The 56,940-nt window shown below is 48.1% G+C and carries 57 protein-coding genes, 1 tRNA gene, 1 rRNA gene, 3 pseudogenes and 2 other annotated features (1 of these 64 running past the window's edge); of the genes and pseudogenes, 27 read left to right on the top strand and 35 right to left on the bottom strand.

The features are described 5' to 3' along the window. On the bottom strand, positions 1–81 hold the start of the coding sequence (gene proC / locus DESPODRAFT_RS17955; protein WP_004075599.1) for a pyrroline-5-carboxylate reductase. 771 nt of this gene lie to the left of the window's left edge; the window shows 81 of its 852 coding nt (coding positions 1–81); the start codon lies at positions 79–81; its stop codon lies beyond the left edge, outside the window. 223 nt (positions 82–304) lie between these two features. On the opposite strand from proC, the gene DESPODRAFT_RS17950 reads away from it, so the two are divergent. The 7 genes from DESPODRAFT_RS17950 to DESPODRAFT_RS21560 all read left to right on the top strand — a co-directional run bounded on the left by DESPODRAFT_RS17950 (position 305) and on the right by DESPODRAFT_RS21560 (position 5,858). After that, positions 305–1,288: a calcium/sodium antiporter gene (locus DESPODRAFT_RS17950; protein WP_004075595.1), complete on the top strand. Its 984-nt coding sequence runs from the start codon at positions 305–307 to the stop codon at positions 1,286–1,288. Positions 1,289–1,390: 102 nt separating this feature from the next. Beyond that, positions 1,391–2,200, top strand: a complete 810-nt coding sequence (locus DESPODRAFT_RS17945; protein WP_004075593.1) for a TIGR02757 family protein — start codon at positions 1,391–1,393, stop codon at positions 2,198–2,200. Positions 2,201–2,335: 135 nt separating this feature from the next. Further along, positions 2,336–2,920 carry a Fe-S cluster assembly protein NifU gene (gene nifU, locus DESPODRAFT_RS17940; protein ID WP_004075591.1) on the top strand — a complete coding sequence of 195 codons (585 nt, stop codon included), beginning with the start codon at positions 2,336–2,338 and terminating at the stop codon, positions 2,918–2,920. 36 nt (positions 2,921–2,956) lie between these two features. Then, positions 2,957–4,123 carry a cysteine desulfurase NifS gene (gene nifS, locus DESPODRAFT_RS17935; RefSeq protein ID WP_004075590.1) on the top strand — a complete coding sequence of 389 codons (1,167 nt, stop codon included), beginning with the start codon at positions 2,957–2,959 and terminating at the stop codon, positions 4,121–4,123. After that, positions 4,120–4,326 carry a response regulator gene (locus tag DESPODRAFT_RS17930; protein WP_040016088.1) on the top strand — a complete coding sequence of 69 codons (207 nt, stop codon included), beginning with the start codon at positions 4,120–4,122 and terminating at the stop codon, positions 4,324–4,326. The genes nifS and DESPODRAFT_RS17930 overlap by 4 nt, the downstream gene beginning before the upstream one ends. Before the next feature lie 28 nt (positions 4,327–4,354). Next, on the top strand, positions 4,355–5,101 hold the full coding sequence (locus DESPODRAFT_RS17925; RefSeq protein ID WP_004075588.1) for an N-acyl homoserine lactonase family protein: 747 nt from the start codon (positions 4,355–4,357) through the stop codon (positions 5,099–5,101). Positions 5,102–5,174: 73 nt separating this feature from the next. Next, a complete protein-coding gene (locus DESPODRAFT_RS21560; RefSeq protein ID WP_004075585.1) occupies positions 5,175–5,858 on the top strand; it encodes a rubredoxin-like domain-containing protein in 684 nt (227 codons plus the stop codon). Positions 5,859–5,923: 65 nt separating this feature from the next. Here the strand turns inward: DESPODRAFT_RS21560 and DESPODRAFT_RS17915 are convergent, their stop codons facing one another. After that, positions 5,924–6,838: a TIGR01777 family oxidoreductase gene (locus tag DESPODRAFT_RS17915; protein WP_004075583.1), complete on the bottom strand. Its 915-nt coding sequence runs from the start codon at positions 6,836–6,838 to the stop codon at positions 5,924–5,926. Positions 6,839–7,050: 212 nt separating this feature from the next. Here DESPODRAFT_RS17915 and DESPODRAFT_RS21940 point away from each other — a divergent pair, with 212 nt between their 5' ends. Together DESPODRAFT_RS21940 and DESPODRAFT_RS21935 are read left to right on the top strand one after the other, a co-directional pair. Next, on the top strand, positions 7,051–7,314 hold the full coding sequence (locus DESPODRAFT_RS21940; protein WP_052314723.1) for a permease: 264 nt from the start codon (positions 7,051–7,053) through the stop codon (positions 7,312–7,314). Beyond that, positions 7,311–7,589 (top strand): permease, encoded by a 279-nt coding sequence (locus DESPODRAFT_RS21935; RefSeq protein WP_040016087.1) that lies wholly within the window; start codon positions 7,311–7,313, stop codon positions 7,587–7,589. The genes DESPODRAFT_RS21940 and DESPODRAFT_RS21935 overlap by 4 nt, the downstream gene beginning before the upstream one ends. Before the next feature lie 3 nt (positions 7,590–7,592). Here the strand turns inward: DESPODRAFT_RS21935 and DESPODRAFT_RS17900 are convergent, their stop codons facing one another. The 7 genes and pseudogenes from DESPODRAFT_RS17900 to DESPODRAFT_RS17875 form a co-directional block, all read right to left on the bottom strand. Further along, entirely contained in the window at positions 7,593–8,075 is a 483-nt protein-coding gene (locus DESPODRAFT_RS17900) for an adenosine-specific kinase (RefSeq protein WP_004075581.1), read from the bottom strand. Between the two features lie 31 nt (positions 8,076–8,106). Next, positions 8,107–9,858, bottom strand: a complete 1,752-nt coding sequence (locus DESPODRAFT_RS17895) for a hypothetical protein (RefSeq protein WP_004075579.1) — start codon at positions 9,856–9,858, stop codon at positions 8,107–8,109. Next, positions 9,848–11,353 carry a hypothetical protein gene (locus DESPODRAFT_RS17890; RefSeq protein ID WP_004075578.1) on the bottom strand — a complete coding sequence of 502 codons (1,506 nt, stop codon included), beginning with the start codon at positions 11,351–11,353 and terminating at the stop codon, positions 9,848–9,850. Before DESPODRAFT_RS17890 ends, DESPODRAFT_RS17895 begins: the two co-directional genes overlap by 11 nt. Positions 11,354–11,400: 47 nt before the next feature. Further along, entirely contained in the window at positions 11,401–13,278 is a 1,878-nt protein-coding gene (locus tag DESPODRAFT_RS17885; protein ID WP_004075576.1) for a hypothetical protein, read from the bottom strand. Between the two features lie 590 nt (positions 13,279–13,868). Then, positions 13,869–14,846: a dihydroorotate dehydrogenase-like protein gene (locus tag DESPODRAFT_RS17880; RefSeq protein ID WP_004075573.1), complete on the bottom strand. Its 978-nt coding sequence runs from the start codon at positions 14,844–14,846 to the stop codon at positions 13,869–13,871. Between the two features lie 127 nt (positions 14,847–14,973). Next, a pseudogene (locus DESPODRAFT_RS19755) lies at positions 14,974–15,420 on the bottom strand (transposase); the annotation flags it as partial. A 183-nt stretch (positions 15,421–15,603) separates the two neighbouring features. Further along, positions 15,604–16,443 carry a mechanosensitive ion channel family protein gene (locus DESPODRAFT_RS17875; protein ID WP_004075571.1) on the bottom strand — a complete coding sequence of 280 codons (840 nt, stop codon included), beginning with the start codon at positions 16,441–16,443 and terminating at the stop codon, positions 15,604–15,606. Between the two features lie 256 nt (positions 16,444–16,699). On the opposite strand from DESPODRAFT_RS17875, the gene DESPODRAFT_RS17870 reads away from it, so the two are divergent. Together DESPODRAFT_RS17870 and tesB are read left to right on the top strand one after the other, a co-directional pair. Then, entirely contained in the window at positions 16,700–17,464 is a 765-nt protein-coding gene (locus DESPODRAFT_RS17870; protein WP_004075568.1) for a substrate-binding periplasmic protein, read from the top strand. Between the two features lie 23 nt (positions 17,465–17,487). Then, positions 17,488–18,375, top strand: a complete 888-nt coding sequence (tesB, locus tag DESPODRAFT_RS17865) for an acyl-CoA thioesterase II (protein WP_004075566.1) — start codon at positions 17,488–17,490, stop codon at positions 18,373–18,375. Positions 18,376–18,390: 15 nt separating this feature from the next. Here the strand turns inward: tesB and DESPODRAFT_RS17860 are convergent, their stop codons facing one another. The 14 genes from DESPODRAFT_RS17860 to DESPODRAFT_RS17795 all read right to left on the bottom strand — a co-directional run bounded on the left by DESPODRAFT_RS17860 (position 18,391) and on the right by DESPODRAFT_RS17795 (position 35,242). Next, positions 18,391–18,783, bottom strand: coding sequence for a hypothetical protein (locus DESPODRAFT_RS17860; protein ID WP_245531963.1), 393 nt, complete (start codon positions 18,781–18,783; stop codon positions 18,391–18,393). 6 nt (positions 18,784–18,789) lie between these two features. Then, on the bottom strand, positions 18,790–19,839 hold the full coding sequence (locus tag DESPODRAFT_RS17855) for a prolipoprotein diacylglyceryl transferase family protein (protein WP_004075561.1): 1,050 nt from the start codon (positions 19,837–19,839) through the stop codon (positions 18,790–18,792). Next, entirely contained in the window at positions 19,839–20,870 is a 1,032-nt protein-coding gene (locus tag DESPODRAFT_RS17850; RefSeq protein ID WP_004075559.1) for a phosphatidylserine decarboxylase, read from the bottom strand. Before DESPODRAFT_RS17850 ends, DESPODRAFT_RS17855 begins: the two co-directional genes overlap by 1 nt. 173 nt (positions 20,871–21,043) lie before the next feature. Next, positions 21,044–22,210 carry an ABC transporter permease gene (locus tag DESPODRAFT_RS17845; protein WP_004075557.1) on the bottom strand — a complete coding sequence of 389 codons (1,167 nt, stop codon included), beginning with the start codon at positions 22,208–22,210 and terminating at the stop codon, positions 21,044–21,046. A gap of 27 nt (positions 22,211–22,237) precedes the next feature. Further along, positions 22,238–23,395 (bottom strand): ABC transporter permease, encoded by a 1,158-nt coding sequence (locus tag DESPODRAFT_RS17840; RefSeq protein ID WP_004075555.1) that lies wholly within the window; start codon positions 23,393–23,395, stop codon positions 22,238–22,240. Continuing rightward, complete coding sequence (locus DESPODRAFT_RS17835; protein WP_004075553.1) at positions 23,358–24,065, bottom strand: ABC transporter ATP-binding protein; 708 nt, start codon at positions 24,063–24,065, stop codon at positions 23,358–23,360. The genes DESPODRAFT_RS17840 and DESPODRAFT_RS17835 overlap by 38 nt, the downstream gene beginning before the upstream one ends. Next, positions 24,058–25,269 carry an efflux RND transporter periplasmic adaptor subunit gene (locus tag DESPODRAFT_RS17830; protein ID WP_004075552.1) on the bottom strand — a complete coding sequence of 404 codons (1,212 nt, stop codon included), beginning with the start codon at positions 25,267–25,269 and terminating at the stop codon, positions 24,058–24,060. The genes DESPODRAFT_RS17835 and DESPODRAFT_RS17830 overlap by 8 nt, the downstream gene beginning before the upstream one ends. A 281-nt stretch (positions 25,270–25,550) precedes the next feature. Then, entirely contained in the window at positions 25,551–27,944 is a 2,394-nt protein-coding gene (locus tag DESPODRAFT_RS17825) for a hypothetical protein (protein WP_245531962.1), read from the bottom strand. A gap of 161 nt (positions 27,945–28,105) precedes the next feature. Continuing rightward, on the bottom strand, positions 28,106–28,522 hold the full coding sequence (gene arfB / locus DESPODRAFT_RS17820) for an alternative ribosome rescue aminoacyl-tRNA hydrolase ArfB (protein WP_040016086.1): 417 nt from the start codon (positions 28,520–28,522) through the stop codon (positions 28,106–28,108). An 8-nt stretch (positions 28,523–28,530) separates the two neighbouring features. After that, positions 28,531–29,772, bottom strand: a complete 1,242-nt coding sequence (locus tag DESPODRAFT_RS17815) for an Nramp family divalent metal transporter (RefSeq protein WP_004075545.1) — start codon at positions 29,770–29,772, stop codon at positions 28,531–28,533. Positions 29,773–29,788: 16 nt separating this feature from the next. Then, on the bottom strand, positions 29,789–30,655 hold the full coding sequence (gene thiM / locus DESPODRAFT_RS17810; RefSeq protein ID WP_004075543.1) for a hydroxyethylthiazole kinase: 867 nt from the start codon (positions 30,653–30,655) through the stop codon (positions 29,789–29,791). Between the two features lie 174 nt (positions 30,656–30,829). Then, positions 30,830–32,440, bottom strand: a complete 1,611-nt coding sequence (locus DESPODRAFT_RS17805) for an acyl--CoA ligase family protein (RefSeq protein ID WP_004075541.1) — start codon at positions 32,438–32,440, stop codon at positions 30,830–30,832. Between the two features lie 201 nt (positions 32,441–32,641). Beyond that, complete coding sequence (locus DESPODRAFT_RS17800; protein ID WP_004075538.1) at positions 32,642–33,307, bottom strand: response regulator transcription factor; 666 nt, start codon at positions 33,305–33,307, stop codon at positions 32,642–32,644. Positions 33,308–33,364: 57 nt separating this feature from the next. Further along, positions 33,365–35,242, bottom strand: coding sequence for a cache domain-containing protein (locus DESPODRAFT_RS17795; protein WP_004075536.1), 1,878 nt, complete (start codon positions 35,240–35,242; stop codon positions 33,365–33,367). 175 nt (positions 35,243–35,417) lie between these two features. On the opposite strand from DESPODRAFT_RS17795, the gene prmA reads away from it, so the two are divergent. Then, entirely contained in the window at positions 35,418–36,338 is a 921-nt protein-coding gene (gene prmA, locus DESPODRAFT_RS17790) for a 50S ribosomal protein L11 methyltransferase (protein ID WP_004075534.1), read from the top strand. Positions 36,339–36,404: 66 nt separating this feature from the next. Here prmA and DESPODRAFT_RS17785 read toward each other — a convergent pair whose 3' ends face one another. After that, on the bottom strand, positions 36,405–37,013 hold the full coding sequence (locus tag DESPODRAFT_RS17785) for a trimeric intracellular cation channel family protein (protein ID WP_004075532.1): 609 nt from the start codon (positions 37,011–37,013) through the stop codon (positions 36,405–36,407). 510 nt (positions 37,014–37,523) lie between these two features. On the opposite strand from DESPODRAFT_RS17785, the pseudogene DESPODRAFT_RS21805 reads away from it, so the two are divergent. The 8 genes and pseudogenes from DESPODRAFT_RS21805 to DESPODRAFT_RS17745 all read left to right on the top strand — a co-directional run. Next, a pseudogene (locus tag DESPODRAFT_RS21805) lies at positions 37,524–37,628 on the top strand (hypothetical protein); the annotation flags it as partial. A gap of 6 nt (positions 37,629–37,634) precedes the next feature. Further along, a complete protein-coding gene (locus DESPODRAFT_RS17775) occupies positions 37,635–38,618 on the top strand; it encodes a nucleoside phosphorylase (protein WP_004075530.1) in 984 nt (327 codons plus the stop codon). Between the two features lie 117 nt (positions 38,619–38,735). Then, positions 38,736–39,851, top strand: a complete 1,116-nt coding sequence (locus DESPODRAFT_RS17770) for an ABC transporter permease (protein ID WP_004075529.1) — start codon at positions 38,736–38,738, stop codon at positions 39,849–39,851. Then, entirely contained in the window at positions 39,848–40,594 is a 747-nt protein-coding gene (locus tag DESPODRAFT_RS17765; protein ID WP_004075528.1) for an ABC transporter ATP-binding protein, read from the top strand. Before DESPODRAFT_RS17770 ends, DESPODRAFT_RS17765 begins: the two co-directional genes overlap by 4 nt. A gap of 21 nt (positions 40,595–40,615) precedes the next feature. Continuing rightward, on the top strand, positions 40,616–41,680 hold the full coding sequence (locus tag DESPODRAFT_RS17760; RefSeq protein ID WP_004075526.1) for an MlaD family protein: 1,065 nt from the start codon (positions 40,616–40,618) through the stop codon (positions 41,678–41,680). 6 nt (positions 41,681–41,686) lie between these two features. Further along, positions 41,687–42,343, top strand: coding sequence for an ABC-type transport auxiliary lipoprotein family protein (locus DESPODRAFT_RS17755; protein ID WP_004075524.1), 657 nt, complete (start codon positions 41,687–41,689; stop codon positions 42,341–42,343). 175 nt (positions 42,344–42,518) lie between these two features. Continuing rightward, on the top strand, positions 42,519–43,283 hold the full coding sequence (gene hisA / locus DESPODRAFT_RS17750; protein ID WP_004075522.1) for a phosphoribosylformimino-5-aminoimidazole carboxamide ribotide isomerase: 765 nt from the start codon (positions 42,519–42,521) through the stop codon (positions 43,281–43,283). 369 nt (positions 43,284–43,652) lie between these two features. Then, complete coding sequence (locus DESPODRAFT_RS17745; RefSeq protein ID WP_004075520.1) at positions 43,653–44,090, top strand: hotdog fold thioesterase; 438 nt, start codon at positions 43,653–43,655, stop codon at positions 44,088–44,090. Between the two features lie 173 nt (positions 44,091–44,263). Here the strand turns inward: DESPODRAFT_RS17745 and DESPODRAFT_RS18900 are convergent, their stop codons facing one another. From DESPODRAFT_RS18900 to DESPODRAFT_RS17715, 7 genes and pseudogenes are all read right to left on the bottom strand, one after another. After that, the gene (locus DESPODRAFT_RS18900; RefSeq protein WP_004075518.1) at positions 44,264–45,772 is read right to left on the bottom strand and encodes a HAMP domain-containing protein; all 1,509 of its coding nucleotides are present in this window, start codon (positions 45,770–45,772) and stop codon (positions 44,264–44,266) included. Between the two features lie 326 nt (positions 45,773–46,098). Further along, positions 46,099–47,058: a hypothetical protein gene (locus tag DESPODRAFT_RS17735; protein ID WP_245531939.1), complete on the bottom strand. Its 960-nt coding sequence runs from the start codon at positions 47,056–47,058 to the stop codon at positions 46,099–46,101. A gap of 36 nt (positions 47,059–47,094) precedes the next feature. Further along, positions 47,095–47,367: pseudogene (locus tag DESPODRAFT_RS21930) on the bottom strand (transposase); the annotation flags it as partial. A 490-nt stretch (positions 47,368–47,857) separates the two neighbouring features. Then, positions 47,858–48,304: a thioredoxin TrxC gene (gene trxC / locus DESPODRAFT_RS17730; protein WP_004075516.1), complete on the bottom strand. Its 447-nt coding sequence runs from the start codon at positions 48,302–48,304 to the stop codon at positions 47,858–47,860. 75 nt (positions 48,305–48,379) lie between these two features. Next, the gene (locus tag DESPODRAFT_RS17725) at positions 48,380–49,108 is read right to left on the bottom strand and encodes a Rossmann-like domain-containing protein (RefSeq protein WP_004075514.1); all 729 of its coding nucleotides are present in this window, start codon (positions 49,106–49,108) and stop codon (positions 48,380–48,382) included. Positions 49,109–49,130: 22 nt separating this feature from the next. Continuing rightward, entirely contained in the window at positions 49,131–49,832 is a 702-nt protein-coding gene (locus tag DESPODRAFT_RS17720) for a thiamine phosphate synthase (RefSeq protein WP_004075512.1), read from the bottom strand. After that, positions 49,816–50,133, bottom strand: a complete 318-nt coding sequence (locus DESPODRAFT_RS17715; protein WP_004075509.1) for an MTH1187 family thiamine-binding protein — start codon at positions 50,131–50,133, stop codon at positions 49,816–49,818. The genes DESPODRAFT_RS17720 and DESPODRAFT_RS17715 overlap by 17 nt, the downstream gene beginning before the upstream one ends. A gap of 369 nt (positions 50,134–50,502) precedes the next feature. Here DESPODRAFT_RS17715 and DESPODRAFT_RS20715 point away from each other — a divergent pair, with 369 nt between their 5' ends. The 6 genes from DESPODRAFT_RS20715 to DESPODRAFT_RS17690 all read left to right on the top strand — a co-directional run bounded on the left by DESPODRAFT_RS20715 (position 50,503) and on the right by DESPODRAFT_RS17690 (position 53,890). Beyond that, on the top strand, positions 50,503–51,111 hold the full coding sequence (locus DESPODRAFT_RS20715; protein ID WP_216594026.1) for an AlbA family DNA-binding domain-containing protein: 609 nt from the start codon (positions 50,503–50,505) through the stop codon (positions 51,109–51,111). After that, the gene (locus DESPODRAFT_RS20710) at positions 51,071–51,478 is read left to right on the top strand and encodes an ATP-binding protein (RefSeq protein WP_216594025.1); all 408 of its coding nucleotides are present in this window, start codon (positions 51,071–51,073) and stop codon (positions 51,476–51,478) included. Before DESPODRAFT_RS20715 ends, DESPODRAFT_RS20710 begins: the two co-directional genes overlap by 41 nt. Positions 51,479–51,620: 142 nt before the next feature. Continuing rightward, a complete protein-coding gene (locus tag DESPODRAFT_RS17705) occupies positions 51,621–52,478 on the top strand; it encodes an EVE domain-containing protein (protein WP_004075507.1) in 858 nt (285 codons plus the stop codon). Positions 52,479–52,481: 3 nt separating this feature from the next. Continuing rightward, the gene (locus DESPODRAFT_RS17700; protein WP_040016084.1) at positions 52,482–52,895 is read left to right on the top strand and encodes a 5-methylcytosine restriction system specificity protein McrC; all 414 of its coding nucleotides are present in this window, start codon (positions 52,482–52,484) and stop codon (positions 52,893–52,895) included. Positions 52,896–52,947: 52 nt separating this feature from the next. After that, the gene (locus DESPODRAFT_RS17695; protein WP_371905028.1) at positions 52,948–53,505 is read left to right on the top strand and encodes a 5-methylcytosine restriction system specificity protein McrC; all 558 of its coding nucleotides are present in this window, start codon (positions 52,948–52,950) and stop codon (positions 53,503–53,505) included. Between the two features lie 61 nt (positions 53,506–53,566). Next, positions 53,567–53,890, top strand: coding sequence for a helicase-related protein (locus DESPODRAFT_RS17690; RefSeq protein WP_040016082.1), 324 nt, complete (start codon positions 53,567–53,569; stop codon positions 53,888–53,890). A 17-nt stretch (positions 53,891–53,907) separates the two neighbouring features. On the opposite strand, the gene thiM (DESPODRAFT_RS17685) is transcribed toward DESPODRAFT_RS17690, so the two are convergent. Next, a complete protein-coding gene (gene thiM, locus DESPODRAFT_RS17685; protein WP_004075505.1) occupies positions 53,908–54,744 on the bottom strand; it encodes a hydroxyethylthiazole kinase in 837 nt (278 codons plus the stop codon). Positions 54,745–54,947: 203 nt separating this feature from the next. Here thiM (DESPODRAFT_RS17685) and DESPODRAFT_RS17680 point away from each other — a divergent pair, with 203 nt between their 5' ends. Continuing rightward, positions 54,948–55,289: a helix-turn-helix domain-containing protein gene (locus DESPODRAFT_RS17680; protein ID WP_004075503.1), complete on the top strand. Its 342-nt coding sequence runs from the start codon at positions 54,948–54,950 to the stop codon at positions 55,287–55,289. 79 nt (positions 55,290–55,368) lie between these two features. On the opposite strand, the gene DESPODRAFT_RS17675 is transcribed toward DESPODRAFT_RS17680, so the two are convergent. The 3 genes from DESPODRAFT_RS17675 to rrf form a co-directional block, all read right to left on the bottom strand. Further along, positions 55,369–55,782, bottom strand: a complete 414-nt coding sequence (locus tag DESPODRAFT_RS17675) for a hypothetical protein (RefSeq protein ID WP_004075500.1) — start codon at positions 55,780–55,782, stop codon at positions 55,369–55,371. A gap of 207 nt (positions 55,783–55,989) precedes the next feature. Beyond that, positions 55,990–56,066: transfer RNA gene (locus DESPODRAFT_RS17670), tRNA-Ile, on the bottom strand. A gap of 168 nt (positions 56,067–56,234) precedes the next feature. Then, positions 56,235–56,351, bottom strand: a 5S ribosomal RNA gene (gene rrf, locus DESPODRAFT_RS17665). 148 nt (positions 56,352–56,499) lie between these two features. Then, positions 56,500–56,759, bottom strand: a sequence feature (23S ribosomal RNA rRNA prediction is too short). A gap of 21 nt (positions 56,760–56,780) precedes the next feature. After that, positions 56,781–56,940: a sequence feature (23S ribosomal RNA rRNA prediction is too short), on the bottom strand.

The raw sequence follows: 56,940 nt of genomic DNA, 5'->3' as shown, positions 1-56,940 counted from the left end.
CTTGGACATCACTAGTCCGCTGACCAGGGCTTCTCCCATGTTGCCGCTTCCAATGAAGCCGATTTTTTTATCCTGAAGCATTCTGTCTCCTTTGTGGGCTGAAGTAATAATAAGGAGCCTATACTATGGCCCAGCCTGAATTTGTGTCAAGGCAAATGTCATCCCACCATGAGGCAGCCACTGAGATTTCATTGAATTTTGCAAGAAAACAGCATTACACTTTGCATGAGCTTTGGAGTCTGATATTTTGAACGTCTAAGTAAAAAAACAAAGAATCATTATTTAAAAAGAAAACAGAGGGTACATGGAAGGAATTGTTGTTGCTTTACCGGCGTTGATTTTTGGACTGACTCTGCTGGTCTGGAGTGCAGACCGCTTTGTTAACGGGTCTGCGGCCACCGCACGGCATTTCGGCGTACCGCCGCTGCTGATCGGGATGGTGATCGTCGGTTTCGGCACATCAGCCCCGGAAATGCTGGTTTCCGCACTTGCCGCCTTGGAGAACAGTCCTGGTATTGCCATAGGGAATGCCTACGGGTCAAACATTGCCAATATCGGACTGATTTTAGGGATTAGCGCCCTGATTAATCCGATTATGTTTCACTCCAATATATTAAGAAAAGAACTACCCATCCTTACAATCGTCACGGGTCTTTCCATTCTTCTTTTAACAGACCTTCAAATCTCTTTGATTGATGGAATTATCCTGCTATTATTTTTTCTGGGGCTCGTACTCTGGACCCTCCAGCAAGGTATCCGTCAGAAGGCCGATACCATGGGCATGGAAATGGAGCGGGAGCTGAATTCAGAAAAAAAAACTCTGGGCAGGGCTCTCTTATGGCTCGTTATCGGGCTGATTCTTCTGATCATCAGTTCACGGATTCTGGTCTGGGGGGCTGTGCAAATTGCAACGGCTTTAGGTGTCAGCGATATAGTCATCGGCCTTACCGTTGTTGCCCTGGGAACATCTCTTCCGGAACTTGCATCCTCGATCATTTCTGTGAAAAAAAGAGAGTACGATATTGCCCTTGGTAATATTTTAGGGTCCAATCTGTTCAACACATTGGCGGTTGTGGGAATCGCCGGTGTCATTCATCCGTTTGAAATCCCTGCCGAAGCCCTTTTCCGGGACACAGCGGTGATGACGGGATTAACCATATCCCTTTTCATTATCGGATTTGGCTTCAGGGGAAGGCCGGGGCGAATAAACAGGGTAGAGGGGCTTATGCTGTTAGCGGTTTACATCGCTTATACGATTTACCTGGTTTGTCCGGTACTGAAGACGTAAGGATAAACGCGGTTAAATCAGTCAAGCTGATCTTTTTTCTTTTTGTCACAAAGTTGCAGGATCTATCCCCAATATTTTGGGGGCTTCGTCAAATCTGTTGATATGAAAATTGACGTACAAAAACTGACATCAAAGCTGGAGCAGCTTTATTCGACATATAACCGGAAACAGTATGTTGATCCTGATCCACTGTTGTTTCTTTACAACTATCCGGATGTACGGGACCGGGAGATTGCAGGGATTATTGCCTCAAGTCTTGCCTATGGCCGGGTGGCCATGATCATGCAGGCCGTGTCGTCTGTGCTTGATAAGATGGGGCCTGACCTTCGCGGGTTTGTCATGCATGCTGATCCGAAAAACCTCGCCGCCATGTTTCAAAACTTTAAATACAGGTTTGCCACAGGAGATCACTTAAGCGCACTGATCATGGGAATTCAGGCTGTTATTGCCGATTACGGATCCCTGGGTGCCTGTTTTACCATGAATCATGCGGATGGGACAGATCTGTCTGAAGGACTGGCCAGAATCAGAGCACGGGTTTTGCATGCGGGGGGCGCCGGTCATCTTCTGGCTGATCCCGGAAAAACCTCTGCCTGCAAGCGCAGTCACCTGTTTTTAAGGTGGATGGTACGTAAAGATCAGGTGGATCCGGGGGGCTGGTCCAATGTGCCGGCCGCGGCCCTGACCTGTCCTGTAGATGCGCACATGTTTAAAATCGGACATATGCTTGGATTTACAAAACGCCGCAGTGCCGACGGGGTCTGCGCCGCCCAGATCACCGAAGGCTTCAGACGGGTCAGCCCGGATGACCCGGTGAAATATGATTTTTGCCTGACCCGGTTCGGAATCCGAGATGGACTTGATATGTCTGAATTGAAACAGTTTTTAAAGGGCGATGATTATCATGTATAAAGGGTTGGAAGTGCCGCCTTTGATCAAAGGAAAACTTTCAGCCCCGATTGACAAGCTACCACGATGTAGTATTTCTTTTAGAAGGAAACTAATCCTGTCACAAGGGTGACTTTACAGGATAAAAGGAGAGCATATATGTGGAATTATTCGGAAAAAGTTATGGAACATTTCTTGAAACCAAGGAATGTGGGAGAGCTTGAAGGTGCCAACGCCATTGGAGAAACAGGCTCTTTAAGCTGCGGTGACGCACTCAAACTCTATTTAAAGGTAGACGAGAATGAAAGAATCATTGATGCCTCTTTTATGACCTTTGGCTGTGCGTCTGCCGTGGCCTCATCCTCGGCCTTAACTGAGATCATCAAGGGCATGACCCTGGACGATGCAGCGAAGATAACCAATGAGGACATTGCCGATTACCTGGGCGGACTGCCCAAAGAAAAAATGCACTGCTCGGTCATGGGCCAGGCCGCCTTAAAAAAAGCCATTGCGAATTTCCGCGGAATTCAGATCCTTGAAAAACCGGGAGACATCGTATGCGAATGCTTTGATGTAACAGATCTTGAAATTATTGATGCCATTAAAAACAATGGCCTTGAGAATACGGAGGATGTGACCAATTACCTTAAAGCAGGCGGCGGTTGCGGCAAATGCCTGGATAGAATTGAAGAAATTGTCCACAAAACCATGGCATCCATGGAAACATCTTCGGCAGCAGATTAACCACAACATTGCAACGATGGGGTAAAAAAGATTGATATGATCTATACGGATAATAATGCCACCACCCGGGTGGCCGATGAGGTGATCGAAGAGATGCTGCCGTATTTAGGGCAATTTTATGGCAACCCGTCCTCGATGTATGGCTTCGCAGACATGGTCAATAAAAAAGTCCAACAAGCCAGGACCCAGGTGGCGGACCTGATCAATGCCGATCCCGGTGAGATTATTTTTACAGCCTGCGGCACTGAGAGCGATAATGCAGCCGTTAATGCGGCCATCAGCGCATTCCCGCATAAAAAACATATCATCACCACGGCAGTTGAACACCCGGCCATCAGAAGTCTTTGTTTCCACCTCCAAAAAAATAAAGGGTACAAAGTGACCTTTGTGCCGGTGGACAAAAAGGGCCGTCTTGACCTTGACACCCTTTACAAGGCCATGTCCGATGATACCGCCGTTATCTCCGTCATGTGGGCCAATAATGAAACAGGGGTGATATTTCCCATTGACGAAATTGCTCAAAAAGCAAAGGAAAAAGGGATCTGGTTTCATACGGATGCGGTTCAGGCCGCGGGAAAGATTCCCATTGACGTTAAGGCTGCGGGAGTAGACATGCTCTCCCTGTCCGGGCATAAAATTCATGCGCCCAAGGGTATCGGCGCACTGTATATCAAAAATGGAATCAAGTTTTCGCCTTTCCTCATTGGCGGTCATCAGGAAAAGGGCCGCAGGGGCGGCACCGAAAACACGGCTTCCATCATTGCCTTGGGCAAGGCCTGTGAACTTGCAAAAGCGCATCTTCCCCTGATGGATACACAGGTTCGAGCAATCCGGGATTACCTTGAGACCCGGCTTTTAGAGGCCATCCCCGCGACCTCCGTGAATGGGGACAGGGAAAACCGTCTTCCCAACACCCTGTCCATCGGTTTTGATGCCGTTGAGGGAGAATCCATCCTTATGCTGATGAACCAGGCCGGCATATGCGCATCTTCGGGGTCTGCCTGTACCTCGGGCTCCCTGGATCCCTCCCATGTGCTCATGGCCATGCAGGTGCCCTTTAAATCAGCCCACGGCACCATTCGGTTTTCATTGTCCCACTACAATACCAAAGCGGAAATGGACACCATCGTCCAGACCCTGATCCCGGCTATCGACAAACTGCGGCAGATATCGCCATTCTGGAAAGACGGAAAAGTTGTGTGATTACAAAATTTATAGATGATGGGGTCCAGACCTATGATGCCGTACGGCATCTGAAACCGGACATGCGGGTGTTGGTCTGTTCCGGGCTTGCTCCGAAAGAAGAGATCCGGCAGATGATCGACAACGGATGCCGGGATTTTTTATTAAAACCCTTTGACATTGCCAAGCTGTCGGAAAAAATTGAATCCGTATTCAGTGTCTGAAAACAAACCCATAGAATTGAGGAATACAATGATCTATACGATCCACCCCGTTGCCATGGGGACAAAAGTATTTGACAAAAGCATGATGACCTATCAGTACGGGCAGGGTGAATCCTATACAATTCCCATTTTCTGCTGGGTAATCAAGGGCGGGGACAAAAATATCTTGGTAGACACCGGCGAAATGAACCCCATCCAGTCTGAGCAACGGGAAAAGGCCATTAACGGGAAGATATATACCTTTGAGCAGGGTTTGAAGAAACACGGACTTACACCCGAAGAGATTGATATTGTCATCCATACACATTTACACAATGATCATTGCGAAAACGACTATAAGTGTGAAAACGCCTTATTCTACGTGCATGAGCAAGAACTTGAATCTATCCATAACCCGCACCCCTTAGATTACCGCTACCTGGAAGATTACATAGAGGATGTAGAGGAAAACGGACAAATTCGGATAGTAAAGGAAGACGGCCCCATTGTTGACGGTATCAGTGTTAAACATACGCCGGTACACACCAAAGGGGGATTGACCGTATTCATTGATACACCAAAGGGCAAAGCCGCCATTACGGGCTTTTGCATCATTGAAGAAAACTACAATCCCCCGCCGGAAATCAAAGGCATGGAAATGGACGTTATCCCGCCGGGCACCCATGTGGATGTCTATTCGGCCTATGATATCATGGTACAGGTAAAAAAAGAGGCGGACATTCTTATCCCTTTACATGAACCCCGGTTTGCCTGTGGCGATCCCATCGGTATTTAAACAGCATGTTCTGCGCCATTTACCATCAGAACTGAGTGACTAACGACATACTAAAACATTAAGGAGAAAATCAATGAAAAAATGGCAATGCTCTGTGTGCAAATACATTCATACAGGAGATGAACCCCCTGAAAAATGTCCGGTGTGCGGTGTCTCCGGAGATAAGTTTGTGCCGTTTGAAGAGGAAGCAGGCACTGATACACCCAAGGTTGAGCCGGATGCAGATGCAAACAAAACCGAGCCCCCCCCAAAAGAGCCTCCTGCCCCAAACCATTCCGAAACATCAAGTGCATCAGGTTTAGGAAAATCGGATCGTGCGGTTGTCTACCTGAAAAAAGCGGGTGACCTGATGGTGAAGCACCATGCCCATCCAATGTCGGTTCACCTGCCCAACGGGGTCATCCCTGTGGTCGCAATCCTGATCATTCTTGCCTGGTTTTCCGGTTCGGATCTGATGTTAAAGGCCGGCTTTATCAATTTGGTATTTGTACTTATTGCCCTGCCTCTGGTTGGGTTGACAGGCGTTCTTGAGTGGAAGAAAAAATATAATCAGGCGCAAACCACCGTGTTTAAAATAAAAATCTGCGCTGCAGCGGTAACCGCAGTCTGCTGCATTATGTCAATCATCTGGTATCTGGTAAACCCGGAGGTGTTAGGCTCCTCCGGTGCCTGGCTATTTGTGATGATTAACTTGCTGATGCTTGTGGCAGCCGGGGTGGCCGGACACATCGGCGGAAAGCTGGTGTTCAAGGAATAAAAAAAGCAAAAACACCCGGACATCGACAAAATCGTGTGCGAGCCGGGTGTTTTTATCGTAAGCCGTTATATTCCGTTTCTTGTTTTAACTATTTGTGTCAACGCGCTGGCTGCAGTGTCATATTTAAACCGGAAGCCGGCTGTTTCCAATGCGGCCGGAAGCGCTTTCTGGCTGCAAAGAAACGAATCCCCAAGCTGCCCCATAAACAACCTGATAAAAAAAGCCGGGGCCGGCATGATCGCCGGGCGCTTCAATGCCCGGCCCAGAGCTTTGGCAAACGCCTTTTGCCGGATGGGGACCGGCCCTGTGAAATTGTAAATCCCCTGGGCATTATGTTCCATTAGAAAGAAGACAGCCCGGGCCAGATCATCCAGATGAACCCATGGGAACCACTGCTCCCCTGATCCCAAAGGCCCACCCGCGAACATCCTGAAGGCCCGGGACATGACGGCAAGGGCTCCCCCTGAACCAAGAACCACCCCGAATCTCATAATCGCCACCCTTGCCCCCTTTGATGTGGCGCGTTGGGCCTGGGCTTCCCAGTCCCGACACACCCGGGCCAGAAATCCGGTTCCGTACGATTGTGTCTCAGTTAAAGGGGTATCACCCCGGTCACCGTAAAATCCTGCCGCAGAGGCATTGAGCAACTGTCCATGAAAGGTGTCGGGCATCGCGCCCACCAGATGTTTTGTGGTTTGAATTCTGGAATCATAAATGGCTTTTTTGTACGCCGTTGTCCAGCGCTTAAAAATATTTCTGCCCGCCAGGTTAACGATGACATCCGATTGGGCCACAAGATCCTGCCACTCTCCGGGCAAAGAGGTATCCGCACTGGTCCATAAAAAATTATCATACGCATCAGCCATCGGATGGTTTAACGAAGTGCCGATGCCGTTTACCTGCCAACCCGCATCCAGATATTTTTGTGCAAGTGCCTGTCCCACAAAGCCGGAGGCCCCGGTGATTAAAACAGTTTTCATCTGTTCACTTCCTTTCGTTTGTTATCAACAAAAAAATTATAACTATTCAAAACACAACTACGCAAAAGTTAGGCCGCAATGATTAGCAATGCAGTCACGGCCCCCTATTTGATCCCCCTTTTCAAAAAAAGGCTTGCATATTATTTTAAAGAGTTTCTTGCGAAAAGCCATTGTTTATTATACTCATGAGGCATTAAAACCAGGACAAAACCATGACAACCACAATAAAAAATATTATTCTTGAAGTCTGGCATGTTTACCTGGATGTATCGGTATTTATGCTTTTCGGCTTTTTGGTGGCAGCTCTGCTCTATGTATTTTTCAAAGCAGACAAAATTAAGAAATATTTAGGTAAAGGCAGGGTGAAACCGGTGATGCTCGCGGCCCTGTTCGGCATCCCGATTCCCTTGTGCAGCTGCGCGGTAATCCCCGTGGTCACCGGCTTAAAAAAACAAGGCGCCTGGCAGAAGGATTGAACTTTGCCTTTGGAGACCTTCTCACCGATATTGCCAAACCTTTCACCATTGGGGTGATCATTGCCGGCTTCATTACATTCTTTTTTCCTTCCGGTATCAGCACATGGAGCCAGAATAATTCACTCCTCTCCATGCTGATCATGCTGGTTGCCGGCATCCCCATGTATGTGTGCGCCACGTCGTCAACCCCCATTGCCGCAGCGTTGATCCTGGCAGCGCTTCTGGCACGAAGCCTGTTCAAGCGACGGGACTGCCACGACCACGATCACATATGAAATTTAAAGCTTATAGCCGATCACCCTTAACAAATCTTTGCGTTTCTTAATGTCCTCTTGTGTTTCAACACCCTTGGAAGAAAAACCGTCCACCACCCCCAGAATGCCTCTGCCCTGGTCGGTCTGGGCCATGATCACCTGGGTGGGGTTGGCTGTGGCGCAATGAATTCGCACCACCTCGGGAACGGCCTGGATGGTGTTCACGATGTTGACGGGGAACATATCTTTCATGAAAATGATAAAGGTATGACCGGCTGACAGGGCCTGGGCGTTCTTTTTTGCAAATGCCACCATCTGTTCGTCCGTGCCGGAATGACGTATGAGGCACTCCCCGGAAGCCTCACAAAACGCCACACCGAATTTGGCGTTGGGTACGGTACAGACAATGGCCTCATGAATATCTTCAACTGTCTTGATAAAATGGGAATGACCCAGGATAAAATTGAGGTCTTCGGGATTTTCTATGGTTACGCTGATAAGTTCCATTATGTGTCGCCTCCTTGGGATTGATTGAACCTTATTCCAGTGACAAGGACCCCCATGACAGATCAAAGGCCTGGTCATTCTGCTCTAAATTGGTGATCATAAGGGACGGCATGATCCATGCCTGGCCGTCACCGCTCTGGGCCACCCGGATGACCGGAAAAGCCGTCTGCCGGGCAATGGTTTTGACCGTAAGAAACCGGGTGCTGTTTTCCCCTGCCGGAAATCGGGTAAAGGCCAGATGGTTGACATTGTTGTGCTCGGCCGATTTCTTGTAATTTTCAAACTCTTCCATATTATAAATTCGCCCGGGAAGCACCTCCATCTGGTTAGTGGTCCTGGTATCCGTATCCATTGAAATATAATATTTATGGTCATTCACACAAATTTCATACCCGTCATAAAGGGTGTACACATTACCTAACAGGGTGATTAATTTTTCAAAATGGGATATTTTCTTGGCATAACGCTCGCCTTCGGGGTTTTTGCCCACATGCCGGTACTCAGCCATAAACAGGCAGTGTTCGGGCAAAAGAAGCAGTTCATCCTTGTTAAACTCCTTGAGAATATGCTTTTTAATGGCCTTTCTGACCTTTTCCGATTTGGTGGGCCGGCCTGAAATCAGAAAATAGATGCCGGACAAATTTCTGTCCTTGCGCCATTCATTGAGCAAGCCCGCCTGTTTGCCGCATAACAGTTCCAGAAACCGTGAAAAATCTCTTCCAAGGAACCGGTCATTGTCCCACCAGGGACCGGTTTCCTCCGGAGAGCGGTTATGGGCAAAGGTCTCCGAAAAATATTCTCCGGCCTTTCTTTCGGAAAAGGATTCCTTGCGGTTAAGGGCAGTGGTGATGCCAAGGGCCGGGTCCTGGTAGGTATTGGCCAGAAGAACGCTGACATCGGTGGTTAGCCCGCCAATGTCAATATGGCACACCACAAACTGAAGATTTTCGGCATTGGGGTCACGCTGGGCTGCCTGGGAAAAAATAAAGTCCACTTCCTTTAAATCCGGCAACCGATCTTTCTGGGCAGACAGGTCCCAGAAAGGTAACAACTTGATTAGATTTAGAAAATATAACTCGCACGCCCCGCTCTCATCCGCAGAAATATTGACAAAAGTTTTTCGCAAATGTCTAAGATCACTTGGAAAAAGCCATTTCCATTTCCGGTCCGAGGAGAGATTCATGCACACGGAATAAATATTTTCCTTGTATCCGTTTCTTAAATTTTCAATGAACAGGTCCGGTACCGTAACCCGGATTTCCGTGATCACCGGAATGGCAGGGCCGTTCCAGGGCCGTTCCTTGTTCGGCTCGGTGATGTACTTAAAACTGTGTTCAAGAATTTTTTTGATATAAAGCTTGAACTGGGGCACATCTCCCCTGTAAGCAGCAAATTTGGAGGCAAATTCATATTTGGCGCTTTTAACAATTTGGCTTGAGCTGACATGCTCTTCACCCATACTGGGTACAAAAGCAAAGTCACGCTCATCACCGGAAGGCGGATTGATAAAGGCCGAAGGGAATCCGCCCTGGGCATCGGAGTCTCCGTGGACCACATACTGCCATGAGTCGGTAATCTTATCCCGGCCAAAACTGCAGGGCCAACACAAAACACTGGTCCGGTAGGAACCGAAATCAATGAAAAGAATATATTCCTCGTGATTTTGGATGTCCCTTGGGGTGCGACCGGCAATGGTTTCATAGTAAAGTTTACCGTCATCCTCCAGCTCCATCTGGAACTGGTCCACTTCCTTTTTTTTTCCTTTGAACAGGTTAAACCACATGCTGGTCATCCTCTTTAATACGTTTTTCAACAAGGGTAAACTCACCACGCACCAGCATGTTGGGAACGTAAAATTCCGCCATGTTCATGATGATGTGGGGCAAATCCTTTTCCGCTGCACTTAGAAAACCTTTGTTTTCCGGGTCCAGGCGCTGGAGCATGTTTTTCCACAAAACATGGGCAATGGCCTGGCTTTTGGGGGTGTCGGCCAGAAACTGGTCCAGGTACTGGGTAAATATGGCGGTCCAGAACGTTCTGTGGTCCTGAATCAGCCCGTCTTCGTTATATTTGATCTCCCGGTCGAAAAAATGCCGCAGGCTTTGGTAGGTATCGTTGAGAATCGATTTGCGCATGCGCTCCTTGACATCGGCCACCTCATCATAGCTTTCAATTTCATAGAGCAGGTCAACAGCCTGGGTATGCACCTTTTCAGCCTTCCTGATCCAGGGCATCAGAAACATATTTTCAAGGGCGTTTCTGATATTGGAAGTGGTGCAGATATCGCCGAGCATCTGCCTGGACCAGGCAACACCGCCGTCCTTTTTTATCTCGTCCTTGATTTCACGCAAGCTTTTGTACCGGGACAAATTCCGGATCCAGGTATCCACGTGAGGCCCGGGGGATATAAAGCTCACCGGGTATTCGCGGTTGCAGGGGTTGACCAGCTGTACCACGGTTTCAAAGGCTTTATAGCTTTTGAAATCGCTTTCCAGATCCTGCTCCACATTGGTATTGCCGCAATAGCTTGCCACGGCACTGTCCCCCTGCAGGGAGAGAATTAACGGCAATTTCTGGTACGTGTGGGTGGTTTCCAGTACCGTGCGGTATCTTTTGAGAATGGCATCCAGGGGGTGGCCCGGGGGAATGGCGATTTTGTGCTGAAAACAGGCCACAAGAATACCGGGATAACGCTCCAGGCAGTCCAGCATATTGGCCTGGAACTTTTCATGGCGCTCCTTCTGGAATTCAATGGCATCAGCCCCCTCTTTAATACCCGGATATTCAACGGCCGGCAAGGTCATGGGGGTCTGGTCTTCGGGCACGGCCACCCGGATGAGATAATCATCCGGTTCTGCCCCGGAGGAGAGATCATACAACCGATTGAACTGCTCTTGGGTCAACCGGTCCCGGATCACATTGCCCGTAGAAATGCTGATCTGGCTGACCACCACCTCATCAGTCCAGGAGACGGGTTCCACAAGGCAGGGAACCGCCGTGTTCTCCGAGGTGTTGCGCTGCTTGACCGCAAACAGTTTACGAAGCGCGTCATTGTCAAACAAATCCAGAAGATAGCTCGTCTTAAAGGATTTGTCCGTGCCCGTGATGTGGATATATACGGGCATATCCGTGTCGGGCGCCGTTTTCAGGCATAGTTGGCAGCGTTCAATGACCTTGCCTACCCGCTCTGCCTGCCGGGCCGGCAGGGCGGCAAGCTGCTGGACAATCTCCATAATGGCGTTCTGAATTTTCAAAAGCCGGTCTGTATTGTTAAACATATGGTTAAATAAAACTCCTTGATACTGATTTCGTAAAAAAACATTACTTATGGGATTTTTACAATCTGGTAATTTCCGTCCTTGGCCTTTACGATTTTAAGCTCCACGTCGTTGGCCTCAATGGTCATGTCCGTAATGTCATGACGGAAACATAAAACAATGCTATCCCTGGATACCATAAAAGTAAAAGGGTTGAACAGGTTTACACTGGCCTTCTCAAAGGTGGTGGAGGTGCCGTCGTTAAACGTTGCATTAAAACTGTCCAAGGGCTCAAACAAGCGAATGATATTGGTGGTGCCGGGTGTGATGGTCACGGACTGAACTGAGAAACTGTCGTCTTTGGAGAGCTGAATCAATGTTGTATTAAACTGAATGGGATCCCGCTTTAGGGAAACATTTGCCTCCTGTTCAAAGGACGATCTGGTAATCAGATTGGACAGCACAAGGCTTGTGATGGGATCATTGGTCTGGATGCCGTATTTGCCCTTTGCATCTCCCATGAGCAATTCCCGGTGAACGCTGATCTTGATCCGGTCCTGGGGCACCCTGGAAAGGTCTAGGGCATTGATCCGCTCTTTAATGATACCAAGCTGATTGGTCTGGCCGGTCTCCGTACTGAAATAGGTCAGGGCACTGTCCGACAGTTTCAGCTCCCCTGCCTGCCTGTCATCTAAGGCATACCAGGCCATGTCCGAAGGCAGCCCCTTATCCGCCAGCACCAGATGTCCAATGCGTTTGGGGACCAGGGTGGCACTGTCCTGATGGAAGAAAGCTGCAAAATCCAGGTCTCCGGAACTGTTGTTCCGGGTGAGCAGGTACCAGGATTTACCGTTAAGTTTTGTATCAATGCGAAGGGGGGTAAAGGTGTAGACATTTTCCAAAAAGCCCTTCATCTTGTAACTGATGCGATCACTGGCCATGAGTTCTGCAAAGGCATTTTCATCCCGGATTTTTTTAAAATCCTGGTAGCTGATCATGTTCTGCCTCATATAATTGGAAATTTCAGTATCCTTAATATTTAAATCCCCGACTTTGAAATAGAAAATATTTGAGGCATACCCGGACTGCATGGTTGAATAAATCCGTGCCAGGCGTATGAATTCAGTGCCTGCCAGAATCTCCCTGCTCGAGCGGATCAATTCTTCAACCTGGCTGTTATAGTTGAAGTATACAAACAGGATCAGCCTGTTGCCCCGATCCATGCCCTGCTCACCTTCCAGACGGTAATCGCGCAGGGCCATGGTATGAAGCATGTACGAAACATATTCGGTTTTTAAAAGCTTTTTAGCCACATCCTTCTGTTCCGGCCTTCCATCCTGGAGCCAGGCATGCAAATCGGGAAAGACGGATTGGTAAAAGCGCATTTCCGGGCCCGAATCCTGGCCAATGCTGCGGAGAATGGGAATATTTTTTACCAGGTGACCATATTTGAATCCGGCCAGAACGGTCAGGAAGATAAGCAGCCCAGCGGTAATCCAGGGAAACAAGCGTCGTTTCATTGTGCTGATGCCCTTTTGCTTCTGGAGCGTCGAAAGCAGGGCTGTTACATGCTCCTTACCCAGATAGGTGTCATTATGCACCACGTTGCCCCCGTAGGCCACAAGGGGTTTCTTTTTATCCGAGGAGCGGAAAAAGGCCCAGGCATAACCAATATTGTCGCCTCTGGCAACACGAACCGTCAGATAGTCAACCAGGGCTTTACGTTCGGACCCGGTGAGTTTATTAAAGGATACGGGCTCCATGTCCGGATCAAGCTCGATCATCCCATTCACCGGAATAATCCGGATTTCCATATGGGGACCAACGCTCTGATAGCGTCGGACATCCTGGAAAAAAGTGCATCCCGAAGGGATCTGTGCCTTGTAGATTAATGGACTGTCAGTGAGCTTTATAAGCGACAGTTCAAACTCATTTAAACGTGCCATATAGGGTAATTCTCCTTAAGCAGTAGCCTTATTCTTTTTGCCGTATCTTTTATCATTATCATTCTGATAAAGCAAAAAAACATATCACATAAGTAACTGAAAAAACAGAGTTGAGAAAAGGAAAAAAGGATTTTACCCAAAGAAGCTCTTCTACATGCCTATTGTTGATACCGGCATATTCATTGTCAAAACCGTTGATTTTTCAATCCCAAAGGCGCATAACCTTTTCGGCGCGTCTCTTCACCCCGGTCAATTTTAATGAATTTCCATTACTAACCCCCTTGGCCCTCCGGCTCCGATAAATAATGGTATTAGAATCATCAATCGGATAATTTTTCGCTCGAAAAATCGGCCAGGAGGTAAAAAGAGGTGGCTACCGTTTTAAGCCGGGACAGTCTGAACCGTTTGATCAAAGTCTTCCAGGAGGTCAGCCTTAAAAACAGGGCATCTCATAAGAGGCTTATTCTACGGGGTGTCCCGGCTTAAACCGGTAGCCCAAAACAGGTATTTTATTTATGATCCCAAGCAGGTGTGCGTCTGCCTGGAATCTTTTCCCCCAAGAACGCCAACAGCGTTCATGATAAAAGCGCCTATGAATAATACTTCATGAACTGAAGCCGGTCGTAAACAGACGGGTTTTGGGCTTCTGCCTGGCTCAGCTTCCCGCGGAAGTCCGCCAGAGAGTTAAAGCCATGAATTTCCATCCAATTCCGGATATCCTGGATAACTGTTTTAAGGTATGGTGTTTTGTTTTTGTACAATGTCGATACCATCTGCACGGCCTGGGCACCGGCCAGAATATGCTTGATCACACCCTGTGCGTCATGAACCCCGGTGGATGCAGCCAGATCACATTTAACTCTTTGGGACATAATTGCCATCCATCTCAGGGAGATGGCTATATCCGAAGGGGAACTGAAAACAAAGGAGGGTTTGACTTCAAGTTTCTCCGTATCAATATCCGGACTGAAAAACCGATTAAACAGGACAATACCGGAGACACCGGTTTCCGAAAGCCGCTGGATCATTCTTCCCAGGTTTGAAAAATAGTAGCTTATCTTCAGTGAAACCGGTATGGTGACTGTCTTTAAAAGTTTTTCAACAATCTGAAAATAGACTTTTTCCAGTTCACTGCTCTCCCGTTCAAAATCAGTGGGCGAAAAAAACATGTTCAGTTCCAGGGCATCAGCCCCGGCATCGGCGATCTGTTTGGCAAAGGAGGCCCATTCATGAGAGTAGACACAGTTTACGCTGGCAATAACAGGCATACTCACCCCGGCCTTTGCCTGTTTGATCAGTTCCAGATATGCAAACAGTTTCTTCCCCCGAAGTTGCATGTCAAGATAATCAAATTGTTCCAGGTTGTATCCTGTTGTAAGGGACACGTCCTTTATGATGTCATTGTATTCATAGGCGATTTCTTCTTCAAAGATGGATTTAAGTACGGCGGCACCCGCTCCGGCTTCTTCAATTTTTTTTAGTTTTTCCACAGAGTCGGTTAATCCGGAACTGCCTACAATAACAGGGCTTTCAAGGGCAAGCCCCATATAGGTTGTTGAAATGTCCATAGTATTCATCCTTTTTTTGTTGTTGTAGAAAATGTCTGGAACTCAACTTTGTCTTCCCAGCATAATACATCTTCCTGCTTAGATGCAATTTTCTTTTGATATGTTGTGTGATTTTTTCTCCCTTGACTCAGGCGGCAATTTCATCCCCAGACTTTTTATCAAAAATATGTGGTGTAATTAAATCCGACATTTCTCCCAGCCCATTATGACGATAACTCGACCATCTAAATTCACCCGGATGCTCTACAATACCCGCACGGACCGGGTTCAGTTCTATGTACCGCTGACATGTCAACAAATATTTCTCCTCTTGAACCAGGCAGGATCGATACCTTCCTTCCCATAGGGTAACCGTTCTTCTATAGGTTCGGTTGATATATTGAACATACCGTTGACCCAGTCGTTTTAACAAATCTCCGGCACTGCCGCTGCTTTTAGGGGTCAGCAACAGATGGACATGATTTGTCATCAAAACGTAAGCGTGGATTAGACAACCCGAGGCTAAGGCATACTCCTTAAGCCATTGAAGATAAGACAAGTAGTCATCATCGGCAAAGAAACAGGCCTGCTTGTTATTCCTCCTTTGTAAATGATGATGTTGGCCTGGCTGTCACAAACAAAAGCGTAAAAGTGTATTTCAAAATGTCTGCGAAATTAAGACGCGACTCATGACGCATTGAATATACGCCATGGGTCGTCTTTCAATCTGGCTAAAAATTCGGCGAAAAAACGGTGACGTTTATTTTTCCCAAGTCTTTTATTCTTTGCTTTCCCGGTACATATGAACATCATGCTGGGGAAATGGGATGCTGATACCATTGGCATCAAGAGCCAGCTTGATGTTTTCATGGAGGGCAAAATATACGCCCCAGTAATCTCCTGTTTTAACCCAGGGCCGGACCACAAAATTAACGCTGGAATCGGCAAGTTCAGACACGGCAATAAGTGGCGCAGGTGTGGGAAGAATGCGCTTTTCTTCTGCCAGAACACCCTGGATAACCTCTTTGGCTTTTTTTATATCATCATCATAACCAATGCCGATGACAAGATCCACCCGGCGGGTGGGATTGGCCGTAACATTGGTAATAACATTGGAGGTTATGCTGGCATTGGGTACGATCACTTTTTGATTATCCCCGGTACTCAACTCCGTGGTGAACAAGGATATACTCACCACATTCCCGGCTACCCCGCCAATGTCCACAAAATCATTGACCTTGTAAGGCCTGAACAGCACCAGCATCACGCCTGAAGCAAAATTGCCCAAAGAGTCCTTCAATGCAAGACCAATGGCCAGGCCGGCAGCACCCACAATGGTCAGAAAAGAGGTGGTATTGATGCCCAGCTGGCCTGCGGCAGCAATAACGATCATCACCATAAAGGTATAATACAGAATGCTGTCAAAAAACCGCACAAGCGTGATATCTATCTTATTTTTCTCCATCAATTTCGTGATCAAATTGGTAATTCGTCTGGCCAGCCATTTTCCGATCACCAGAATCAGCAGCGCGGCAATAATCTTTACAGAGTAGGTGGTCACCCAGTAGGTCAGCGTCTCTATATATTTTTCAATGTTAATTTGTTTCAACCACTCCATTGTGTCTCCTTTTAAATTTTCTTTTAATTGTATAAAACCGCTTTCAAGTCCCGCCTTTTTACCATGATGGCAAATCTACACACAAACAAAAAAAAATGTCAAACAAGGTAGAAGGATATAATCAATTTAACACCTGTGGATCAGGATGGATATCATTTTGTAATCCGGCCCAAAATCAGATATAATTATTTATTAGTTAATGCCTGAACGGAACCCGTGAAGCCTGTACCGTACGAACCTGATAAAAAGGAGCCTTATGTTTAAATTCTTTTGCAGACGCATTGTTCTATTTATAGGCTTTATTTTTTTCTTCGCAGCACCCTGTGCCGGAAATGACCCGGTACTTAGGCTTACCACAGATACCTGGCCCCCCTATTCCATAGGACGGGAAGGCCAGGCGCTGGAAAGCGGATATGCGTTTGATATCGGCACAGAGGTGAGCAAACGCATCCATTGCAAATTCAAGGCAGATCTTCTGCCATGGAAACGGGTGCTGGCCTGCATGGAAAAAGGAACCTACGATATTACCTTTCCCATTCAAAACAAGCCTGAAAGAAAGGCGTTCATGGTTTTTACCAATGTGATTGTTGAGGACCGGGTGTTTATATGGCACCTGAAAGCGCGCAAGGACCAGCTACCCGGGTGGCAAACCATTGATGATCTCAAACCTTACACAATAGGTATTGTTTCAGGATATACCTACCAGGACAAGATGGACCAGGCCATTGAAAACGGCTTCATAAAAACGGAAAAAGTCAACCTGGCAGAATACAACTTTAAAAAACTTTTAGGCAAACGATTCGATGCCTTTTTAGAAAGCGAATCCGTTGTGAGGAGCTTCTTTCAAAAGTACCCGGAATACAGTAAGCAGATCACCCACGCACCCCAAATTGTATCCAAGGACCTTTTCAGAATCGGAATCTCAAAAAATTCACCGTTTGCAGACCTCCTTCCGGAGATCAACAGGGTGATTGAGGAGATGAAAGGGGATGGAACCATTGACAGGATCATGAATAGATAAATCTATACATTCAGGGCAATATCATGACAGATGGTATCAGACAAAATGTACTCAAAGAACTCTTGGGGCTGCTCAGCCTGGAAAAAATTGAAGAGGAGATCTTTCGGGGCCAGAGCCAGGACCTGGGTTACGGCGCCGTATTCGGCGGTCAGGTCCTGGGTCAGGCCTTGTCTGCGGCATCCCGCACAGTGCCGGACCATCTTTGTGCCCACAGCCTGCACGGATACTTCCTTCGGGCCGGAGATGCCGCCTGCCCCATTGTCTATATGGTGGAGCGTACCCGGGACGGCCACTCGTTCAGCACCCGGCGGGTCAAGGCCGTACAGAAGGGTCGGGCTATCTTTTCCATGTCAACATCATTTCACAAATATGAAGAAGGCTTTCAGCACCAGGACCCCATGCCCGAGGTTGAAGGCCCTGAGGGCGTGGAAAGTGATTACAATAAAATTTTACGCCATGCAAAAAAACTTCCTGAAGACATCGCAAAAAAATTATTGTATCCCAATCCCATTGAACTGCGGGTCGTCAATCCGTTAAATCCCTTTCATCCCGTTCCCATGCCGCCGGACAAATATGTCTGGTTCAGGGCCACCGGCCCTTTGCCTGACGATGCCGCAATTCACAGGTACATGCTGGCCTATGCTTCGGATTTTCACCTGGTCCCCACCGCCCTTTATCCCCATGGCAAAACCTTCTGGTCCCCGGACATGCAGGTGGCAAGCCTGGATCATGCCCTCTGGTTCCACAGGGATTTCAGGATGGACGACTGGCTGCTCTACGTGATCCACAGTCCCAGTGCGGCCATGGCCCGGGCTCTTAACCGCGGTGCCATCTACACCCGGGATGGCAAACTTGTGGCCAGCGTGGCCCAGGAAGGACTGATCAGAAAGGTGGGCAAAAACAAGGTATGAACTAAACCAGCCGTTTCACTGCTTTTCTGCGATCAAACCGGCCCTGATCGTGCGTATCAGATTGGTCAGCAAGAGCAAAACGATTACCCAGAACACCACCCAGGCTGCGGTGTCAAATTGCGGTCCGCCTGCAATGGCCGCATACACATAGGGCAACAGGGTATTAACCAGCACCATGATTCCCCAGAAAAGGACCTTGGGCCATGCCATGACCCGGCCGGTCAGGGAATTGACCAGACGGGCACAGCCCATGATAAACCCGGGCACGGTGATCATGTCAAAAAACAAAAATACCAGGGGATCAATCCCCCGGCTTTCCAGAAGGCCTTTGAACAGGAGATACTTTACAATATCGTAGCACCACAGAAAGCATATCCCCCCCAATTCATGGCGCCTTCTAATTTTCATTTTCAATTAAATATTATCTTTTACCACATGAAAGGAAATTTTCGATGCCGTAACAGTGCTTCGGCCCGAATGAAGAAAAGAGACAACCCAGACGCCCTGGAAAAACAGAATCATACCCGGATCCCACAGGGCTTTAAATCCGTTATCCAGAGAAACGGCCACCTCGGGATCAGGGAAAAAGGCCAGCACTGCGATGGTATAAGCAATGGCTGACAGCGCCATAATCTGGTACATGGAAAATTTGCGTTCACCCCTGAAGTCTGCCCTGAAAAACTCAGAGACCACCCGCCAGACCTGGGTCACCACCAGGGTTTCCACAAGGGCGGTTTCGGCAAAACCCCGGAGAAACAGCAAGGTGCCGACAAGGCCGGATATCGCATAAATCACGGCGGTAATGATCTGAATGGGAATCATTTTTTCACCGGCCAACCCCGACGCATAGGCCACTTTTTTGGTCTCTCCTGTGAAGACCACATTAAAATGTTCAAACAACTTACGGGTGGGAGCGTCACACCGGCTCAGCGGCTTGCCGTAGCAGCAGCCAAAACTCAGGCAGGCAAGACGCCCCAAAGACTCCCCAAACGTATACCCGATGCTTAAACAGGCCATCATCACAGCAACGGGCAGATGAAAGTTGAAGGCTGTGCCCAACGTGGCATTCACCAGCATGATGATCCAGGGTGCGGTCACCACACCGGCAAATAGGGCCCCGCCAATGGTCAGGGTGGCTTTTTTCTTTTCAACAATCCGGGCAACAATTTTAGAGGCCGGAATGGTGACCGCCAGCAGCAAAACAGTCACCAGCACCAGGACAAAAATGGGCATCCCAGCCGATGCGGCCAGAATCACGGCCATGATTACACCAAAGGTATACGCATTGGCAGACAAAAGCCCGTACCAGGTCAGATTCATCCCCCGCCACTGGCCCTGATCCAGCTTTTCCCGAGGAAACGCCGCCACCATCTGCCATTTTTCTTTGGGCAACGTTTTAAATCCCCAACTCAGTACAACACCAATCAACAGACCCAACCCAACAACAAAAAAAATGATATCCATTACAAATCTCCAAACGCTGCAGTTTCACCACAAGGGGAGGCATGACCGATACCTGAACGCACGGTCACTTCGGTTTCCACAAGGGGTCTGCCAAACCCTTCACTGAAACGGCTGCTCACGTCGGTGCGAACCTGGTTTTCCAGTAAATCTTCGGAAAAACGGATGCGCTGTTTTTGAAATATAACAATGGTTGTGGAAGAGCCCGGACGGTAAAGGCTTTTGGGACAACCCTTTTCCATAAAAAGTCCGGGCACCACAACCCGGGGATTTTCATATCCGTTTTGACTGTAGCACTGGACAATTTTTCCAATCATCATGGCCACCACTTCCACCATGCACACAAGCCCGCATCCGGTTCCTCCGGGCACATCCGTATCAATGATGGTGACCACCCGCCGGTTTTTAGAGTATGGCGTCACTTCCCGGACCACAGCACCGGGGTTGCAGGAATGAAAATGCCCGTCTATCTCATAAATATCCAAGACCGTTCCTGCCACAGGCGTATGGTTATAGTGATATTTATCCGGGGTGAGCCGGGTCACGGCGAAACTGCCCTGGTCAAAGGCATCAAGCCATCGGGGCTTATCCCGGCCGATAAGCTCACAAAAATCAAAAAACTTACCTTTAATAAAAAGGGCTGAATTTTTTGAAAATGCCCCCACCAGAAGACGAGAATCAGCTGGAGAGACCACCGCATCGGCGTCTTCCGGCATGGGACGAAGCTGATCGTAGCGAATTTTGCGTTCAAAAACTTTTCGAAGGGTATCCAGTTTTGCAGGATCTCCTTCCACCTCTCTTAAATCAATGCCGTGGGCAGCCAAAAATTTCCCGGCATCCATCGGGGAGTTCAAAAAAGGCAAATCATAGGAAACAGCCCCGATAAGGCTGGACATCCGGGCCGAAATTATCAGACGAAACAAAAAGGAGGCTTTTTCGCGTATCGGCGAATAAATGGCACTGATAACGGGATCTGCTTTAAGAATTTCGGTTCTGACCTGCCGGGTTTTGCGGTCGATATATTGATGTTTCATAATGGAGGCATTATGCCTGCACTTTGTTTTAACCGTGTTAATTCACGACTAAAATAATATGTGTAAAGTATGAGAACACCTTTAGATGTGCACAGACAACTAATCTTGTGAGGAGGCGTAGTCTAATAGTCGATTTTTAAAAATAGTTGCAAATTTTGCAATAAACTTTCCCCCTAACTTGCCCGTAATGCCTCAATGATATTCATGCGCGACGCCCTCAGTGCCGGTAGCAGGCCGCCCGCAAACCCCATGATCAGTGAAAAGGCAATGGATTTGTAAACGATTTCAAAGGTCAGATGAAAGGAAAAAGCCAGTTCGGAAAAGGTTTGAAAATTGGTGGTGGAAATGCTGGCAAGCTGCAGCACAGAAGCCATAAGCAACCCTGTAATACCACCGATCAAACCCAAAAAGAGCGATTCTGCCAAAAAGGCGACAAGAATGCTCGTTTTCTGAAATCCCAGGGCACGCAGCGTGCCGATTTCCGCTACCCGATTAGCGACTGCCGTATACATGGTGATCATGGCACCGATCACCGCACCAATGGAGAAAATAAGGGTCAGTGCCAGCCCCAGGATTCGAAGAAACGTGGCCAGTGCCTGGGATTGATCCCGGTAATAGGTGGTTTCACGTTTGCATTCCACGGTCAGCCGCGGATCTTTTTCCAGACGCGTTATGACGTCTGAAAATTGCTGAGGGTCTCGCAGTTTAAAAAGGAGACTGGAATAGACGGTCCTTCGGAAAGCCTGCATGAACTGATCCACATCTCCCCAGATCTCTGAACTGAATCCGGTCTTTCCGGCATCAAAAACACCGACAACCGTCCAGGTTCGCATGCCAAAGGAGAGGGTTTCACCCATCCCCGCGCCTTGAAACCGTTTGACAATATTTTCACCTCCGATAATTTCAAGGGAACCGGGCCGGGGCAACCGTCCTGCAATCAATTTAATCTGGGGCCGAAGCTTGAGCGAATTTTTATCAATGCCGCGAATGACAACATTTGACGGTTTGTTGCTGCCCCGCTTGGACAAACTGATGAGTACCACCAATTCCCTGGCGGACAACCGTTGACCATCGGCTCCGAATGCGATTTCCGGCTGGGTTTCCACAATGGAAGCCTGAAGACGGTCGATGCTGCTCTGCACCTCGGAAGTGGATGACTTTCTGATAACGATAAGGTTATCTTCCGATCCGGTGTCCACCAGGGTTTTCTTCAAGCCTTCGGACAACATCAGCAAGGAGGCAAAAACAAAGACCACCAACGCCATGCCCCCTGCGGTAAACACCGTGGTCAGACGCCGCGTCAGAAGGTTTCTTACACTATATAAAAAAGGAATTTTCAAAATAGCCCCCCCCCTTTTGTTCAGGCTTCACTCCACCCGCCTCAATCCATCGGCAATACTGATTTTACAGGCATGTCGGGCCGGCAAAATTGTTGCCAGGGTACCCACCGTCAGCGCCACCCCCAAATCCATATAGATCGTAGTGATATCAACGTTGAAGACGGGAAAAACCGTCCCCACGGCATTGCTGAAAACCCTGGTGACAGGATAGGTTAAAACCATCCCCAACAGGCCTCCGCTCAGGGTAATGACAAGGGCCTCTCCCCAGATCAACCCCCAAATATAGAACGCACCAAACCCCAACGTTTTGTAGATGGCATATTCACCAATCCGTTCACGCGTGGTCATGGCCATGGTATTGGCCACAACTGCTAAAATAATCACAATGATCACCCCGGAGACGATCTGGATCACCCAGATCAGGGCATCACTCATGGCCACAAAACTCATCTGAAACGCTTTTTCCGTTTCAGTAAGGGTTTCGGCCAGGGAATTTTTAAAATTTTTATCAATAGCAGTGCAGACCTCTGCCGCCCGCTCAGGATCAGTCAGTTGGATGATGTAATATCCGACCTGATTGGCACGTACCGAAGCCGTTTTTTTAAGGGACTCGTTGAGATACTCCCAATGAAAAAAAAACATGGATTGATCGACCGTCTGATCCCGCCCCCGGTAGATTCCCTGTAATAACAGTTCCCAGTTACCGGGAAAAATCGTACCTTTGAGGGTGATGGTATCCCCGATTTTCCAGCCAAAACGTTCAGCCAGTCTGGCCCCGGCGATACAGGCCTTGCGGTTGGTTAAAAAAGCACTGAGCTGATCAGGCGGCAGGATAAATTCAGGGTAGAGGGCCAGATAGGTTTGGGGTTCCACGGCAAAGTTGGCAAAAAAGTTTTTTTCCTCAATGTAAATTCCCCCAAACCAATTGCCGTAAGAAACCCTTTTAACCCCATCGGTTAAACGAATTTTATCACGATAGGCCAGGGGCAATGGAAATATCAGTGAAATGGCGTTCCGGGTCACCAGGCGGTCGGCGGAGGATGCGGCCACACCGGCGTACCAGGCACTGATGACGGTGCGCAGCAATCCAAAGGCAAGAATGGCGATACACATGGCAATGATTGTCAGGATGGATCTCAGCTTGTGCCTAAAGGCATTCCGGACCAAAATCTTCAGTATATTCATGTGCCAGAACACCTTTATCGAGATATTGCACACCGTGTGCCCGTTTGGCGGCACGCGGGTCGTGGGTTACCATAATAATGGTTTTGTCCAGATCGGAACGAAGACGATCCAGGAGAAGCAGCACATCGTCGGCTGATTTGCGATCCAGGTCACCGGTGGGTTCATCAGCCACCACCAGGGTCGGATCGGTCACAATGGCCCGGGCGATGGCCACCCGCTGCTGCTGACCGCCAGAGAGCTGACCGGGATAGTGATCCCCGCGATCGGACAAATTAACCAGATTTATGGCAGCCTGCACATGCCGGTGACGTTCCCTCTTGGAAAGGTTGGTCAAAAGCAAGGGCAGTTCAACATTTTCAAAGGCGGTCAGCACGGGAATAAGATTGTAGAATTGAAAGATGAATCCCACATTAAGCGCCCGCCAGTCAGCCAGTTCACGTTCCGAAAGCGTTGTAATATCCACACCGGCGACCCGGATAATACCGCTGTCGGCCTTATCCAGACCCGCAATGAGATTGAGCAGGGTACTTTTTCCAGAACCCGACGGCCCCATCAATGCCAGAAACTCCCCTACCCCGATGGTCAGGTTGATGTTTTCCAATACCGGCAACACCTGGTTACCGCGTCGGTAAGACTTGTACACCTCAATGATTTCAACCAAATCAGTCACTGATCACGACCTTCATGCCCTGCTTAAGGCGGTGGAGGGGGTTTAAGGCAATAACATCATCTGACGCCAAACCGGACTTGACTTCAGTCATATCACCCAATTGTCGACCCAAACGGACGGTTTTTTGAATGATTTTGCCGTCCTGCACCAGAAAAACAATGTTTTCCCCCTTTGCTTCCATTAAAGCCGCCGTTGGAACCGCCATGACCGGCTCTTTTTCAGCAACCGTCAGGGGCTGCGATAAAAAGGCCGCTTTGGCACTCATTTCCGGCAATATCTGCCGGTCCTTTTCCAGAAACGCGATCTTGACCATCACAGACGCTTTGCTCCGATCCGCCGTGGGTACAATCATATGGACCCTGCCGGCAAACCGTGCCTCGGGCAGTGCATCCAAACGGATTTCACAGGGTTGTTTAACATACACTTGACGGATATTGGATTCCGACACATCCACCTCGACCATCAGCGAATCCATGTCCGCAATATTCACAACCGCAGATTTAGAATCGGCAGCAGCACCCACCGGTGTTACAATATCACCGATGTCGGCATTCTTGGTCAATACAAGGGCATCAAAAGGCGCTCGAATGATGGCATATTCCAGATTCACGGCCGCCACCCGAAGTGCGGCACGGCTTGCTTTAAGGGCCGCCTCCTCTGCCGAAAGAGCTGCCCGGGCCGTGCGGTAGCGTGCCTCGCCGACATCATATTCCGCCATGGAAATGTATTGTTTCGGCAGCAGCTGTTTATTGCGCTGGTGGGAGCGGGTCGCATCTGTCAACTCTGCTTTGACCTGTTCGATTTTAAAACGCACAAACTCAAGATCAGCCAAAGCCCGGTTACGGGCAGCCTCAAGGTCATCACTTTCGAGCCGGGCAATCTCCTGACCGGCTTTGACGGGACTTCCTTCTTCAACAGAGAGCGAAACCAGGCGGGCGGTTATTTTGGACGCCACCGCCGCTTTACGCTGGGCCACCACATAACCGCTGGCATTGAGCAGGGTATAGGCTTCAGAAGGATAAAGCCCCACAACCCGGGCAACATCGACTTTCACGGCCAATGTTAAAACGCCCTGGTAATACAGCACACCCACAATGATGAGGAACGCCGGCAGCAGAAGTAAGTAAACAAAGTGCTTTTTCTTTCCCCGGCGAGAAATGCGTGATTTATCGATGTTGAGAACGGAAAGATCGTCGTTTGCCACAAAAGATCCCCTTGTGAAATATACTGTTGATATCTAAAAATTGTTGAATTTCGATTCTAAAATCTAAAATTTCGTATCAATATTTAAGTGGGAAGTAAAGGAATTTGGCTTATCGAAGATTCGTGTGTTCCTGAACAAAAACCCGTGTTCGGACCAAAAGTTGCCCAGATGCAAGGCGCAAGAAAAATTGCACCCGCAGCAACCTTATGATTGTGAGGATTGCAACTTTTCTTGCAACGCCCCAGATAGGTTGATCAGATGGGTGACTTTTCGTCCAAACACTATCTATCTTGCCAGGCCTTCATCTCCCGGCTTACCACAAGCACCATCAGGTAAATAAACTTCTTAAGCGTTTCAGGCGCACAGGTCTCATCCATAAAATCCTGGCGCATGGATTTTAAAAAGTTGAGTATATCCCGGCTGCCTAAAATCTGCCCAAGCGCCTGCCCATATGAGGTATCCCGGTATCTTGCCCACAGGTCTATCTGCTCAAAAGCCTTGCCCAGCAGGTCAAACCCCTGGCTGATATGGGCCTCTCTCAGGGTCTTCCCGTAATATGCCTCTGCGTGTCTATTAAACGCTCTGCCCGGCATGGACATGGGGTTATGTTTACCCGAACCTTCAAGAATACCCTGGGTGATCCGGCCCCATGCGGCATGGGTCTGCGGCATATTCACCCGATTGTCCAGATCATCAAGGACGGATGAACAGTTCAAAGCCGACACAAGATCAGCGCCATCAGTTTGAATCACGGAAATCAGGGCCCGCTGGTATTCCGCTACCAGAACCCGGGTGTAACCCGGATACCTGTGGCTGTGCCTGGTTTTAGCGGTATTTTTCAAAATTTTAGCCAAAAACCGATTCCGAGTCCGGGTTTTAACAAAAAAAGTGGGGATACCAATGGCCGTACAAAAAAATATCTGGCGACGCTCGCTTTCAACGGTCGGGGAATCGGGTATCATGGTATGGTCCACCTGCCGGGAATAGATATACTTCTGGGCCAGGGCCGTGATCAGCACCTGCAGGTCCGCAGCCTTTCCCATATCCCTGACAACATCTTCAAACACGCTGAAGTAGCGGTGTTCAAACCCGGAATACCCCATCTGGTGATATTTCCTCAAACGGACCAGCTGGTACAGGGCCATGCGCCCGTCAAACACACCCATTTCGGTGAGGTCCTTTTTAAGATCAGCCTCGCTTTCCAAGCTGCCGTTCAAGGCCGGGCTCTGGAAGGTGCTCATCACCGAGGTAAAATAGTCAATGAGCCGGCCATCCGGCACAAAATCCCCTTTGAGCCTGAATATATTTGCAATCGTGCGATTCAGCCATATCGGGCCAAAAGGGGTCATGGATTTGCCCATGACCTTGAGATGGGCCTTTTTCTTCCACCGCCGCCAGATCATGCGCAAATGGGTATGAATCAGTTCGTGGGGCATAAAGCCTAAAACCCGTTCCGGGTGAAACTCCTGGAACTCAAACCTGTGGGGGGCGGCCGAATAGGTGGTGGCAAACAGGGGCAGAAAATGCTCCCAGATTTTTATTGTCAGATCGCCTGTATATTTTTCCTCCAGGGCCGTAAACCCTGAGCCCGGATCAGACATGCACCGGGACAGTTTGGTGCTGCCAAGACTGATATGGGTGCCGTTATTTGCCAGACTGATATTGGAGGTGTTGGGCAGCACCACAAGGTTGGAGTTGATAATGCCGGCCTCCTTGAGCTGGGCCACGGCATTGATCTGGCTGCGGGACAACACCTTGTGGCAGACACTCATGTACTCTTTTTTTTCCTCTCCCCGGTCCCATCCGGACAGACACGGGCTCATGAACAATTCGCGGTAAAACGCATCTGAAACAACATCGTTAAGACGTTTCTGGTCCCCGGGAGGGGTGGCGGAGAAGAAAACCTTTACCTTCTGGCCGTTTTCATTGAGCTCAAATTTATGCCCGGCGTAGGCTACCAGAGCCTGGGTCAAAAGAAAACGAAGCAGGGTTTCTGCAGCCATCTTTTCTCCCAAAGTGACTGAACCATCTGATTTAACAGGATAAAAAGAAAAAAGCTCTGGAGAACTGTTATCATTGGAAAAATGGGCGAGCATTTTTTCGCCCCACTTTTTTACCGGTTCCGGCACCCCATTGTCACCGCCAACCGCATCAGCCAGAGCCAGCTTGAGCAGATAGGAGACAGGCACCCGGACCTGGTTTTCCCCGTTTTTTTCAAATACGAAACAGGCGGCATCCCTGCGGTATTCTGATACGGGGATGGATTTATCTGCCTTGAGATCCTTGTTAAACACCTGATTGGCAAACCGGTTCAGCACCCGGCGGGGAAACCATACCCAGGAATTTTCCCAATCTTTTCCATCTTTATCCTTGAGCAGACGTTCCAGGGCCATGACCCGCCGCTGGGGGGTTTCGCCGGTTCTGGCCTGTTCCACAAGATTCCGGTAATAATTGGAAGTTTCAATAACCCGGGCCAGGTCAATATTTTCCCGCTTCCCCGCAACCACCGCCTGAAATTCATTTTCAGCACCGGCCGTGGCATCCCCGGCCATAAAAGGCAGGGTCTGGACAAAACTGTCAGGCGTCTGGTCGTTCAGGCCGACAGCTGCGCTGATCCGGTCCAGACGCTGGGCCATATCAGACAGCGTGGACACCCTATTTTCGTTACGTTTCATGGCTGCAATCATGTTGGGGAGCAATCCTGTTCGAAATATTTATGAATATTTAACGCATAAAGAAAATAGTATTTTATTATTACGCTGATGTTACAAGGACGCTAAGATTTTATGAAACAATTTCCGGAAATGCCGCAGATGGGTGACTTTTTGTTCAAAAATTAAATATTTATCTTTTTTCTTAATACTTTAACCCTGCTGCGCCTGTTTTTCGAATCAAGGCGCCGCTCTTTCGATCCCCGGGTCGGCCGGGTGGCTTTTCTTTTTTTTACAGGCCGGACAGCCCGTCTGATCAATTCGGCAAGCCGTTCCAATCCATCTTCACGGTTTTTTGCAGCGCTCCTGAAAGTCATGGCTTTGATCACGATAATCCCCTGCGGGGTAATACGTCTGTCGTTGAGAGACAAAAGTTTTGCCTTAATCTCTTCAGTAAGATCCGAGGCATGGATGTCAAAACGGATATGAACCCCTGAAGAGACTTTGTTCACATTCTGCCCCCCTGGGCCCCGGGACCGGATGGGATAAAATTCAATACTGGTATCCGGGATGGATATGTGATCGGATATTTTCAAATGCACCTTCCTTTCTAAAGCCCCCCAACCCACTTTATCCCCAGAAACAGGGTAACCAGCAGCGCGAAGGCACCTGCAATATTTAACACAGGACCGTTTCTGTACTGTTTTGCCCAGTTCCTATCGTTGAGCAGCCATAAAAATATCCCCACAAAAAATGGGGTGCCCAGAAACGACAGGGCCAGCATGATCAATAAAAGGTTAACCGGCCTGCCGGAAAGAAAGGCACCGGGAAGGGCAATGAGGCACCCGACCAGAATTGTCAGCCGGTACCTGGGACTTTTAGGGCGCATTTCCCAGTTCATTTTATCCCCCAGCACATAGGCCGCAGCAATAAAGGTGGGCATAATCGTTGAAAACACGGCACACCAGATCCCCAGACAAAAGAAGGCGTGAGCGTAGGACCCTAAAAGCGGCGTGATGGCATCAGCCATTTCAAAAAGGGTATTCACATGGATATCTGCCGGGTGAAGTACACAGGCGCCGGTCAGATAGATGGCCGTGCAGTAAAGCCCGAATGCCCCAAGAAGAGAAAGGGCCGTATCAAAACGGGCTTTTCCCAGATCTGACATCCCCCACCCTTTTTCATGCACGGTATAGGTCTGCATGGATAAAATGGTCACATGGATGGAGCCGCCCATGATAGCGGTCATCATCAGAATCTCAGCTTTCCCGAAATGGGAAAAATCCGGCAAAAGCCCGTGAATGGCCATACCCAGGTCCGGCTTTGCAATAAAAAGGGTGCCGATAAAACAAACCACAAGCAAAGAGACAATAATCTTGCACAACATTTCAACAATCCTGTATCCCCCATGGGCCACAAGAATATAAAAAGCCACGGTAAACACGACACCCCACCAGGGCATAACAAGGCCGGATACATATTCGGTCACGGCAACCAGAACTTTTAAAAGCACCACATTGCAAAGCCAGATGACGGCAAGGGCGTCCAGGGTCACAAACCAGGCAGGCAGAGTCCCCCATTTGTCCTGCACAATGGAGACAATCCCCCGCCCCCCGATCAGCGCGGTCTTGGCGGCCATGTACTGGCAGACAAAGGCCAGCACCACGCTGAGTAACACCACCCACAAAAAATCATAGCCATAGGTCCCGCCGGCCTTGGCAACACTTAAGGTGGTTCCAGGTCCTGCGGCCACGGCGCTGATGATCCAGGCAGGCCCCAGCGCAGATATCATGCGCTTAAAAGACATACCTTTCCCGGATGAAATTTGTTGCTCTTTCTTTAAATCTGCCATAATGGCCTCCCGTATATCAAAAACAGTGAACTTGAGCCCTCAGATATTGATGAATATCCGCTTCACGAAGTGCGTACAAACGGTCTATAAAATGGGGCAGGAAAAAGCCCGGGCCGACCACCCGGGCTGCGGCCAGTTCCCCGGCAATGCCGGTAACGGCAACACCTGCAACCGCAGCGTCAAAACCGTTTTCAGCCACGGCATAAAAAGCGGCACAGATGGCGGAAAGCATGCAGCCGGTACCGGTTACCGCACCCATAAGTTCAGATCCGTTGGCAATCTTGACCATTTTACCCTGCCCCAGCACCATGTCTGTTTTCCCGCTGACCACGAGGGCAGATGCGGATGCAAGAAGCGCGCTTGCACCGTTTGGCAAGGCATCGGCATTTCGGTCAGGCCGGCCATGCCCGGTCAGAATGGCCCTGGCCTGTTCCGGAGAGATCCCGCTGTCCACCCCCTTGGTGGATAAATGGCCTGCAGCAAGGGCGCAGATTTCCGAAGGGTTGCCCCGGATGATTTTTGCCGGGGCAAAGGCACAAAGTTCGCGGGCAATATCAGTGCGGAATTGCCCTGCACCCGCGCCTACAGGGTCCAGTACAACGGGTTTTTCCGTCTCCCCGGCAAGGGACATCAAGGATTTCATGACTGAAATCCGCTCCGGAACCGGGGTGCCGATGTTAATGCAAAGGGCGTCCGATACACCGGACATATACGCCGCATCATCACCTGCCCAGGACATCATGGGTGATGCACCAAGGGCCAAAAGCGCATTGGCGGTCTGATTCATTACCACAAAGTTGGTCACCACATGGACCAAAGGTCTTGTATCGCGCAACGCGGCAAAAAGCCTGTAAATCTTTTCGGCCAGTTCATGGGCGTGCATATGTTCACTCTTTCCTTTATGTCCCCGGCATTTTCCCCGGAAAATCAGCATTTAAGCGGTTTCAAATTGAAAAAACAACCTGAAACAGTATAAAATCAGTGCACTTATCTACCATATTTCGGAGACTGTTAGACAGGAAAAAACATGAGTGGTTCTGATAAAATCACGGGAAAATCAGTTGACCATACGGTCGTGGCCTTCCCATTCCTTCTCGCGCAGCTTGAACTTCTGCAGCTTGCCTGTGGCGGTTTTAGGCAAGGGACCAAATTCAATGGACTTGGGTGCTTTAAAGCGGGCCATTTTTTCCTTGCAGTACGCAATAATCTGTGCCGGATCCGGATTGGTTCCGGCCCGGGGTACAATAAAAGCCTTGGGCACTTCTCCCCATTTTTCGTCAGGCACTGAGATTACAGCCACTTCCATCACATCCGGATGGGTGTACAGCACATTTTCGATTTCAACCGTGGAAATATTTTCACCGCCTGAGATGATGATGTCCTTTTTGCGGTCCATGATCTGTACATAATTATCCGGGTGCATAACCGCCAGATCCCCGGAATGGAACCACCCGCCCCTGAAGGCCTCGGTGCTGGCTTCGGCATCCTTATAATACCCGAGCATGACGTTATTTCCCCGCATGACGATTTCACCCATGGTGGTGCCGTCCCTTGGCACCGGTTCCATGGTCTCGGGGTCCACCACATCCATATGCTCGGCCACAATATACGCTACGCCCTGACGGGCCTTGATGCCGGCCCTGGCCATGGGTGAAAGGTCATCCCATTTGTCCTGCCACTGGCAGACGGAATGCGGACCAAACACTTCGGTCAGACCATATGTCTGGGTGATGTTGGCCCCGATATTTTCCATATTCTGGATCACCATGGGTGCAGGCGGTGCACCGGCGGTCATAATCTCCAGGCTGTTGGAAAGCCGGACATTATTTTCCTTGGCAAAAACGGACATGCCGATGAGAATGGTGGGCGCAGCACACAGATGGGTGACCCCCACCTCAGCGATAATCCGGTAGATCTCAACGGGATCCACCTTTCTCAGGCAGACATGGGTGGCCCCCATGGCTGTGATGCCCCAGGTAAAACACCATCCGTTACAATGGAACATGGGCAGGGTCCATAGATATTTGCTGTCCGGATTGATTTTAAACTCCAGCAACTCGCCCAAAGCGTTGAGATAAGCACCCCGGTGGTGGTACATCACGCCCTTGGGGCGCCCCGTGGTCCCGGAGGTATAATTCAAGGCAAGCACTTCGCGTTCATCTTCAATGACAAGAGCAACCGGATCAGTTGGGCTATCGGCCAGAAAACGTTCATATTCCGGTCCGTCCAGGGGCATTGAATCGTCAATGTCACAGATATTGATAAAGGCCTTCACTGCGGTTAATTCCGGTACGACCGATGACAACATGTTACCGAATTCATTGTCCGCCACCACCACTTTGGCGTCGGAATGATTGATGATATAGGACATTTCATTGGCAGAAAGCCGGATATTGATGGAAACCAGGGCGGCGCCGAGCAAAGGCACGGAATAATGGGCTTCCAGCATGGGTGGCGTATTGGGACAGATGAAGGCGACCTTGTCACCCGGGCCAACACCAAGGGCCTTGAGGCCATTGGCCAAACGAAACACCCGCTCCTGGAACCCTGTCCAGGTAAAGGATTTATCCCCATAAATGACTGCGGTTTTATCCGGATAGACTTTTACGCTTCTATCAAGAAAATTGGTGGGGCTTAAAATTTCGTAATTAACACTTCTTTCCAACATGGCAGGGTTCTCCTTGTTAATAATTTTGATAAATGCCTTCCGTGTCTCATTAACAACGAATCTTTTAATCGTTCAATCGGTAACGGTCTCATATTTTTATGGCCGACAATCTGAATCAGGATAGGTTTAAAACCTACAAACACTTCCCATTAGGTCTTACAATGAACCGGATAATGGCCCCCGACAGTGGATCTAACACTACTATTTTTTCATTTCATAAACCCAGTGCACGGCCGCTTTGACAAGTTCCGTGTAATGTTTGAGATGAAGCTTTTCTTTAATATTTTCCCGGTGGGTGCCCACGGTTTTCATGCTCAGATTCAGTCTCGCCGCAATTTCCTTTGAGTCCAGGCCTTCACCCATGAGCCGGAACACCTCAATTTCCCTGTTGGTAAGGATCTCCATACTGAACCCCATGGCAGAAGGTTTTCTGGAAATTATCCGGTTAAGCAGTTTTTCCTTAATTTTATCACTGGCATAGATGTGCCCGGACAGGACCTGGCGCACCGCCTCCACCACCTGCACAATGGCCCGCCGTTTCATCACATATCCCCTGGCACCGGCCATCAACGCCCGTTCTGCATACATTGAATCATCATACATGGACAAAACCAGGATGGGCAGATCCGGGCATTTGCAGCGCAATTCCGCCACCAGCTCAATGCCGTTGCTTTCGGCCAGGGAAATATCAACAATAATAAGATCCGGCATATCCTGTTCAATAATATGCCGGGCCTTTTCCGCCGTATTTGGACAGGCCACCACCGTCAGATCCGGTTCCCGGCTGATCAATTCGCTCATGCCCAGACAGAAAACAGGGTGGTCATCGACAATGACAATTTGGGATTTTTGAGGGGTCTGAATCATGCCGGGGCATTCTCCGTTTTATTCATTTTCATCCAACGAAGAAATTGGGCAAAAATGCTATTTCTCAACAGGCAGCATACTGACATGGATCTGTGTTCCTTTTGGTCCGGTATCAATATTGAACTGCGCATCAATAATTTTAGCCCGGTAGGCCATAATCTGCAAGCCAATACCCCGGCCCGAGGGCTCAGGGTCAATACCGGTACCATTGTCCGTCACCTTCAAATGGATCTGCCCATCTGCCGCATCCCGGCTCAAATCAATATTTATGCGGTCGCACTTTGCATGTTTAACCGCGTTGTTCACGGCTTCCCTTGCAATATGGTAAAGATGAATGGCACAGGACTCTTCCAGGATATCCACCCCCTCGTCCATGCGGCACTCAAACCGGATACCGGAATAGTAGGCAAACTGATCGGCAATCTCTTCCAGAGCTGACTGAAATCCATGGCTGACCAGATGGACCGGACAAAGCCCCCTGGCAAGCTGCCGGGTCTTTTCCACGGCATCCTCCATGAGTTCGCCCATTTTCCCGGCAAGATCTGCGGCGGGGTCCTGCCGGGATTTAAGATCTTTCCGGATCACGGCCGTCAACCCTGCAATGCCGATCAGATGGGGGCAAAGATCGTCGTGAAGAGCCTGGCCGATGTTCATCCGTTCCCGCTCCCCGGCCTGCATCACCTGTTTTTCAAGAATTTTAGACCGGGTGATATCCCTCTCTAACGCCTGCCGGGTGGCTTCAAGCTGATCCATGAAGCGGTTAAAATACCGGGCAAGCTGTCCCACCTCGTCCCCGGAGCGACTCTCCATTCTGGCAGAGTAATCCCCTGCCATGGCCGCGCTGAACCGGGTCATGAGCTGGCGAAGCGGTGTGGTAATGGTCCGGCTGATGCCAAAGGTCACGGCCAGCATAATACTGAAAAAGAGCAATGAGATCCCTATAAATACATTGCGGATGGTTTTCAATGGCTGATAAAGCTCATCCAGGTAGGATGACGACGCCACAATCCACTGGTATTCGGGAATATAATTGAACATCACCAATTTTTTGCGGGCCCGGCTCTCCCCGGGATTTTTCCAATAGTAAACAGACCGGCCCTTTTTGCGTTCCATCATGTCTTTAAGATATTGATCGGGCAGTTCAGGCGTCTGAAAAATATTAACATCCTGCAGGACCGGATGGATGATCGCCCGACCCTCCCTGTCAAAGACAAAGGCATAACCGCTTTGCCCGAATTTTAAAGAGAGGATGCTCTGCCTGAAATCCCGGACATTGACAAGTCTGATGAATTCAGACCGGTAGGCCGAGACAGCAATGATCCAGCCCCAGGGTTCAAAATGGGCCATATAAAGGGCTTTGGCTCGAAGATTTTCTTCATCTGGATTTTTCCATTCATACTCCAGGTATCCCTGCTTTTTTTCCATCATCTGCCGGACAAAGGCGTGTTCAGCCACGTTGGTGCCGATGAGTTCGGCTCTCGGGTGCACGGCCACCCCCCCGTTGCTGTCCAGGCAATAAAGATAGCCCGAGGCGCCTATGGTCTGACTTAAAATCACTTCAGCCGCCCTTTTGCGGGCATCTTCCCGGGAAAGGGCGCCGGCCGAAACTTTCCGGTACAGCGCGGTCAGTATATCCAGATTTTTTTCCGCCACAGCCCGCAGATGATTTTTAATGGCGACATTCATAGAGGTATTGACCAGGTTGTAAATCATGGCTGTCGTATTGGTCAGCTCACTTTCAATACGGTCCTCAATATTGTGGCGCACATAGACATAGATGAACAGATTGCACAAAAGCATGGAGAGAAAAAAGATCAGGGCGAAACTGAGGAGAAACTTATACCGGATCTGAAGTGAGCTTAAAAAAAGCCGGATACCCGGAAAGTTACCCTGTTTCGTTTCTTTTGTTACATGCCTTGTTTTACGTCGCGTCACGCCATTGTCCCTTCAATATTTTTTTTCATCAGTGTTCTTTCCTTGTTTGCCTGGCTCATATTTTACCGTTAGGACAGGCAGGTATGGATTGTCAACGATAATGTTGATATAACAGCCATGGGCTTAGCAACCAAGCCCACCCATCAACAAAATATCAAAAAAGACGGAACATACCATGAAATTCAAAAAAGTGATTGCCCGGTTCGATGCAGACAATATTGAACTTGCCGAAGAAGTGATCTGCCATATTTTTTTTTCATTCAACCTCAAAGGCGTGATTTGCGATGTGCCCATCCCCGAACCGGATGAGGGTTTCGGAACCCGGACCCTGAAAACACCTGAGTACAACAGTATTATCGGCTATCTGCCGGACACGGATGATTCTGATATTATGATTGCCGAAATCACGGAACGTCTGGCAGGATTATCGGATATGGATCTCCAGGTGGATGTTTTATCGGAAAGTGTGGATGAAAAAGACTGGGCCCATGCCTGGAAGGCGTATTTCAACGTTACCCGGATTACGGGCAAAATTGTGGTGAAACCCGAATGGAAGGACTATACCCCTGCGCCCGGTGAAGTCATCATCAACATTGACCCGGGCATGGCATTCGGCACGGGTACCCACCCCACCACATCCATGTGCCTGGCCCTTTTAGAAGAATATGTACAGCCGGGTAAAACCCTGCTGGATGTGGGGTGCGGTTCGGGCATACTGATGATCGGCGCCGCAAAGCTTGGGGCCGGGGCCATGACCGGCATTGATGTCGATCCTGTGGCCGTGGACATCACCCAGCAGAATTTGGAAAAAAACGCGATTGCACTTGATGGGGTCACCCTTGGGGCTGTAACTTTGGATAAAACACCTGAAATCAGGTATGACCTTATATGTGCCAACATCATAGCCCAGGTTATCGTATCCATCATGCCGGATATAGCGACGCGCCTGGCCCCGGACGGAACCGCCATCCTTTCGGGCATCATTGAGGAGAGAGTACCGGATATATACGCAGCCCTGGATGCGCAAAACCTTAGATGCGTCAAAAAAATCAGCCAAGAGGAGTGGGTGGCGCTGGTGGTTTGTCATAAAAGATAATCCGGCTATACAGGAAGCCGGATTATTGTGTCTGTGAGCAATCTGGAATTATCTGGAATTTCTAAATCACTTAAACCGTGGCAATGCCCAACCTTTTCGGACACTCAGGGAGCGGATTGTAAAGATAACACCAGCGGCTATTAGCGCAGTAAAAGATTCAGGCATATTCAGGAACACAAAAAGCACAAAGAAAACACCACCGGCCAAACAAGCTGTAGCATATATTTCCCTATGAAAAATCAGAGGAATTTCATTACAAAGCACATCACGGATAATTCCGCCCATAACGGCTGTCAAAATACCCATCATAACGGCAAGTGGCGGATGAATACCCGCATGTAATCCCTTTTGAATACCGATAATAGTAAACACACTGATGCCAATCGTATCAAACAAGAAAAGTGCTTTGGGAAACCGTAATATTGTATTGGTAAATAAAAACGTAAGCGCAACAGCGGCAACAATAAGATAAAAATAAACAGGATCCTGCAGCCATGAAACAGGCGTGTTACCAATCATCATATCACGCGTAGTTCCGCCACCAATAGCAGTTACAAACCCGAGAAACAAAGCGCCAAATAAATCAAGCTTTTTTTCAGCCGCAGCCAGGGCTCCGGAAACTGAAAAAGCAAATGTGCCTGAGTAATCAAACAATATGATTAATACGTCCGTCATATTTAGACAACCACAACATCATCGCAACTGTAATGCCCGCTGTCGATGAATCAAAAACCATTAATAACTTAATATTTTTGTATTTTCACCAAGAAGCTTATCCGCTATCCTGGGAGGGTTAGCAATTGATACCCCATCAATTAAATTTGGAACGCTTTTTTTGGCAATTCATGAACCGACTGCAATCTGATGAAAATATCATGAATACGATCGGTATCATTTACAAATCTTCCCCATGTAAAGTTCCGCATAAACGGTTGAATCTTTTCCACGTTACACAAAGAAATACAAAAAAGCAATAAATCTAAGAAAATTATATGGTAAGATGGGGTCAATACTGACAGCGTAAGCCCAGGAGATGAAATGCTGATCATAGAATTGAAGAAAAATCACATTTGCCCCACGGATACACGCTCAAAAGCCTTATGCACAGCTGATGGAAACCCTCTCTTTTTTCGGACTTAAGGGTGCGTTGTCTTTTTTTTACGCTGCCCCCGGTGCAGTCAGGTCTATTGGCCGGGTTCGCATCGGGATCATCTTCTCGAAAAAATGAGGGCTGTCGGCCTGTTAACGGATAAAGTTGAAAACAATGGTATAAAAAATGATTGGAAATGACCTGTGATGACATCAGCAGATTTGCCGATTGATGAGAATGGGCGAATTTACCACCTTCAGATCAAACCGGAGCAAATGGCTCCCAATATCTTATTGGTGGGGGATCCCGGACGCGCCGAGTTCATTGGTTCAACACTCCTGCGTGATATAGAGGTTGAGCGCGAGCACCGGGGAATCGTGACTGTAACCGGAACCTCAGAAATCACAGGAGGACGGGCAACGATCATTTCGCCGGTCAGAACCACCGTAACGACTGCTGGCATGGGAACGCCTTCCCTGGAGATCGTTGTCAATGAGCTGGTTGCGCTGAACGAAATTAATTTCGAGACACGAACGCGCAAGCTCGATTTTCCAAGGCTTCATATCCTAAGAGTAGGCACTTCTGGTGGGCTCCAGGCATCAACAAAGATCGGGACCCCAATCATCACCTCTTATGCAATTGGTATGGACAATACAGGTTTGTTCTATGAGGCACCCTATCCGGACCAGATCTGCGAGCGACTCGAACAGGACCTCGGCCATATTGTCAGAAACGCTATGAGCATAGGATCTCGATTTCACGGAAAAATCCACCCATATGTCTCCCGGGCTGAGCCGACCATTGTCGATGCACTATTGGAGGGTTCGGCGAGTCTCGGCGTACCGGCCAAGCTCGGATTGACGGTCTCAACCAGTGGTTTTTACGCCCCCCAGGGCCGTGACATCGGTCGAGTGAAGCCTGCTATTCCAGAAATAGAGAGCGCCTTTGCCGAATACGATCCGATGCTGGGTGGGCAACGTATAGAAAACATGGAGATGGAAACCAGCTTCCTGATCCACTTTCTTGGCGCGCTCGGGTACTGGGCCGGCTCAATCTGCACAACTATCAATAATCGGCGGACGAATACATTTGACCACCATTACCAAGAGGCGGTCAAGAATTCAACCAGGGTGGCACTTTTGGCATTGGCTGTCATCCGCAGTCGTAATCCTGATGTTCGGATCAGTTGATTGCTGCCCCAGAACAGCTTGATTCCCTGATACAAATATGATTTAATCCCCAAGCTGTAAAACTTGCTGCTCCAAAAAGGGACATAAAAAAAATCATTTAACGGACAAGAGGATATTTTGGCCGCGCTGAACATTGAAACCGTAAGCCAGACAACGTCAATGCTTTTTTCCGGACGGCTGGATGTCCCGGGCGTGGCCCGGTTATGGGACACCGCCGTTAAAACGGTTAAAAAATCAGGACAGGGGAAAATCCGGATAGACCTTGAATCCGTTGAGTACATGGACATGGCCGGCGCCACCTTTATCTCCCATTTAAGCCGCCTGGCAGGCAGCACGCCGTCAGAACAATCCAGCTTCGTGACCGGGGTCAAAAAAGAGTTTGCCCCCCTTATGGAACTGGCCGGGAAATCAAAAAACGAGACATCATCCCCGCCGCCAAAGAGTTCGTACATTGAAAAGACCGGTGAAGATCTGGTTGCTTCCCTTAAAGACGCTAAAGTATTCATCACCATGGTTGGAGAGATCACGGCAGCCCTGTTTTCCTGCGTAAAAAATCCCGGCAGCATCCGCTGGGCCGACACATGGATGGTGGCGGAACGTTCCGGGGTCAACGCGCTGCCCATTGTGGCGCTGATCTCATTCATCGTGGGCCTGGTCATGGCCTTCCAGGCCGCTATTCCCATGAGGATGTTCGGCATGGAAATATATGTGGCCAACCTCATCGGCATAGCCATGGTCAGGGAATTGGGACCGCTGATGACCGCCATTGTGCTGGCCGGCCGGTCCGCATCCGCCTTTGCTGCGGAAATCGGCACCATGAAAATCAACGAAGAAATTGACGCGCTTACGGTCATGGGCATGGAGCCGGTCAGGTTTCTGATTGTGCCGCGGGTCATTGCCGCCACCCTGATCACGCCGCTTTTAACCGTATTTTCCAATTTTGTGGGCATCATCGGCGGCATGGTTGTCATTCTTTCATTTGGTTATCCGCCAATTAGCTACTATAATCAAGTGGTGGGATTTGTCTCCTGGGGAGACCTTGCCGGCGGCCTTGTCAAATGTTTTGTATTCGGGCTTCTCATTGCCGCCACCGGTTGCATCCGGGGGTATCAGACATTGAGGGGACCTTCTGCCGTGGGCGATGCCACCACAAGGGCCGTGGTATCCTCCATCATTTTAATTGCCGTGTTTGACGGTGTTTTTTCCATAATTTACTTTTATCTGGGCATATGAGCGAAACGATTATCAATGTCCGGCACCTTTTTGCCGGGTACAACAACAACGCCATTATGGAAGATCTCAACTTTGATATCCAAAGTGGTGAAGTATTTGTTATCCTCGGCGGTTCCGGCTGCGGCAAAAGCACGGTACTCAAGCACATGATCGGTCTGGTACCGCCGCTGTCCGGAGAGGTCCTCATCCATGGCGAAGATATGGTGGCGGCCCGGGGAAAGAGGCGCAATCGTCTGCTTGCCGACATTGGCGTGGCGTTCCAGAACGGTGCGCTGTTCGGCTCCATGACTGTCCTGGAAAACCTCATGCTGCCCCTGACAGAGTTCACGGATCTTCCCCGGGAAGCCATTGAAACCATTGCCCGGGTCAAACTCGATCTGGTTGACATGGGGCATGCCCTTTATCTTCTGCCCGACGAATTGAGCGGCGGCATGAAAAAAAGGGCAGCCATTGCCAGGGCCATGGCCCTTGATCCGGGCATCCTCTTTCTGGATGAACCCTCTGCCGGGCTCGATCCCTTAACCTCGGCCGAACTGGACCGTCTGATCCTTAAACTGGCAGGATCCCTTAAAATCACATTTGTCATTGTCACCCATGAGCTTGAAAGCATCCTGACCATTGCCGACCGGGTGATTATGCTGGGCAAAAAGGAAAAAGGCATTATTGCCCAGGGCGATCCCAAAAAGCTCAAAGCGGATCCGTCAAACCCATATGTATATAATTTTTTTAACCGGAACCCATAACAACCCTTTGGAATCTGACCCATGACCCAGAAGACCAATTATTTCAAACTCGGCCTTTTTGTCATCCTGGCCTTTGCACTGACTGCGGCCATGCTGATTGCCTTTGGCGCAGGCCAGTTTTTAAAGACGGAAACCCTTGCCGAAACTTATTTTAACGAATCCGTCCAGGGCCTGAACATCGGCTCGGAAGTTAAATACAAAGGGGTTAAAATCGGCGCTGTAAAAGCCATTACCACCCCCACAAAGGTTTACAACATTGCTTCAAATTACGTGTTGGTCACCTTTTCCCTGTCCGAAGACTGTTTCGTGGGTCAGACCGGGAAAACCCCCAAAGAACGTATGAAAAAAGCGGTCGACGAGGGACTTTCCGTATTTTTATCCTTTAACGGCCTGACAGGATCTGCATATCTGGAAACCGATTACAAAAAAAACGGGCCGGATGACCTTCAAATCTCCTGGACCCCGGAAAATCTTTATGTGCCTTCCCAGTCCAGCAACATCAAACAGGTATCGAACGCAATCAGTCAGGCAATGGAAACCTTGGGCTCCATAGATTTCCAAGAGATGAAACAAGATCTTGCAGCCCTCATCAAGAACCTGAATATCACAAACGTATCTACCCAGGCTGAAAGCCTGCTCAAGGAACTTCGCCAGACCAACAAGGACCTGGCTAAAATCCTGACATCCGGGCGGCTTAAACAGATTCTGACGGATGCGGGCTCATCTGTGGCCGATTTAAAGCAAATTGTTCATGCGGCAAAAGGTCCCATCACACAAACCCTGGCAGATATCAATACGGCATCAGGCAGTTTCAAACACATCGCCACCGGCCTGGAACAAGGTTACGAAGGGAAATTGACCGAAATGGCCGAGAGAATGGATACGGTTATGGCCAGCCTTGAAAAAACATCCCGGTTACTGGAAAATACGATCTGGACGAATGCCGACATCATCGAGAAAACCATCGGCAACCTGGAGGATACCACGGACAACCTCAACCAGTTCACCCGGGAGCTGCGTGAGTACCCGGGCAGCATTCTCATGAAAGCCCCGCCGAAGACATCAACATCAGGAAAGGAGAAATAATCGGTCATGAACTGCCTTCGCCCCTTAACGCGTTTGCCTCTTTTCATGATGATCACCTGCATCTTGACTTCAGCCCTCTTTTTTGCCGGATGCGGGATTAAAAATGATTACACGAAAAAGCAGATGTACCGACTTAGTGCACAGGTCAACCACCCAGCTGATCCAAGCAACCGGTCAGCTGGGGTCCCGTTGGTTGTCAGGCGCCTGGACATTTCACCGGAGTTCGGCGGCGCGGGATTTGTTTACCGGGTGGATCAGAACCGGTTTACCCAGGATTATTACAACAACTACATGACACCTCCGGCCCGCATGATCAGTGATGTGATGTTTGAAGCCCTGGTCAACTCCCCTCAGTTTGCCGCTGTCCCAAAAAACCGGATCCCGGACGATATCTTCCAGTTATGGGGTAAAATCACAGCGCTTTATTGTGACCGGCGCAGTGCATCCGCGGTATCGGCTGTGGTGAGCATGGCGCTGAACCTTGACCGGCTTCACAAAGACGGTTTCACACCGGTGCTGGCAAAAACCTATTCCGCACAAATCCCCCTGGGCTCAGACACCACTCCCAAAGCATATCTCCAGGCCCTTAATCGTGGATTAGCCGAAATAGTCAAAAATATTCTGTCGGATTTTCAAAGCTTATCGACCGGTGATAACCAATAACAGCCATGGACTGATCTGGCCTATCAACACCCAGGTTCAACCCACAACAAAAGATAAAAGATAAAAGATATGAGTAGTGAGTATTGAGTAGTGAGAAAAACAACTTGCTTTCATTCTCACTACTCAATACTCACTACTCAATACTTTCATATAAAAATTTTTTAGGATGAGTAATATGAAATTTCGACCCTGCATTGATCTTCGAAACGGCAAAGTCGTCCAGATTGTGGGAAGCACCCTGTCCGACCAAACCCAGGAGAGTCTTGTCACCAATTTTGAAAGCGCCTTAACCCCGGCACAGTTTGCACGGATGTACCGGGCAGACCAACTTTTCGGCGGCCATGTCATTGCCCTTGGCCCAGGAAATACCAATGCCGCCCTCGATGCGCTGCAGGCTTTCCCCGGTGGTCTCCAGATGGGCGGCGGGATTAACCCTGAAAATGCACACACCTTTCTGGATGCCGGCGCATCCCATGTCATCGTCACCTCCTATGTATTCTCCAAAGGCCGCATGGACATGGACAAGCTCAACGCCCTGGTGAATGCCGTGGGCAAAAACCGTCTGGTTCTGGATCTAAGCTGCCGGAAAAGAGACGGACAATTCTGGATTGTGACAGACCGCTGGCAAAAATTCACCGAAATGGCCGTAACCCCGGCAACTCTGGAAAATCTATCCATATTCTGCGACGAATTTTTAGTCCACGGTGTGGATGTGGAAGGCAAAATGCAGGGTATCCAGGAGGAACTGGTGATACTGCTGGGGGAACACAGCCCCATCCCTGCCACCTATGCCGGGGGCGCAGGCCGGTTTTCAGACCTGGAGCGGGTAAAAGCGCTTGGCAAGGGACGTGTGGACCTGACCATCGGTTCCGCCCTGGACATCTTTGGGGGCACCATCCCTTACCAACAGGTGGTGGCGTGGCATAAGGTTCAAATCTGACCCGGTTATTTCTAAATTTATTCTCGCACAAAGCCTCAAAGGCACAAAGGGTCACAAAGTCGAATAACAATCTTTGTGTTTTAGTGTCTTTGTGCGAGCTTTACAACTGAAACGTGTCATGCTTAGAATTGCTGCTGATTATATGGCATCATCAATATCAGAAGTAGTCAACGCCACGTCAATAAAAGACTTAGGCAACATAAATAGACATAATCAACGCTTTTCAAGTTTAATATATCTACTACAAAATAGCTTGACCGTGTATCCAAAAATCGGGGAAATATCAATTCTTGCCTTGACAAGATAAGTCTGGATGAAATTAAAATAACTATATTTTATATTTTTACGTACCCTTAAAAAAGGATTCAAATGGAAAACAGTAGGAAAAAAAAGATAAATGAATATATTCAGCGAGATCCCTTTGCCCAATTATTAGGGGCAAAAGTTGAAATATTGAAACCGGGGCATAGTCGGGTGACATTGAATATCAATGATGACATGGTGAATTTTCATGGGATCACTCACGGCGGTGTGATTTTCTCCATAAGCGATATAGCCTTTGCTGCAGCAAGCAATTCCCATGGACAGACATCCGTAGCACTGAATGTTGGGATTAACTTTCTGAAAGCAACAAAATCTGGTGACCGACTTGTCGCTGAGGCAATCGAACAGTCCGAATCTGGTCCCATGGTGCTATATGACATTACCATCAAAGATGATAGAACAGGCGAAATGGTTGCCAAAAGCCAAGATTTGGTTTATCGAAAAAAAGAATGGTTCATTCCAGACAATAGTGCAACCGAATAAGCTCACCACTCACTGGGTTCCAGTCTCTGTATGGGCTGGGACTTTTCATGTGCTTAAAATCGCAGGAGGGATCTTTTAAAGGGGGGCAAAATCCCCAAAGATAGAAGCGCCAGTCCTTAGTAAACTTTTCAGGACAATAGCGACAGGTCATAGACATAGTCAACACAAGCAACTTACTCATAATCGTTCTTTTTTTTCATTTCAATATACCAATCCTCATTGCCATAAAGCTTATCTGAACATTCAGAACACATACCATGACTGAATGATGCATCAGAGTGTTGCTCAATATATGCCTCTAATGTGTTCCAGTAACCTTTATCATCTCGAATTTTTTTACACTGGGCGCAGATTGGAAGGAGCCCACTCAAAGTTTTAACTTCTTTTAATGCTTTCTGGAGCTCAGAGATAAGTTTTTCTTTCTCAGCTTCCGCAAGCTTTAATAACCTATTGTCCTCATCCAGTTCAATAGATTTCTGTCGAAATATTTCTACCGCTTTGGCCATTTCCCCTATCTCATTATCCTCTTTTAAAAAAGGCACATCCAAACCTAGCTGCTTTTTTGAAAACTTCCGTAGAATAGATGTTAAACGTCCAATCGGTGAAATGACCTTTGAGTTGATATAAAACATAATCAAAAAAACGACTAACAATGAACCAGCACTGCTAACACCCTGAAAGATCATTTGTCTCCGGTTTTCATTGAGATTGTTAGCAGCATAAGATTTTGTTTCTAAAACGATAACATCCATAAAATGTGAAATTTCTTTAAGAGCGTTCACGCCGTGACTCAGAAATTCCGCCTGGGAGTATGGATAGGGTCCGCCTACTTTAGCAAGAGGAAGTATTTCATTTCTATATGCCAGGTAATTGGAAAAATAACTCTGTTTTAATTGATTAAGCGCATTTGGAATATCAGGTTTTGAAAAGCCCTGGCATATAGCCGCTATGTTCTTAAAATGTTGAAGAGTATTGATGTGAAGCTTTTCTATCTTTTCAATTAATTCCGCTTTAATCGGTTTTTGTGAAAGTATGGTCGCAGAAAGGATCGACATTTCTGGACCAGCTGTATTTCTTAAAGCTAATACTTCATGTTTTAGCGAAGAGTATCGACTTATGACTCCATCCGCATCACTGATATCTATCGAAATGGTCACAAGAAGTGCTTCAATGCTCTCGATGTATTTGGTCATTGCAGCAAACCAAATTGTCGCAAGGCCCTGCTTTCTGAGGCTTTGAGGCACCACCAAGTCTTTATTCGTTTTTTGTCTCAGCTCATTGATTTGGTCTTGTATTTTTTTTACTTGACGAATCTTTTTCTCTGAACCTGGAAGATCTATCTCTGAAAGGCTTTTGAGAGCTTTTGATAAGGAACCATCACCTTCATTACGACGTTTTATAATAAATTTCCTGTTAGCCTCCATTTTTTCAACAGGACCTGAATCATTGAGAACAACGTTAACCCGTCCCCTCTCAAAACCATAATTTCCGACCGCTATAAAAAGATAATCACTAACATCGTTAAGAAATGATACTCGTTTTGCACTCTGTAAGCCTTCAAGAGATCTATATAAACCCGGAAAAGAAGAAAATAGATATAAAACAATAATTGCCACCAAGGAGGTAAAAATAATAGTTTTTATTTGCCTTGAATCAGAATTGTTGTTTTTTTCGCAACCCATGCTTTTGTTGCTCGCAGTTTTTTTATTATTAATTTAAATGATTTGAACCCTGTACGAGAACCACGCTTTACCAGTAGTACTGTAATATATAAATTTATCTAAAAAGGCAATAATCTGCCAAAGACTTAGTAGTATCTGCTGATTTTCTCCTATATGAAGAAGATAGCCTTGACCCCCTTTTAAGACCTTCATTAAAAAATCATGGTAAAAAAAGACTTGTTAGGGGTTTAGAGCGTTTTTTAAGGCAATTTCATCATATTTTAGCCGCAATCCACCCATCTCGATGAACTGCAGGTAGTCAGATCGCTGAATAAGGGTGATCTAAATCAGCCCAGTAAGCCGAGTCTCATCAGGCTTTCTTCACTGATTTTTTCATCATTATAGAGCTGAAGAAATTTTTTCAGGTTATACGCGGTCTGACATAAAAGAGACCAAATACGGTTTCCATCGCTTCCCTGATAAAGGCTGCAGCCAAAACCGCGAATATTTTTTGAAATTGCGATAAAGCCTTCCGTTGCAGAACGGGCTTTTTGACAAAAGTCCCGCTTCTCTTTGCCAACATCCTGGCTTTTGCCAAGAAAGATGTGTGGACAGCCTTTGGGGATTACCTGATTTAACCGGCTGCGGTAACCTTGATCCCCGATAGCATGTTCAGGAACACCTTTCATTCTTTTTTCAAACAATTGAGCTGTCCCGGGCCATAGGGTTTTATCATTAGGCTTTCCGATAAAATTTTCCATTGTAATCATAAAACCCTGTCGGTTGAACGAAAGTTGAAGTGTACTTCCAAATTCACAGCTTGGATGTTTTTTGCCTTTTTTAATCGGGCGGGAGTCCGGTTCATCAAAGGAGACAATCCGATTTGGAATATGTCTTTCGCCCCCAAGTTTTAGTGCATTCTGATCTTGGAATAACATCAGGAGAGCCAAAAGCTGCTGAGCTTTTTTTCTGTCTTGATCAGGACCCTCAAGGCTTTTCACTATTGTTTTAAACTTCCGCAATCCAGCGGAAAATATCAAGAGAGCATCGAAAAATAAATCTTCAATTTCAGTCTTTTTTCGATTCAAATTATATTCGCGCCGTAGCTGCCTGAGCTCCTTCCTGTCCCACCAGATAGGAATATAATACTGTCGAGCAAACTGCTCCATTTTTCTAAAGGCTTTGAAAATCAATCCGACATCTGTTGGATAAATGATGTTATCGGGCAGTACAGTGGAATCAATCAACATGCTGTCTGTATCAATTACTTTGGCAACTCTCAATATATTAAAAATGATTGATTCCACGGTCTCTATCCCCTTAATATCAAAACGTTTTCGCAATTTGCTCAGGTTGCTGTGATGCATGAATGTGAATAAATTTTCATCTGGGACATTGCAAAAATATTGAATATACCGATTTTCTTTGATCTGGCTAACAATCGCCCGATCACTGAGCAACCGGAGCTTTGCGGCAATAAAAACAGCTATAATTGTTCGGATTGGAGTTCCTGTCCGTCCCGTTTTGTCACTATAATAGTGTACCAGTTTGTCTGTAATTTTTTGCCAAGGGATAATCTTACGTAAAATAACGAATGTGTTGGTTGGATCATGAATATTGTCTTTTATCCATTCTTCACTGAGAGCCTCAGAGTTTTTTTTCTATCATTTTCAATCCTTAAGTTACAGCTTATTAACATAAGACCATTTTTTCAAATTTTTGTACAATAGAAGTAGGGTGACATTCAATAGCTTCTATAAAGCCAACAAAATAGAAAATCAGCAGATACTTAGTAAACCAGAACCCAACAATCATGGTATAAAAGCGGACTACAAACGATTTCATCAATGTGAGAAATGGCAGAATTAAGGCTCGGTACTCTTGTTTCAGAAATGACATACCTTTTTATTGAGTTTCAAAAAACAGGATCTTATTAACTCATAGCCCGGTGAAATTTGTGGAACATGATTTCCCGGCCTGAATTATTCCGAGCCGCCACAGCTACTCAAATCGGGTGTAAATGGGGATAAAAGATAGCAATCATACCCGGATTTGAAGGATAATATAAAATTTCATCTGCACTCCTAAATTCAGGCAGGCGTTGAATCAGATAAATGATTTTATCCGGACATCCAAAGCCTCTTTGGACAAGGCCCCGGTGACCTGATCAACCAGGTTGCCGTTTTTCACGAAAAGCATGGTGGGAATGCTTTGGATGCGATATTTTGAGCCGGTCCCAGGATTTTCGTCCACATTGACCTTGGCTATTTTAAGCCGCCCCTTGTAAGTCTTTGCCAGCCCATCCAGAATGGGGCCCACAGCCCGGCAGGGACCGCACCAGGGCGCCCAGCAGTCCACCAGCACCGGAAGGGATGACTGCATGACCTCCCGGTCAAAGTTGGCATCCGTAACGTTCACAGGGGCATCAAAAATCTCAAGGCGCAACGTTGTCCCGCACTTACCGCACTTGGGATTTTCCGAAACCCTGTTTTCAGGTACCCGGTTTTTTGCCCCGCATTTCGTACACCGAATAATCAATTGGTTCTCACCCATATTTTTTATCCTTCTTTCTTGATGGTTTCATCCAGTAAAAAACTGTGGGCATCAGACCGATCATGGCAGATGGCCTCAGTGTCCGCAATGGCAATAGCTTGAAAGCCCCAAAATTTTGGCCGGGGCACTGATGGTCACACCGAAAAACACGGCAGGTTTTCCGCAGTTCAGAAAATGGGTAATGGTGCCGTTCACAATGGTGGAGCCGGTGGCAAATATCATGTCGCACCAGTCAAGCCCATCCCTGAAATATTCCCCTGATTCTATGCGCACACCGAACTTTTCGGTACCCACGTTGTCCGGGTCAAGATCCAGGACCCGCACCGTGTTCTGTTTGACAAGATATTCCAGAAATCTTGGCTGAAGCCCGACCAGAAGAATCTTTTTCCCTGAAAACTGCGGCTGCTCAATCAGGTTTTCGGCGCACGCCACCGGTTCCTTATCCTTGCAATGTATTGTTTTTTCACAAAGCTGCAAGGATCTGTAAACCGCATTAAGACCTGCAATAAAAATTGCCCGCTCATTGGTTTTTGTATGGTCCGTTTCAAGCAATCCCTCCACGGATAAAGAGATATCCGTGTACTCGTCCGTGAACGACTGGCCGGAAGCCCGGTTAAATGTTGCTGCCATCATCACCTCTTTGCCTTTGACAATGGGGTAGTCATCATGCTCCGGGGTGCCGATGGCTTCTTCTACAGACAATGGTTTGCATTTGATGTCAATTCTTTTATCTGCCAGATCGTGGCGAACAATTTCTGATTTTAAAGCCTCTTTTAGTTGAATGTAAATGTCGTTGATGGTCATTTTATTTCCTTTATGCGTTACGTTACCGCTTATGGCTGTTCCAGGTTTTAACCAGGTTTGCGGCTTCATGCCCCGGATCATCTGCCTCAGATATCGCAGATACAACGAAAAAGCCGGCAACGCCTGTCCGCGCAAGAGACGGTATGTCAGCAAGTTTGACGCCGCCGCCAACCACCACGGGAATTGAACTAAGCCGGGAAAGGGTTGTAATCTCTTCAATGCTCCTTGTAATTCTTTTTCCGTCCACATCAAGCCCGCTGTCCGGCTTGGTCGTTGTTTCATGGACAGGGCCTGCGCCAAAATAGTCAATCAGGCTGACATCGGCATTTTTTATGTATTCGAACAGTTCATGGGTCCTGGCGGACAAACCGACAACGGCATCAGGACCCAAATATTCCCGGCAGACGTCCACGGGGATATCTGTTTGGCCCACATGGATGCCGTCAACCTTTATGCCTTGTTTTTTTGCCGCCAGAACCACGTCAAGGCGGTCATTCACCAACAGGGTCACAATATCGGATTTTCCGGTTTTCGCAATCACCTCGGACGCCTGGCCGGTCAATTCGATTAATTGCCTGGCAGAAGCTGTTTTTGACCGGATCTGCACGCATGTAAAACCTGCGTCCACCGCATCCCGGATAATGGGCGCAACAGGACGGCCTTTGGTATTCTCCGGCCCCACCACAAAATATGCTGAAATATCCAGTTTATTCCTTATGCCCATCCGGCCCTCCCAAAAGCGTGTTCACTTTATCCACTTTGGCCGTCATCATGTTTGTATATCCAGGCCGTATATCCGCTTTCAGAACAAGGCCCGTGCGGATCCCTTTTTCGGCAAGTACGAATGCGGCCTCTTTTACAACCTTCATTACCTCATCCCACGGGCCTTCGATCTCCGTGAACATCGAATTCGTCCGATTTTTAAGGCCTGATTCCCTGATGACTTTTATGACTTGTGCAACCTCCCCGCTAAGTTCATCCCCTGTTCCGCTGGGTGATATGGCAACTGCAACCAATGTATTCATATATTAAATCTCCTCAATGTCAATTGTTCCTCCCGCTGATATATTATCCAAATCAAGTTCAATATCATCAAATACCAGCTTTAAACCAGAAAAACTACAAAATCAAGATTCCATAATAATTTCAACATGATCAAATTTTATGACGCGAATTCAGGATCTTCATAAGAAATTAAACAGGTCCATCCGACACAAGCCCATCCATCTCAAACAATAAAGCTCAATGGGCTTGTGCTGATTCTTTCAGATCTATTGAACACCCGGTTTCATTTTTTAGATGTTTGATGGTGATAACTACTTAATAAAAGTCATTGCGGACCGTAACAGGGAAAACCGCTGACTTTTTCGAGCTTGCCAAGGATTGCGTCTGCTTTGCCAATGCCCGGCGGCAGAATCCTGATCGGTATTGAAGATGGGAAATCCTTTCCGCCACCGGGCCAGGTTATCCCCCCGACCCTGCCGGAGAATGTAAGAAAACGTATCAGCGAACTGACCGTCAACGTGATTATTTCCCTGGCGGTGTGTACCAGCGAGAACGGCGGTCAATATCTGGAGGTGCATATCCCAAGATCCCATGCCCCGGCATCCACAACCGACGGCCGCTATTACATGCGGATTTCCGATGACTGCAAGCCCCTTGTGGGAAGCGATATCCAGCGCCTTCTGGATGAACGCAGTGCCCAGCCCTGGGAAACCCTGACCACCCTGGGGGTTCCGGTGGAGCGGGTGGACCCTGCCAAGCTGGCAGCCTTTTCTTCGGGCATCCGTGCATCCGACCGGGTTAAACCCTCTGTCAAGGAGAAGGATGACAGGGAGCTTTTGACCCATTACATGCTGGCGGTGAATGGCCTTTTGACAAATCTTGGTATCCTTTGTGTGGGCGGGCAGCAGGATCGGGCCATGCTCGGTACGGGTCCTGTTATCCAATTTCTCAAAGGGGGTGACCCCCCGCAATATCCTGCACACAACGGTACGCCGTAATGAACAGATGGCCAGGGTTTTCCATGATCTTAAACTCATGGAGCGTGAGGGCAGCGGTTATGACCGGATGTACGAGGTGCTCCTTTCCCAGGCAACCCGGTATTTTGTGGACCCGGTCCTGCTGCAAAAACTGGAATTCCCTAAGTCAACAACACTGAGCCTGATTGAGCCCCACAGGTTAAAGGCGCTCATTCTGGAAGATCTCCAGCGCTACCCTGAATCCGCCATCAGCGATATCCATTCCCGCATCGCCCCGGAACTGGACCGCCATCGGATTAAGCTTGCCCTGGAGGCGCTTTATGAGGAGGGTGCCGTTCATTACCACGGAGAGAAGCGCTGGCGTCGTTACGCTCTTGGCAGTGAATGATTCTATCAGACAAAAACAGCCGAATACAGAAGTGTTGTGTGATAGGAAACAAGGCGTTTTTTTATAATATGCTGAAAATTAAAAAGTTTCCATCAAACACCGCTATCAGATTCATTTAATAGCATAACAAAGAGATGAAAAGATGAGCAGATATTGTCCGGATCGTAACATAAAGCCGATGATAAACGCGGCAGAACACTGGCGGCAGCATGGTTTGCTGGATGATGGCTGGGCTCTGCCAAAATGGTTGGAGCAGATCCCTGAGTGTGATTCCCGGCAGTTTCGCCACATGATGCTTTTTCTGCTTTTCCCCGATACGTTTGAACGGATTTTCGGGGGGAGGGACCGGCGCAGGATTATTTCATCGTTTACCGGTAAATCCGATGCGCAGATCAATAACCTGTCTGCCCTGGAGATTGACAGTGCCCTGACAGAGGTCAGAAAACAGCAGGAAGAAATATACGGCATGACGGACATTGATTTCTACGTGCCGCCGCTCAGGGATATTTGGGGAACTGCCAGAAACATGGCGTGGTTGCTTGTCTGGAATCCGGACAACTGGCCCTGGGAGAACCTGCCCGCAGACCGGGCCGCGACCCATGAAGGAAAAACGGTGACTCTAAGGTTTACCTGTGCCAATCGTAACGCCGGCGTGGGCGACAAGGCGTATCTCTTGAGAACGGCGGTAGATCCAAAAGGAATCGTGGCCACCGGGAATATTGTAACAGCGCCGTATGAAGACGCACACGATGATGAACAAAAAGCTGCCAAAGGTGAAACCGCCTGGTATGTTGAGGTTGCCTTCACCCGAATACAAGATCCGTTGCCAGGTGATTCATATCTGACCAGGAAAGATCTGAACAAAATAACAATAGAGCAGCAAAACTGGTCCCCACAGTCATCCGGGATTGAAATCAAGCCCCGCACGGCCGGGATTTTAAAAAAACATTGGGAGAACGTTGTTGAGTCCGGCATTAAAAAATGCGCCCAGACTGTTTAACAAGTGGAAGTTATAACTCTTATCGAACATGAAAGCCTGCCCATCATTGCACAAAGGTCGTATGGCCAGAAAGCAATAACAGCAGAGCAGGCAAAAGCCTTAGAGAAGATTGAACGCCAGCTTCCGCCACAGGCCTATTCCTGGGGGCACCGTTCAATAAAATTCGCCCAATACTGTGGGGTGATCTCTTTAGGCCCGTTGTCTGTAGAAATTTTGCCGAAAATCTACGGGAGAGAAACCGATCCGGGAGCGTGTCGGAAAGCGTTAATTAAAATGCTGATCCGAGCCCGGCAGCTCAAAGCGCAACGCGGTGGAACGGCAAATATAGCTTTACAGAAACACGCCCTGTTAGATGTTTTTATCCTTAACTTCTGTGATCAGCTGCATGCCGAACTTATGCAGGGCATGATTCGCTGATCACAACTGACAGAACTTTTAATGCGTTTTGATGCCGTCAGTGATGTAAAAGATCATTGACAGCCTCAGCTTTAACCGCGCCACTTTTTGGTACGAACAAATTATCATGCAGTGCCGATGGTTTATCCAGGGGTTGCACCCGGATGTCCTAATTGGAGACAACGCCTGTCTGAGCCTGCTTTTTGACATGAACAAACTTTTTGAGTCCTATGTGGCAAATATCTTCCGAAAGCTTGCATGGACCCAGGGGCTGCGCCTCAGAGAACAAGGCCCCCAAAAGTATATGGTCTGCCGTGTTGACAGTAATGAGCAATTATTCCTCATGAAACCGGATATGGTTTTTCTGGACAACAGCAACCATTTTGAATCTATAGCAGATGCAAAATGGAAACTGCTCGATGACCGGGAAAAGAAAATGGGTATCTACCAGGCAGACCTTTACCAGATGGCCGGCTACGCCACGCGCTACAAAGTGACCCGTTTGGCCTTAATTTATCCGAAACAGCAGTGGCTGCTAAAACCCGTGGTACTTCAACTTCAAGGCTCCCTGTCAACACTACAAATTATTCCTGTTGACGTGACTGGTGAAGAGAAACAAGAAATTTTTTAAACGAGATCCGAAATTTCATAACCAGCGGCGAGGACTACGAATAAAAACCTTTCTTTTTTAGATGAATAAGCCCTCCAGACTATCCCTGTTTTTGATCAGTCTCAAAGCCGGGGGCATGGGGTTGAACCTGACAGCAGCGGATTATCTGATCCATCTGGACCCATGGTGGAATCCGGCGGTGGAGGATCAGACATTGGACCGTGCCCATTGTATTGGTCAGCGCAGGCCTGTGACCATTTATCGCTTGATAACCCGGGGAACGGTGGAAGAAAAAATTGTGCAGATGCATCGCCGGAAACGAAAACTTGCGGACAGGCTGCTCACGGGGAGCAACTTAAGCGGGAAAATGTCTGCCGAAGAACTTCTGGCTTTAATCCAAAATTAGCTTTTAAGGAACGGGTCTTAAATTTCCTCAATGTCAAACGGGTTGTCTGCAATTTCCCTTGGTTTTGCCTTATATAATTCGTCAAGAAAGTGAACTTGAAAACTTGCCGGACCATCTGCCTTTTCAGCGGCGCGGCAACCGGCCAGATTATAGACCGCCGTGCCTGTCAATGCTGCGATGAACCCGGAGGCCGCCGTTGCATAAACGGCCATGACGCCGCCTAAAGAACAGCCTGATCCGGTAATTTTTTCCATAAAGTGTGACCCGCCATGGGAAACGGCGATAACCGAACCATCAGTAATTAAATCCTGTTTGCCCGATACGGCCACAGCCCCGCCTGTCCATCCGGCCAGGGCCACAGCCGCAACTTTGGCTGCGCTTACCGAATCCTGGGAGTCCACACCCCGGACATTGGATGTTTTTGTGCCGCCGGCCAGCCCCCATAACCCGGCCAGGGCAATAATTTCAGAGGCATTCCCACGGATGATAGCGGGTTTATAGGGTTTAAATGTCTGCAACAGCCGGGTGCGAAGATCACCGATGCCGATGGCGACAGGATCCAGAACCCATGGTTTCCCAGTGTTGTGCAGAATTTCTGCCATGCCGGGTAAAGTCTTTTCATATACCGGTGTCAGGGTCCCCACGTTTATGTATGCGGCACCGCCGGCCTGGGCCAGGAACTGGGCTTCATCCGGCAGATAGACCATGGCTGCCGAACCACCCACGGCAAGTTGGGCATTGGCGACAAAATTGATGGTCACCGAGTTGGTAACGGACCCTGCCATGGGATTGGTCTGCCTTACGGTCTCAACGGCATGAATTATTCCGGTTTGAATGTCTCTTTTAAGACTCATTTGTAATTACCCCTTACGCTGATATTATTCAAATCACGTTCAATATTCTCAAATACCAACTTTAAACCAGAAAAAGTACAAAATCAAAAGGTCGGCGCCATTTGTTTTTCTTAATCCCAAAATCAAGACCCCTTAATAACCCCCTGTGTCAGGATAGATGTCGCCTCACTTGAAAAATAACAGTGGGGCATTGAGGTGATGATATGGGACATTCTATCCAAATCAAAGAAGCTGTGTTACAAAAGGTACTCTCGGGGAACAAAACCCATGATGAGATATCAAAAGAATTTGGGATTGGGCGGTCAACTATTGGCAAATGGTTAAGAGAATACAGAAAAGGCGGTAACATCAACTTGACATCAAAAGAAAAACGTCCCAGAGACTGGACTTCGGAAGAGCGCGTCTCAGCCCTGCTGGCTACGGGATCTATGTCTTCCGAGGAGAGCGCATCTTGGTGTCGTAAAAACGGGATTTTTATCCATCATCTGAAACAGTGGAGGCAAGATGCTGTTTCGGGAATGGCAACTGATTTCAAGAGGCAATAAAATCACGTGATGCAAAAACCTAACCGGACATCACTGGGTTCTACTGCAAGCATAATTTTCATATGCGGGGTGATTTGAATCATGATCGCCTCATCCAGAAAGATTTACCCAACTCAAGCAGGTCAAAATCGGTCTTGCCTTTGAAGCACAGCCTCATTTTTGCACCGTTCCCATCTTCCATTTCCACCACGCATTCCGATACTGACGAGCAGGCTGATGAAAAATCAAACGCCATCAATGCCGCAACGGGATCATTGAGGGAAGATGAATGTTTTCCGATTTTGTTTTCCACACGTTTCTTTAAATCCGTATAGCTCAGAGAAAGTGTGGTGGAAATGTTGCCGATGCTGAACTTGGGGTAAAGTGCAATTGCCTGTTTCCACAAATCCTGGGAAATACGGCTTCCTTTGGTTTTGGTCTTCCGCCAGGCTTCAAATGCTGATTTTACCTTATTTAAATCGGATGATACCCCTGTTATGTTTTTTGGGTCCATGTTGCCTCCTTTACAAGATTAAAATTTGGAGGCAATTTTATCTATTTTAAAAATTTAATTCACGCATGCTTGCCGAAAGGACACGATGAAAAGAGGATAGTATTCCCAAGTTGAAAAAAACGATCTTCAAAAAGTATATTGATGGGAAGTTAAAAACCCGGGAGTGATGGACAGTATTCTGGAATAGTGAAAAATTCTATGTGAAGATGGTGGGCCTGGGTGGATTTAAACCACCGACCTCACGCTTATCAGGCGTGCGCTCTAACCAACTGAGCTACAGGCCCCCCTTTTAAGAATAATTTTTACCTCATCTGCGACGTTAAAGGACACTTGCAATAGGATAAAGCGCGTCCTGAGCCTTTCATCTGAGGCTAAAAAGCTTCATGAGAAAAGGAATTCACAAAAAAAGCCCTGACCATTTGCAATAAATAATCAAGGCTTTTTTAAAAAAGAACCGGCGGCGTTCTACTCTCCCACACAGTCTCCCATGCAGTACCATCGACGCTAAAGAGCTTAACTTCCGTGTTCGAGATGGGTACGGGTGTGGCCTCTTCGCCATCGCCACCGGTTACACTGGTCGGACCTGGAACTTCAGATTGTTTCACATGAAACGTCCCATGGGTCCTAATATGTAATCTGTTGCAGTAAAAATCAAGCTTGCTATATTGCTCTATCAAAGAGTCTAAATTTATTCGTGGAAAAAAGTGGCTAAGCCTCACGACCTATTAGTACTGGTAAGCTCAACATGTTGCCATGCTTACACACCCAGCCTATCAACCTTGTAGTCTTCAAGGGGTCTTCAGTCATAAAGATGGGATATCTAATCTTGAAGTTGGCTTCCCGCTTAGATGCTTTCAGCGGTTATCCTTACCCAACTTGGCTACCCAGCAATGCCGCTGGCGCGACAACTGGAACACCATTGGTTGGTCCAATCCGGTCCTCTCGTACTAGGATCAGATCTCCTCAAATATCCTGCGCCCACGAAAGATAGGGGACCAAAACTGTCTCACGACGTTTTAAACCCAGCTCACGTACCACTTTAATTGGCGAACAGCCAAACCCTTGGGACCTGCTCCAGCCCCAGGATGTGATGAGCCGACATCGAGGTGCCAAACCGCCCCGTCGATGTGAACTCTTGGGGGCGATAAGCCTGTTATC

The organism is Desulfobacter postgatei 2ac9 (genome assembly GCF_000233695.2).
GTDB lineage: Bacteria > Desulfobacterota > Desulfobacteria > Desulfobacterales > Desulfobacteraceae > Desulfobacter > Desulfobacter postgatei.
This window is presented reverse-complemented; position numbering and strand designations above follow the sequence as displayed.

Excerpts from the sequence above, each read along its gene's own strand:
- nifS (WP_004075590.1), top strand. The coding sequence starts at position 2,957 with ATGATCTATACGGATAATAATGCCACCACCCGGGTGGCCGATGAGGTG.
- DESPODRAFT_RS17725 (WP_004075514.1), bottom strand. The coding sequence starts at position 49,108 with ATGACCATCAACGACATTTACATTCAACTAAAAGAGGCTTTAAAATCA.
- DESPODRAFT_RS17675 (WP_004075500.1), bottom strand. The coding sequence starts at position 55,782 with ATGGACCCAAAAAACATAACAGGGGTATCATCCGATTTAAATAAGGTA.
- prmA (WP_004075534.1), top strand. The coding sequence starts at position 35,418 with ATGAAATTCAAAAAAGTGATTGCCCGGTTCGATGCAGACAATATTGAA.
- nifU (WP_004075591.1), top strand. The coding sequence starts at position 2,336 with ATGTGGAATTATTCGGAAAAAGTTATGGAACATTTCTTGAAACCAAGG.
- DESPODRAFT_RS17815 (WP_004075545.1), bottom strand. The coding sequence starts at position 29,772 with ATGGCAGATTTAAAGAAAGAGCAACAAATTTCATCCGGGAAAGGTATG.
- thiM (WP_004075505.1), bottom strand. The coding sequence starts at position 54,744 with ATGAGTCTTAAAAGAGACATTCAAACCGGAATAATTCATGCCGTTGAG.
- DESPODRAFT_RS17765 (WP_004075528.1), top strand. The coding sequence starts at position 39,848 with ATGAGCGAAACGATTATCAATGTCCGGCACCTTTTTGCCGGGTACAAC.
- thiM (WP_004075543.1), bottom strand. The coding sequence starts at position 30,655 with ATGCACGCCCATGAACTGGCCGAAAAGATTTACAGGCTTTTTGCCGCG.
- DESPODRAFT_RS17825 (WP_245531962.1), bottom strand. The coding sequence starts at position 27,944 with ATGAAACGTAACGAAAATAGGGTGTCCACGCTGTCTGATATGGCCCAG.
- DESPODRAFT_RS17720 (WP_004075512.1), bottom strand. The coding sequence starts at position 49,832 with ATGGGCATAAGGAATAAACTGGATATTTCAGCATATTTTGTGGTGGGG.
- hisA (WP_004075522.1), top strand. The coding sequence starts at position 42,519 with ATGAAATTTCGACCCTGCATTGATCTTCGAAACGGCAAAGTCGTCCAG.
- trxC (WP_004075516.1), bottom strand. The coding sequence starts at position 48,304 with ATGGGTGAGAACCAATTGATTATTCGGTGTACGAAATGCGGGGCAAAA.
- DESPODRAFT_RS17785 (WP_004075532.1), bottom strand. The coding sequence starts at position 37,013 with ATGACGGACGTATTAATCATATTGTTTGATTACTCAGGCACATTTGCT.
- DESPODRAFT_RS17690 (WP_040016082.1), top strand. The coding sequence starts at position 53,567 with ATGAATAAGCCCTCCAGACTATCCCTGTTTTTGATCAGTCTCAAAGCC.
- DESPODRAFT_RS17860 (WP_245531963.1), bottom strand. The coding sequence starts at position 18,783 with ATGAAAATTAGAAGGCGCCATGAATTGGGGGGGATATGCTTTCTGTGG.
- DESPODRAFT_RS17950 (WP_004075595.1), top strand. The coding sequence starts at position 305 with ATGGAAGGAATTGTTGTTGCTTTACCGGCGTTGATTTTTGGACTGACT.
- DESPODRAFT_RS17870 (WP_004075568.1), top strand. The coding sequence starts at position 16,700 with ATGTTTAAATTCTTTTGCAGACGCATTGTTCTATTTATAGGCTTTATT.
- DESPODRAFT_RS21940 (WP_052314723.1), top strand. The coding sequence starts at position 7,051 with ATGACAACCACAATAAAAAATATTATTCTTGAAGTCTGGCATGTTTAC.
- DESPODRAFT_RS17840 (WP_004075555.1), bottom strand. The coding sequence starts at position 23,395 with ATGAATATACTGAAGATTTTGGTCCGGAATGCCTTTAGGCACAAGCTG.
- DESPODRAFT_RS17915 (WP_004075583.1), bottom strand. The coding sequence starts at position 6,838 with ATGAAAACTGTTTTAATCACCGGGGCCTCCGGCTTTGTGGGACAGGCA.
- DESPODRAFT_RS18900 (WP_004075518.1), bottom strand. The coding sequence starts at position 45,772 with ATGGGTTGCGAAAAAAACAACAATTCTGATTCAAGGCAAATAAAAACT.
- DESPODRAFT_RS17900 (WP_004075581.1), bottom strand. The coding sequence starts at position 8,075 with ATGGAACTTATCAGCGTAACCATAGAAAATCCCGAAGACCTCAATTTT.
- DESPODRAFT_RS17890 (WP_004075578.1), bottom strand. The coding sequence starts at position 11,353 with ATGTTTAACAATACAGACCGGCTTTTGAAAATTCAGAACGCCATTATG.
- DESPODRAFT_RS17805 (WP_004075541.1), bottom strand. The coding sequence starts at position 32,440 with ATGTTGGAAAGAAGTGTTAATTACGAAATTTTAAGCCCCACCAATTTT.
- DESPODRAFT_RS17775 (WP_004075530.1), top strand. The coding sequence starts at position 37,635 with ATGACATCAGCAGATTTGCCGATTGATGAGAATGGGCGAATTTACCAC.
- tesB (WP_004075566.1), top strand. The coding sequence starts at position 17,488 with ATGACAGATGGTATCAGACAAAATGTACTCAAAGAACTCTTGGGGCTG.
- DESPODRAFT_RS17855 (WP_004075561.1), bottom strand. The coding sequence starts at position 19,839 with ATGGATATCATTTTTTTTGTTGTTGGGTTGGGTCTGTTGATTGGTGTT.
- DESPODRAFT_RS17715 (WP_004075509.1), bottom strand. The coding sequence starts at position 50,133 with ATGAATACATTGGTTGCAGTTGCCATATCACCCAGCGGAACAGGGGAT.
- DESPODRAFT_RS17760 (WP_004075526.1), top strand. The coding sequence starts at position 40,616 with ATGACCCAGAAGACCAATTATTTCAAACTCGGCCTTTTTGTCATCCTG.
- DESPODRAFT_RS17880 (WP_004075573.1), bottom strand. The coding sequence starts at position 14,846 with ATGGACATTTCAACAACCTATATGGGGCTTGCCCTTGAAAGCCCTGTT.
- DESPODRAFT_RS17925 (WP_004075588.1), top strand. The coding sequence starts at position 4,355 with ATGATCTATACGATCCACCCCGTTGCCATGGGGACAAAAGTATTTGAC.
- DESPODRAFT_RS17680 (WP_004075503.1), top strand. The coding sequence starts at position 54,948 with ATGGGACATTCTATCCAAATCAAAGAAGCTGTGTTACAAAAGGTACTC.
- DESPODRAFT_RS17755 (WP_004075524.1), top strand. The coding sequence starts at position 41,687 with ATGAACTGCCTTCGCCCCTTAACGCGTTTGCCTCTTTTCATGATGATC.
- DESPODRAFT_RS17885 (WP_004075576.1), bottom strand. The coding sequence starts at position 13,278 with ATGGCACGTTTAAATGAGTTTGAACTGTCGCTTATAAAGCTCACTGAC.
- DESPODRAFT_RS17705 (WP_004075507.1), top strand. The coding sequence starts at position 51,621 with ATGAGCAGATATTGTCCGGATCGTAACATAAAGCCGATGATAAACGCG.
- DESPODRAFT_RS17875 (WP_004075571.1), bottom strand. The coding sequence starts at position 16,443 with ATGGAGTGGTTGAAACAAATTAACATTGAAAAATATATAGAGACGCTG.
- DESPODRAFT_RS17800 (WP_004075538.1), bottom strand. The coding sequence starts at position 33,307 with ATGATTCAGACCCCTCAAAAATCCCAAATTGTCATTGTCGATGACCAC.
- DESPODRAFT_RS17945 (WP_004075593.1), top strand. The coding sequence starts at position 1,391 with ATGAAAATTGACGTACAAAAACTGACATCAAAGCTGGAGCAGCTTTAT.
- DESPODRAFT_RS17895 (WP_004075579.1), bottom strand. The coding sequence starts at position 9,858 with ATGTGGTTTAACCTGTTCAAAGGAAAAAAAAAGGAAGTGGACCAGTTC.
- DESPODRAFT_RS17745 (WP_004075520.1), top strand. The coding sequence starts at position 43,653 with ATGGAAAACAGTAGGAAAAAAAAGATAAATGAATATATTCAGCGAGAT.
- DESPODRAFT_RS21560 (WP_004075585.1), top strand. The coding sequence starts at position 5,175 with ATGAAAAAATGGCAATGCTCTGTGTGCAAATACATTCATACAGGAGAT.
- DESPODRAFT_RS17850 (WP_004075559.1), bottom strand. The coding sequence starts at position 20,870 with ATGAAACATCAATATATCGACCGCAAAACCCGGCAGGTCAGAACCGAA.